Annotated in this window: 58 protein-coding genes and 1 pseudogene (1 of these 59 only partly in view); 42 read left to right on the top strand and 17 right to left on the bottom strand. The window is 63.6% G+C overall.

Annotation, left to right across the window (positions count from 1 at the left end; genetic code table 11):
• The 5 genes from ftsY to NKI88_RS17835 form a co-directional block, all read right to left on the bottom strand.
• Positions 1-1,273, bottom strand: the 5' portion of a protein-coding gene (gene ftsY / locus NKI88_RS17855; RefSeq protein ID WP_352656377.1) for a signal recognition particle-docking protein FtsY. It extends 707 nt beyond the left edge of the window; 1,273 of the gene's 1,980 nt are visible here — the first part of the coding sequence; the start codon lies at positions 1,271-1,273; the stop codon falls past the left edge of the window.
• 12 nt (positions 1,274-1,285) lie between these two features.
• Entirely contained in the window at positions 1,286-2,605 is a 1,320-nt protein-coding gene (mtaB, locus tag NKI88_RS17850; RefSeq protein ID WP_352656375.1) for a tRNA (N(6)-L-threonylcarbamoyladenosine(37)-C(2))-methylthiotransferase MtaB, read from the bottom strand.
• Positions 2,605-3,489: a diaminopimelate epimerase gene (dapF, locus tag NKI88_RS17845; RefSeq protein WP_023730257.1), complete on the bottom strand. Its 885-nt coding sequence runs from the start codon at positions 3,487-3,489 to the stop codon at positions 2,605-2,607. Before dapF ends, mtaB begins: the two co-directional genes overlap by 1 nt.
• 73 nt (positions 3,490-3,562) lie before the next feature.
• Positions 3,563-3,724 (bottom strand): DUF1328 family protein, encoded by a 162-nt coding sequence (locus NKI88_RS17840; protein ID WP_023671746.1) that lies wholly within the window; start codon positions 3,722-3,724, stop codon positions 3,563-3,565.
• Positions 3,725-3,822: 98 nt separating this feature from the next.
• A complete protein-coding gene (locus NKI88_RS17835) occupies positions 3,823-4,446 on the bottom strand; it encodes a hypothetical protein (RefSeq protein WP_352656373.1) in 624 nt (207 codons plus the stop codon).
• A gap of 377 nt (positions 4,447-4,823) precedes the next feature.
• Here NKI88_RS17835 and NKI88_RS17830 point away from each other — a divergent pair, with 377 nt between their 5' ends.
• Positions 4,824-5,363: a protease inhibitor Inh/omp19 family protein gene (locus NKI88_RS17830; protein ID WP_023710232.1), complete on the top strand. Its 540-nt coding sequence runs from the start codon at positions 4,824-4,826 to the stop codon at positions 5,361-5,363.
• A gap of 30 nt (positions 5,364-5,393) precedes the next feature.
• Positions 5,394-6,578 carry a cell division protein ZapE gene (zapE, locus tag NKI88_RS17825; protein WP_023713412.1) on the top strand — a complete coding sequence of 395 codons (1,185 nt, stop codon included), beginning with the start codon at positions 5,394-5,396 and terminating at the stop codon, positions 6,576-6,578.
• A gap of 208 nt (positions 6,579-6,786) precedes the next feature.
• Here zapE and NKI88_RS17820 read toward each other — a convergent pair whose 3' ends face one another.
• Positions 6,787-7,218 (bottom strand): GNAT family N-acetyltransferase, encoded by a 432-nt coding sequence (locus tag NKI88_RS17820; protein ID WP_023710231.1) that lies wholly within the window; start codon positions 7,216-7,218, stop codon positions 6,787-6,789.
• Positions 7,219-7,452: 234 nt separating this feature from the next.
• Here NKI88_RS17820 and mdh point away from each other — a divergent pair, with 234 nt between their 5' ends.
• The 11 genes from mdh to lpdA all read left to right on the top strand — a co-directional run bounded on the left by mdh (position 7,453) and on the right by lpdA (position 19,182).
• Positions 7,453-8,421 (top strand): malate dehydrogenase, encoded by a 969-nt coding sequence (mdh, locus tag NKI88_RS17815; protein ID WP_023710230.1) that lies wholly within the window; start codon positions 7,453-7,455, stop codon positions 8,419-8,421.
• 33 nt (positions 8,422-8,454) lie between these two features.
• Entirely contained in the window at positions 8,455-9,648 is a 1,194-nt protein-coding gene (gene sucC / locus NKI88_RS17810) for an ADP-forming succinate--CoA ligase subunit beta (protein WP_023710229.1), read from the top strand.
• 6 nt (positions 9,649-9,654) lie between these two features.
• Entirely contained in the window at positions 9,655-10,026 is a 372-nt protein-coding gene (locus NKI88_RS17805) for a cupin domain-containing protein (RefSeq protein WP_023710228.1), read from the top strand.
• Positions 10,027-10,028: 2 nt separating this feature from the next.
• Positions 10,029-10,517: a DUF1579 family protein gene (locus tag NKI88_RS17800; protein ID WP_023710227.1), complete on the top strand. Its 489-nt coding sequence runs from the start codon at positions 10,029-10,031 to the stop codon at positions 10,515-10,517.
• A gap of 12 nt (positions 10,518-10,529) precedes the next feature.
• A complete protein-coding gene (gene sucD / locus NKI88_RS17795; protein ID WP_352656369.1) occupies positions 10,530-11,432 on the top strand; it encodes a succinate--CoA ligase subunit alpha in 903 nt (300 codons plus the stop codon).
• Between the two features lie 132 nt (positions 11,433-11,564).
• A complete protein-coding gene (locus NKI88_RS17790; protein WP_352656367.1) occupies positions 11,565-14,552 on the top strand; it encodes a 2-oxoglutarate dehydrogenase E1 component in 2,988 nt (995 codons plus the stop codon).
• Positions 14,553-14,600: 48 nt separating this feature from the next.
• Positions 14,601-15,893 carry a 2-oxoglutarate dehydrogenase complex dihydrolipoyllysine-residue succinyltransferase gene (odhB, locus tag NKI88_RS17785; protein ID WP_023710224.1) on the top strand — a complete coding sequence of 431 codons (1,293 nt, stop codon included), beginning with the start codon at positions 14,601-14,603 and terminating at the stop codon, positions 15,891-15,893.
• 10 nt (positions 15,894-15,903) lie between these two features.
• Positions 15,904-16,488 carry a hypothetical protein gene (locus tag NKI88_RS17780; protein ID WP_352656365.1) on the top strand — a complete coding sequence of 195 codons (585 nt, stop codon included), beginning with the start codon at positions 15,904-15,906 and terminating at the stop codon, positions 16,486-16,488.
• Positions 16,485-17,000 (top strand): hypothetical protein, encoded by a 516-nt coding sequence (locus NKI88_RS17775; protein ID WP_352656363.1) that lies wholly within the window; start codon positions 16,485-16,487, stop codon positions 16,998-17,000. Before NKI88_RS17780 ends, NKI88_RS17775 begins: the two co-directional genes overlap by 4 nt.
• Entirely contained in the window at positions 16,997-17,752 is a 756-nt protein-coding gene (locus NKI88_RS17770) for an SDR family oxidoreductase (protein WP_352656361.1), read from the top strand. Before NKI88_RS17775 ends, NKI88_RS17770 begins: the two co-directional genes overlap by 4 nt.
• A gap of 23 nt (positions 17,753-17,775) precedes the next feature.
• A complete protein-coding gene (gene lpdA, locus NKI88_RS17765; RefSeq protein WP_352656359.1) occupies positions 17,776-19,182 on the top strand; it encodes a dihydrolipoyl dehydrogenase in 1,407 nt (468 codons plus the stop codon).
• An 846-nt stretch (positions 19,183-20,028) separates the two neighbouring features.
• Here the strand turns inward: lpdA and NKI88_RS17760 are convergent.
• Positions 20,029-21,093, bottom strand: a complete 1,065-nt coding sequence (locus tag NKI88_RS17760; RefSeq protein ID WP_352656357.1) for a TraB/GumN family protein — start codon at positions 21,091-21,093, stop codon at positions 20,029-20,031.
• Positions 21,094-21,167: 74 nt separating this feature from the next.
• A complete protein-coding gene (locus NKI88_RS17755) occupies positions 21,168-22,106 on the bottom strand; it encodes a tyrosine recombinase XerC (protein WP_023742119.1) in 939 nt (312 codons plus the stop codon).
• A gap of 96 nt (positions 22,107-22,202) precedes the next feature.
• Between NKI88_RS17755 and rimM the strand changes: the two genes are divergently transcribed.
• Together rimM and trmD are read left to right on the top strand one after the other, a co-directional pair.
• The gene (rimM, locus tag NKI88_RS17750; protein ID WP_352656355.1) at positions 22,203-22,760 is read left to right on the top strand and encodes a ribosome maturation factor RimM; all 558 of its coding nucleotides are present in this window, start codon (positions 22,203-22,205) and stop codon (positions 22,758-22,760) included.
• Positions 22,757-23,455, top strand: coding sequence for a tRNA (guanosine(37)-N1)-methyltransferase TrmD (gene trmD, locus NKI88_RS17745; RefSeq protein ID WP_023726048.1), 699 nt, complete (start codon positions 22,757-22,759; stop codon positions 23,453-23,455). Before rimM ends, trmD begins: the two co-directional genes overlap by 4 nt.
• Here trmD and NKI88_RS17740 read toward each other — a convergent pair.
• Positions 23,437-24,189 carry a sulfite exporter TauE/SafE family protein gene (locus tag NKI88_RS17740; RefSeq protein WP_023683874.1) on the bottom strand — a complete coding sequence of 251 codons (753 nt, stop codon included), beginning with the start codon at positions 24,187-24,189 and terminating at the stop codon, positions 23,437-23,439. The genes trmD and NKI88_RS17740 overlap by 19 nt on opposite strands.
• Before the next feature lie 326 nt (positions 24,190-24,515).
• On the opposite strand from NKI88_RS17740, the gene rplS reads away from it, so the two are divergent.
• From rplS to leuC, 8 genes are all read left to right on the top strand, one after another.
• Positions 24,516-25,076: a 50S ribosomal protein L19 gene (gene rplS, locus NKI88_RS17735; protein WP_023670525.1), complete on the top strand. Its 561-nt coding sequence runs from the start codon at positions 24,516-24,518 to the stop codon at positions 25,074-25,076.
• A gap of 154 nt (positions 25,077-25,230) precedes the next feature.
• Positions 25,231-25,659 carry an organic hydroperoxide resistance protein gene (locus NKI88_RS17730; RefSeq protein WP_023694503.1) on the top strand — a complete coding sequence of 143 codons (429 nt, stop codon included), beginning with the start codon at positions 25,231-25,233 and terminating at the stop codon, positions 25,657-25,659.
• On the top strand, positions 25,656-26,153 hold the full coding sequence (locus NKI88_RS17725) for a MarR family winged helix-turn-helix transcriptional regulator (protein ID WP_023683877.1): 498 nt from the start codon (positions 25,656-25,658) through the stop codon (positions 26,151-26,153). Before NKI88_RS17730 ends, NKI88_RS17725 begins: the two co-directional genes overlap by 4 nt.
• Positions 26,154-26,390: 237 nt before the next feature.
• Positions 26,391-27,191 carry a transporter substrate-binding domain-containing protein gene (locus NKI88_RS17720; protein ID WP_023694502.1) on the top strand — a complete coding sequence of 267 codons (801 nt, stop codon included), beginning with the start codon at positions 26,391-26,393 and terminating at the stop codon, positions 27,189-27,191.
• Between the two features lie 242 nt (positions 27,192-27,433).
• Complete coding sequence (locus NKI88_RS17715; protein ID WP_023737993.1) at positions 27,434-28,240, top strand: amino acid ABC transporter permease; 807 nt, start codon at positions 27,434-27,436, stop codon at positions 28,238-28,240.
• A 58-nt stretch (positions 28,241-28,298) separates the two neighbouring features.
• A complete protein-coding gene (locus NKI88_RS17710) occupies positions 28,299-28,934 on the top strand; it encodes a class I SAM-dependent DNA methyltransferase (RefSeq protein ID WP_023730242.1) in 636 nt (211 codons plus the stop codon).
• On the top strand, positions 28,931-29,140 hold the full coding sequence (locus tag NKI88_RS17705; protein ID WP_352656430.1) for a hypothetical protein: 210 nt from the start codon (positions 28,931-28,933) through the stop codon (positions 29,138-29,140). The genes NKI88_RS17710 and NKI88_RS17705 overlap by 4 nt, the downstream gene beginning before the upstream one ends.
• A gap of 72 nt (positions 29,141-29,212) precedes the next feature.
• On the top strand, positions 29,213-30,622 hold the full coding sequence (gene leuC / locus NKI88_RS17700; RefSeq protein WP_023670518.1) for a 3-isopropylmalate dehydratase large subunit: 1,410 nt from the start codon (positions 29,213-29,215) through the stop codon (positions 30,620-30,622).
• 107 nt (positions 30,623-30,729) lie between these two features.
• Here the strand turns inward: leuC and NKI88_RS17695 are convergent, their stop codons facing one another.
• Positions 30,730-31,041, bottom strand: coding sequence for a hypothetical protein (locus NKI88_RS17695; RefSeq protein WP_023670517.1), 312 nt, complete (start codon positions 31,039-31,041; stop codon positions 30,730-30,732).
• 162 nt (positions 31,042-31,203) lie between these two features.
• On the opposite strand from NKI88_RS17695, the gene NKI88_RS17690 reads away from it, so the two are divergent.
• Positions 31,204-32,400 (top strand): GGDEF domain-containing protein, encoded by a 1,197-nt coding sequence (locus NKI88_RS17690; RefSeq protein ID WP_023698369.1) that lies wholly within the window; start codon positions 31,204-31,206, stop codon positions 32,398-32,400.
• A gap of 37 nt (positions 32,401-32,437) precedes the next feature.
• Here NKI88_RS17690 and NKI88_RS17685 read toward each other — a convergent pair whose 3' ends face one another.
• Positions 32,438-32,809 carry a hypothetical protein gene (locus tag NKI88_RS17685; RefSeq protein WP_023687709.1) on the bottom strand — a complete coding sequence of 124 codons (372 nt, stop codon included), beginning with the start codon at positions 32,807-32,809 and terminating at the stop codon, positions 32,438-32,440.
• A 253-nt stretch (positions 32,810-33,062) separates the two neighbouring features.
• Here NKI88_RS17685 and NKI88_RS17680 point away from each other — a divergent pair, with 253 nt between their 5' ends.
• From NKI88_RS17680 to NKI88_RS17650, 7 genes are all read left to right on the top strand, one after another.
• Positions 33,063-33,533 (top strand): hypothetical protein, encoded by a 471-nt coding sequence (locus tag NKI88_RS17680; RefSeq protein ID WP_023687710.1) that lies wholly within the window; start codon positions 33,063-33,065, stop codon positions 33,531-33,533.
• A gap of 240 nt (positions 33,534-33,773) precedes the next feature.
• On the top strand, positions 33,774-34,193 hold the full coding sequence (sdhC, locus tag NKI88_RS17675) for a succinate dehydrogenase, cytochrome b556 subunit (RefSeq protein WP_023683884.1): 420 nt from the start codon (positions 33,774-33,776) through the stop codon (positions 34,191-34,193).
• Complete coding sequence (gene sdhD, locus NKI88_RS17670) at positions 34,193-34,591, top strand: succinate dehydrogenase, hydrophobic membrane anchor protein (RefSeq protein WP_023710213.1); 399 nt, start codon at positions 34,193-34,195, stop codon at positions 34,589-34,591. Before sdhC ends, sdhD begins: the two co-directional genes overlap by 1 nt.
• Position 34,592: 1 nt before the next feature.
• A complete protein-coding gene (sdhA, locus tag NKI88_RS17665) occupies positions 34,593-36,422 on the top strand; it encodes a succinate dehydrogenase flavoprotein subunit (protein ID WP_352656352.1) in 1,830 nt (609 codons plus the stop codon).
• A 40-nt stretch (positions 36,423-36,462) separates the two neighbouring features.
• On the top strand, positions 36,463-37,242 hold the full coding sequence (locus NKI88_RS17660; protein ID WP_023670510.1) for a succinate dehydrogenase iron-sulfur subunit: 780 nt from the start codon (positions 36,463-36,465) through the stop codon (positions 37,240-37,242).
• Between the two features lie 65 nt (positions 37,243-37,307).
• Entirely contained in the window at positions 37,308-38,054 is a 747-nt protein-coding gene (locus NKI88_RS17655; RefSeq protein WP_352656350.1) for a nucleotidyltransferase domain-containing protein, read from the top strand.
• Positions 38,051-38,680, top strand: coding sequence for a YceH family protein (locus tag NKI88_RS17650; protein WP_352656348.1), 630 nt, complete (start codon positions 38,051-38,053; stop codon positions 38,678-38,680). Before NKI88_RS17655 ends, NKI88_RS17650 begins: the two co-directional genes overlap by 4 nt.
• A 209-nt stretch (positions 38,681-38,889) precedes the next feature.
• Here NKI88_RS17650 and NKI88_RS17645 read toward each other — a convergent pair whose 3' ends face one another.
• Entirely contained in the window at positions 38,890-39,315 is a 426-nt protein-coding gene (locus NKI88_RS17645) for an OsmC family protein (RefSeq protein ID WP_023807689.1), read from the bottom strand.
• A 219-nt stretch (positions 39,316-39,534) separates the two neighbouring features.
• Between NKI88_RS17645 and NKI88_RS17640 the strand changes: the two genes are divergently transcribed.
• Both NKI88_RS17640 and NKI88_RS17635 read left to right on the top strand, forming a co-directional pair.
• The gene (locus NKI88_RS17640) at positions 39,535-39,750 is read left to right on the top strand and encodes a hypothetical protein (protein WP_352656346.1); all 216 of its coding nucleotides are present in this window, start codon (positions 39,535-39,537) and stop codon (positions 39,748-39,750) included.
• Positions 39,747-40,103 (top strand): YciI family protein, encoded by a 357-nt coding sequence (locus tag NKI88_RS17635; RefSeq protein ID WP_023683890.1) that lies wholly within the window; start codon positions 39,747-39,749, stop codon positions 40,101-40,103. Before NKI88_RS17640 ends, NKI88_RS17635 begins: the two co-directional genes overlap by 4 nt.
• A gap of 12 nt (positions 40,104-40,115) precedes the next feature.
• Here NKI88_RS17635 and NKI88_RS17630 read toward each other — a convergent pair whose 3' ends face one another.
• Both NKI88_RS17630 and NKI88_RS17625 read right to left on the bottom strand, forming a co-directional pair.
• A complete protein-coding gene (locus NKI88_RS17630; RefSeq protein ID WP_352656344.1) occupies positions 40,116-41,723 on the bottom strand; it encodes a GMC family oxidoreductase in 1,608 nt (535 codons plus the stop codon).
• A pseudogene (locus NKI88_RS17625) lies at positions 41,720-42,310 on the bottom strand (FGGY-family carbohydrate kinase); the annotation flags it as partial. The gene NKI88_RS17630 and the pseudogene NKI88_RS17625, both read right to left, overlap by 4 nt.
• Before the next feature lie 197 nt (positions 42,311-42,507).
• On the opposite strand from NKI88_RS17625, the gene NKI88_RS17620 reads away from it, so the two are divergent.
• Together NKI88_RS17620 and plsY are read left to right on the top strand one after the other, a co-directional pair.
• Positions 42,508-43,038 carry a hypothetical protein gene (locus NKI88_RS17620; RefSeq protein WP_023670503.1) on the top strand — a complete coding sequence of 177 codons (531 nt, stop codon included), beginning with the start codon at positions 42,508-42,510 and terminating at the stop codon, positions 43,036-43,038.
• A gap of 16 nt (positions 43,039-43,054) precedes the next feature.
• Positions 43,055-43,693: a glycerol-3-phosphate 1-O-acyltransferase PlsY gene (gene plsY, locus NKI88_RS17615; protein ID WP_023670502.1), complete on the top strand. Its 639-nt coding sequence runs from the start codon at positions 43,055-43,057 to the stop codon at positions 43,691-43,693.
• A gap of 22 nt (positions 43,694-43,715) precedes the next feature.
• On the opposite strand, the gene NKI88_RS17610 is transcribed toward plsY, so the two are convergent.
• Positions 43,716-44,972, bottom strand: coding sequence for a ubiquinone biosynthesis hydroxylase (locus tag NKI88_RS17610; protein ID WP_352656342.1), 1,257 nt, complete (start codon positions 44,970-44,972; stop codon positions 43,716-43,718).
• Between the two features lie 112 nt (positions 44,973-45,084).
• Here NKI88_RS17610 and tesB point away from each other — a divergent pair, with 112 nt between their 5' ends.
• The 6 genes from tesB (at position 45,085) to xth (ending at position 52,819) form a co-directional block, all read left to right on the top strand.
• Entirely contained in the window at positions 45,085-45,960 is an 876-nt protein-coding gene (tesB, locus tag NKI88_RS17605) for an acyl-CoA thioesterase II (RefSeq protein ID WP_023687727.1), read from the top strand.
• Between the two features lie 218 nt (positions 45,961-46,178).
• Positions 46,179-46,517, top strand: coding sequence for a P-II family nitrogen regulator (locus NKI88_RS17600; protein ID WP_023670499.1), 339 nt, complete (start codon positions 46,179-46,181; stop codon positions 46,515-46,517).
• 31 nt (positions 46,518-46,548) lie between these two features.
• Entirely contained in the window at positions 46,549-47,979 is a 1,431-nt protein-coding gene (locus NKI88_RS17595) for an ammonium transporter (RefSeq protein ID WP_023670498.1), read from the top strand.
• Positions 47,980-48,326: 347 nt separating this feature from the next.
• Positions 48,327-50,996 carry a DNA translocase FtsK gene (locus NKI88_RS17590; RefSeq protein ID WP_352656340.1) on the top strand — a complete coding sequence of 890 codons (2,670 nt, stop codon included), beginning with the start codon at positions 48,327-48,329 and terminating at the stop codon, positions 50,994-50,996.
• A gap of 137 nt (positions 50,997-51,133) precedes the next feature.
• Complete coding sequence (locus tag NKI88_RS17585) at positions 51,134-51,814, top strand: outer-membrane lipoprotein carrier protein LolA (protein WP_023683897.1); 681 nt, start codon at positions 51,134-51,136, stop codon at positions 51,812-51,814.
• Positions 51,815-52,012: 198 nt separating this feature from the next.
• On the top strand, positions 52,013-52,819 hold the full coding sequence (xth, locus tag NKI88_RS17580; protein ID WP_352656338.1) for an exodeoxyribonuclease III: 807 nt from the start codon (positions 52,013-52,015) through the stop codon (positions 52,817-52,819).
• A 160-nt stretch (positions 52,820-52,979) separates the two neighbouring features.
• Here xth and NKI88_RS17575 read toward each other — a convergent pair whose 3' ends face one another.
• On the bottom strand, positions 52,980-53,435 hold the full coding sequence (locus NKI88_RS17575) for a cyclic nucleotide-binding domain-containing protein (RefSeq protein ID WP_352656336.1): 456 nt from the start codon (positions 53,433-53,435) through the stop codon (positions 52,980-52,982).
• Positions 53,436-53,612: 177 nt separating this feature from the next.
• A complete protein-coding gene (locus NKI88_RS17570; RefSeq protein ID WP_023670493.1) occupies positions 53,613-54,296 on the bottom strand; it encodes a response regulator transcription factor in 684 nt (227 codons plus the stop codon).
• Positions 54,297-54,441: 145 nt separating this feature from the next.
• On the opposite strand from NKI88_RS17570, the gene NKI88_RS17565 reads away from it, so the two are divergent.
• Positions 54,442-54,978: a L,D-transpeptidase family protein gene (locus tag NKI88_RS17565; protein ID WP_352656425.1), complete on the top strand. Its 537-nt coding sequence runs from the start codon at positions 54,442-54,444 to the stop codon at positions 54,976-54,978.
• The last annotated feature ends 87 nt before the right edge of the window (positions 54,979-55,065 follow it).

The following is a 55,065-nucleotide window of genomic DNA, read 5'->3' as shown; positions in this document are numbered from 1 at the left end:
AGACATCCTTGCCATAGCGGCTGGCGGCGAGCGCATCGGTGACGCGCAAGGCTGTTTCCATGCCGAGATCGGCGCGGATCAGCACGTCTTCGAGGTCCTGTAGCGTCTCTTCGTCGAGCTTTCGCTTGGTGAAAACGCCGGCAATGTTGCCGGTGAGTTCTTTCGAGGAGCGGGCAAGCCCGTCGCGCATGCGCTGGAACCAGGAGCGTCGCGGCGCCAGTTCGGGCGCCTTTTGCGGCTCGGCTTTCTGCTCGACCTTTTTGGTGACGGTGACTTTGCCGGGAGCTGGTTTTGACTGTGGCGAAGGTTGCGGGGCCGGCGCGGGCGCTAGCTCGGCAACGATGGTCTTGGCTTCGACCGGCGCGGGTACAGCTTCAACCGACGTGCGCTTTACCTCCCCCTTGATGGGGGAGGTCCCAAGCGAAGGCTGGGGGTGGGGGTGATTTGCGCTGGCGTCGGCGCCATCACCCCACCCCGCCGCTTCGCGTCGACCCTCCCCATCGAGGGGAGGGTGGGGCGCCTCGTCCTTCTCCCCGTGGCTATACGGGGAGAAGGTGCCGGCAGGAGGGGCGGCGCTGACCTCTGAGGTAGGCTGTGCGGGAGGCGCGGACGGTTGCGGCACTTCGACCGGGGCGGCCGGTTCTGCTGGAGTCTCGGCAGGCGTCGGCACTTCGACGGGAGCGGGCTCCAGCTGCGGTTCCGGACGCGATGGTTCGATCTCCGGCTCGGCCGGCGCCGGCGGCACTTCTTGGGGCTGCGGCTCGGGAGCCGGCTCCGGAACGGCTGGCGGCGCAGGAACTTCTTCCGGTGCAGGCGGCTCGGGTATCTCCGGCTCAGGCTGCGGTTCTTCTACCGGCGCGGGCTCCGGCAACGGTTCCGGCTCGGATGGGACGACCGGTTCCGGCGCGGGCGGGATGGTCGGCGCGGGTTTGGGCTTCGGTTCTTCTGGCGCCGACTGCGGCGCAGGCTTTACCTCCCCCTCGATGGGGGAGGTCCCAAGCGAAGCTTGGGGGTGGGGGTGAGTGGCGCCGGCGTCGGCGCTCTCACCCCTCCCCGCCACTTCGTGGCGACCCTCCCCATCGACGGGAGGGTGGGGCGTCGGCGGCTCGGGCTCCTCGCGCTTCAAGAACTCCGGAACGACCAGCTCGGCCGCCGGCTTCAGCGCCTCAAGCGCATCCCATTTGATCGGCGGCAGGGGAGCGGTTTCGTCGATGCGCTCCTCGACGACTTCCTTCTTGCCGAACGAAAATATGTTCTTGAAAAAACCGGCCATGCTTCAATCGTCTCAGGCGGCGCGGGCAGTGAGCGGGGCTGCTATCAGGCGCGCGCCGTCATGGCCGGTGATGTCTGCCTCGACGATCTCGCCCGGCGCGCCTGTGCCGAGCGCGGCAAGCGTGAACCCTTCGGTGCGGCCGAGGCCGTCGCGCTCGATAAGGATCGTTTGGCGCGTTCCCGGGAGGGACGACAGATGGCGGCGATACGCAGCCTCACCAGCGGCGCGCAGCTGGGCCGCGCGCTGCTTGACCAATTCGCGGCGGACCTGCGGCATGCGCGCGGCGGGCGTGCCTTCGCGCGGCGAAAACGGGAAGACATGCAGGTGCGTCAGCCCACATTCCTCGACAATTTTTGTCGAATTCTCGAACATTTCCTCGGTCTCGGTCGGGAAGCCGGCGATGATGTCGGCGCCGAAGACGATTTCGGGGCGCAGCTTGCGCACATCCTCGCAGAAGCGGATCGACTGGTCACGCAAATGCCTGCGCTTCATGCGCTTCAGGATCATGTCGTCACCTGATTGCAGCGACAGATGCAGATGCGGCATCAGCCTGGGTTCGGTGGCGATGGCGTCGAGCAGATCATCATCCGCCTCGATCGAATCGATTGAGGACAGCCGCAGCCGCCTCACATCAGGCACCTGCTTCAGGATGGTCTTCACCAGCTTTCCCAGCTTCGGCGCGCCCGGCAGGTCGGCGCCGAAGCTGGTCATGTCGACGCCGGTCAGCACGATCTCGGCGTAGCCGTTGCCGGCCAGACGCTTGACCTGCTCGACAACCGCGCCCATCGGCACCGAGCGTGAGTTGCCGCGGCCATAGGGGATGATGCAGAAGGTGCAGCGATGGTCGCAGCCGTTCTGCACCTGGACGAAAGCACGCGCCCGGCCCTCAATGGCGTCGACCATGTGGCCGGCGGTCTCGCGCACCGAGAAAATGTCGTTGACGCGCGCCTTTTCGGTGTCGTTGACGCCGAAATCCGGCAGCGCGCGATAGGAGTTCGCCTTCAGCTTCTCCTCATTGCCGAGCACGAGGTCGACCTCGTCCATGGCGGCAAAATTCTGCGGTTCGGTCTGCGCGGCGCAGCCGGTGACGATGATGCGCGCCGCCGGGTTTTCGCGGCGGGCTTTGCGGATCGACTGCCTGGCCTGGCGCACCGCTTCCGAAGTGACGGCGCAGGTGTTGAAGATGATAGCCCCGCCTTTGAGCGCGCCGAGGCCGGCACTTTCGGCCTCGCGCCGCATCACCTCGGATTCATAGGTGTTGAGACGGCAGCCGAAGGTGACGACGTCTATGCCTTGGGAGTTGAGGCCCTTGGTATCGGCAAGTGCAGACATCAGGCCGCGCTTTCGGTGTCGCGGGCCCAGGTGCCGGTCGACGGATCGAAACTGCCGGAAAATTCCCATTCAGCGGCACCGGTCAGGATGACGTGGTCGTCGTCGCGCCATTCCACATGCAGCGAGCCGCCGCCGGGCGTCATCAGCGTAACGCTGCGGCCGGTGCGCCGGGTGCGGGCAGCGGCGACGACGGAAGCGCAAGCGGCCGAGCCGCAGGCCTTGGTCAGGCCGGCGCCGCGTTCCCAGGTGCGGATGATCATCGTCTCCGGCGACGTTACCTGGGCGATAGTGATGTTGGCGCGCTCGGGGAAGATCGGATGGTTTTCGAGCAGCGGGCCGAAACGCTCGAGTTCGTAGGACCAGACATCGTTTTCGACCCAGAAGATGGCGTGCGGGTTGCCCATCGAGAGAGCCGAAGGCGAATGCAGCACCGGCGCGTCGATGGGGCCGATCTGCAACTCGATCATGCGGGTGTCGCGGAATTCCTCAGCCAGCGGGATATCCTGCCAGCCGAAGCGCGGCGTGCCCATGTCGACCGAGATGGTGCCGTCGGCATGTTCGACGGCGTTGAGGATGCCGGCGCGGGTCTCGAAGGTGAAAGTCTTCTGGCCGGTTTCGGCGGCCAGCGCCTGGACGACACAGCGCATGCCGTTGCCGCAGGCCTGCGCGCCCGAGCCGTCGGAATTCAAGATGTCGATGTAAAAGGCGGTGCCCGGCGTGCGCGAATCGTGGATCGCCATGATCTGGTCGAACCTGGTCGCCGCATCGGCGTTCAGCGCGACAGCCGACGCCGCCGTGACCCTATCGGCACGGCCACGCATGTCGGCGACGATGATTTCGTTGCCGATGCCGTTCATCTTGGCGAAGGAGGCAGTGCCTGCCATGATCTGAGGTAATTCCTGTACGTTTCGCCGCTATATGGCGGAAACGGGCGGGAATTACCAGTGTGGGCTGCGTCTAGGTTACCGCGAAAACGCCGAGTACGATCAGCAGGAAGATGACGAGAACGATGCCGATCAGCAGGCGCGCGCCGGTGGCGGCGGCACCGGCCAGCGCCGGCATGCCGAGCAGGCTGGCGGCGGCAGCAACGATCAGAAGAATGATGATCCATTTGATCATGGACAATGCCTCGCAAATTGACTGGCCTGCAGCCGGCTTAAGAACGCATCTGCGGCGCTCTGGTTCCGTTGCCGCGAGGCTCTTTCCGACTGGGCGCGCTATTCGGCAATCTCGAAGTCGGTCGTGAAAGGCGCCGTCTTTGGCGAGTTCTCGTCGTGCATGAGGAAATCCGCGCGGTATTTGCCGGGGGGAACGCCATCCAGGGAGACGTTTAATTTGAAGAACATCTCTCGGTTATGCGAGCGCGAGGCGAGCTGGACCCGACCAAGCTTTTCGACGCTGCCCAGCTTCTCGCCCGACTGGGAAAGCACGGTAAGGTCAACGTAAAGCGCGATCTGGTTGTTGCCGAGCCCATCCGAGCCGTAGCCGTAACCGACCGGCTCCATATAAAGCACAATCTCTTCGCCCGGCTTGTAGACATGGTTCGGGCGCTCGGCGTAGGCGCCGAACCCGCTGGCCGACAGGATATGCTTCACATTTTGCACGCCAAGCGGCATCGCTTGCCACAGAGCGTCCTCGGCGCTGCGGAATTTGTCCAGCGCGCCGGCGCCATCACCCGCCTGCAGTGCCTTTTCGGCTTCAGCGGCGCGATCGGAGATTTCGCCCGCGAAAGCGGCCGGCGTCGAAATTACCAGCGCGATCAAAACTGCCAAGATTGATTTCATCTGTTCCCCCTGTTGCGATAGACCATCGGCTAAAACGGCAGTGCCGTAAACGGCCAAATGCAGACTTCAGCCGCGCTCGATCTCGGAGAACGTCCCAAAGCTCGCCCGGACGGAAGGCGCGAAACCGCTCACGCGCCAGGCCTTGCGCCTCAAGCGCTTCAGTCAGTTTTGCGCCGGCAGTTGCGCTCGACCGCCGATGCGCCGACCCGCTGCGGGCTCCGGTGCCGCTTTCGCAACCAATGTACCGGTTGGAACCGCGCTAGAGCGAAGACATGCCTTTTGTCCGCCAGCCATTTTGCGACAAATTTACAACAATTCGTGGTGCAAACCCTATTTTAACCATATCGGGTTGAAATTTCGCCACCTTCTCCATCTTGGTGAGGGGTGAGATTGTGCGGACGGCTTCCCCCCAGCCGGATCCGACGGAGGTTGGAATGATTTTTTCGAGAAGCGGGCTGATAGCCGTATCGCTGGCAGCGCTCGTTGCGAGCGGCTGTTCGACCTCGCGTTTTTCATCGATGGATGACCAGCAGCCCGCCCCGCTGCAGCCCGCGCCCGCCGGCACGGTGAGCGGAAGCCAACTGCCGCCCCCGGCAGCGCCGGGCACCACCGACCCATCGCAATTCCCGACCGCGCCGGCAGGCGCGCAGGTCGCCTCGCTGCCGCCGGACGGATCGGCGCCGGCCGGAGCCTCCGACCTTACCGCTGCGAGCGTTGCCGGCGTTTGGAACGCCAGCGTGTCCGGACAGAGCTGCAAGGTGGCGACGCCGCAGACCAAATTCGGCGCCGGCTTCCGCGCCGGGCCGCTGCATTGCCCGCCGCCCATCGACGGCATCAAATCGTGGAACGTCGCCGGCAAGCAGCTGACGCTCTATGACGAGAATGGCGGCACGCTGGCGCGGCTCTATTCCTCGGGCGGTTCGAAATTCGACGGCCAGACTACCAACGGCTTGCCGATATCGCTTACAAGATAGGCTGCCTATCCCTAGACAGCGACGTGACCGATGCATCTGCGTGACGGCCTCCAGACCCATGCGACCGTCAGGCAGCGCTACGACCATCTGGTCGCAACCGGCGCCATCGAGCGCGATGCGGCGCAGGAGCGCATCGCCGCCGCGCTCGACCGGCTGACCGACGAGATCTCGGTCAAGCGGCTGGCGCACAAGTCGAGCGCGCTCGGCTGGCTGTTTGCCCGCAAGCGCGAGACGCGCGAGGTCGTCAAGGGCCTCTACATTCATGGCGGCGTCGGTCGCGGCAAGACCATGCTGATGGATATGTTCTTCGAGCTGTTGCCGGTCAGGCCCAAGCGCCGCGTTCATTTCAACGACTTCATGGCCGATGTGCAGGACCGCATCCAGAAGCACCGGCAGGCGCGCAAGAACGGCGACGTCAAGGAGGACGACCCGATCCCGCCGGTCGCGCTTCAGCTTGCCGAACAGGCCTGGGTGCTGTGCTTCGATGAGTTTTCGGTCACCGACATTGCCGATGCGATGGTCCTGTCGCGGCTGTTTTCGGCGCTGTTCGCCAATGGCGTGGTTCTGGTCGCCACCTCGAATGTCGCGCCGCAAGACCTTTATCGCGACGGGCTGAACCGCCAACTCTTCCTGCCCTTCATCAGCATTCTCGAGCGCCACGCCCATGTGCTGACGCTCGATGCCGACAAGGACTACCGGCTGGAAAAGCTCGCCCGCACGCCTGTCTATGTCACGCCGGGGGATGCCGAAGCCGATCGTATGCTCGACGAAGCCTGGCAGGCGATGACGCACGGGGCGGCAACGGCCGAGACCGCGCTGACGCTCAAGGGGCGGCAGGTGAGAATACCGGCTGCTTCCGGCAATGCGGCGCGGTTTTCCTTCGCCGATCTCTGCGAAAAGCCGCTCGGCGCGCGCGATTTCCTGGCGATTGCCGGCCGCTTCTCGACCGTCTTCATCGATCACGTGCCGGTGCTGGGCGAAGGCAAGCGCAACGAGGCCAAGCGCTTCATCCTCCTGATAGACACGCTCTACGATCATCACACGCGGCTGGTGGTAAGCGCCGATGCCTCGCCCCCTGAGCTCTATACGGCCAGGCGCGGCAACGAGGTGTTCGAATTCGAGCGCACGGCCTCGCGGCTGATCGAAATGCAGAGCCGGGATTGGCTGGAGGACTGGGCGGAACGGCAAAAGGCGAAGGCGGAAGTGCAGGTCTGAGGGTTCGAAGAGGTCATTATGTAGTGATCCTTCGCGCCCCCCTCTGTCCTGCCGGACATCTCCCCCACACGGGGGGAGATTGGCGGTTTCGGCGCTCCGCTCATTCCTGCGGCCATTGGAGATTGGCGAAAGGTCGCGTGACGTCCGATCTCCCCCCTCGTGGGGGAGATGCCTGGCAAGGCAGAGGGGGGCGCTGTCCCGCCGACGCCTAAAGCTCGTACACATACATCACAAACGACTCCGCCGGCCCATGCACCTCCTTGCGCGATTCATAAAGCGCGCGCGCTGGAACATTGTCCGGTTCGGTGCCGACCCAGGCTTCGCCGCATCCCTGCTCGCGGCCGAGCGCGAACATGGCGTCGAGCATCTTTCGCGCGATGCCATGGCGCTGGTAGGCGGGTGAGACGCCGACCTCGTCGATGTAGAGTTCGCTGACCTTGTCCAGGTGGCGGTGGATGACGGCAGCACACTGGCCGACGACGACGCCATCGGCCAGTGCCACGATCATGAGATGACCTGATGATGAGGCGAGGTAGGCAGCAAGCCTGTCTGCCCGGACCGGCTCGTCGAACACGTCCTCGGCGATGCGCTTCACAAGGGCGTCATCGCCTGGATATAGTCTTCTGATTTCCACGCTCATTGTGTAAAATCTCCCAAGCTGGCCTACAAACTTTGACTTTTACGTAAGTCCCAATGTTTCTAACCGATTGAAATCATTCACTCGAAAATAATCGATTGAATATATTTTCCACCGGGGCTACTGGATGCGGCGAAATCTAGCTGAGACCATAGCATTCCGGCCTCTTCCTCGACGCCGTCAACAGATCGCCAGGGATTTTGGGCGTCGTCACAGACAAAGGGAAAATTTCCTCACATGGCACGCAACAAGATAGCGCTCATCGGCTCCGGCATGATCGGCGGCACGCTCGCTCACATGATCGGCCTCAAGGACCTCGGCGACGTGGTGCTGTTCGATATTGCCGAGGGCATTCCGCAAGGCAAGGGGCTCGATATCGCGCAGTCGTCGCCTGTCGACGGTTTTGATTCCCGGCTGACCGGCGTCAATGATTATGCCGGCATCGAGGGCGCCGACGTTTGCATCGTCACCGCGGGCGTGCCGCGCAAGCCAGGCATGAGCCGCGACGATCTGCTGGGCATCAACCTCAAGGTCATGGAACAGGTCGGCGCCGGGCTGAAGAAGTATGCACCCAAGGCCTTCGTCATCTGCATCACCAACCCGCTCGACGCCATGGTCTGGGCGCTGCAGAAGTTTTCCGGCCTGCCCAAGACCCATGTCGTCGGCATGGCCGGCGTGCTCGACAGCGCGCGCTTCCGCTATTTCCTAGCCGAGGAATTCAAGGTCTCGGTCGAGGACGTTACCGCCTTCGTGCTCGGCGGCCACGGCGATTCCATGGTGCCGATGATCCGCTACTCGACCGTGTCAGGCATTCCGTTGCCCGATCTCATCAAGATGGGCTGGACCTCGAAGGAAAAGCTCGACCAGATCGTCCAGCGCACCCGCGACGGCGGCGCCGAGATCGTCGGTCTGCTCAAGACCGGCTCGGCCTTCTACGCGCCGGCGGCTTCCGCAATTTCGATGGCCGAATCCTATCTCAAGGACAAGAAGCGCGTGCTGCCTTGTGCTGCGCATCTCTCGGGCCAGTATGGCGTCAAGGGCACCTATGTCGGCGTTCCCGTGGTCATCGGCGCCGGCGGCGTCGAGCGCATCATCGAGATCGACCTCAACAAGGCCGAGCAGAAGATGTTCGACGCCTCGGTGGCGACGGTGCAGGGCCTGACCGGGGCCTGCGTCAAGATCGCCCCGCACCTCGCCTCGAAGTGATCCCCCCAAGCAGCCGATCCGGAGACCATCCAGATGAACATCCATGAATATCAGGGCAAGGCGCTGCTGAAGAGCTTTGGCGCGCCGGTGGCCGAAGGCGTGCCGGTGTTCAAGGCAAGCGAAGCGGAAGCCGCGGCACAAGCGCTGCCCGGTCCGCTCTATGTCGTGAAGAGCCAGATCCATGCCGGCGGCCGCGGCAAGGGCAAGTTCAAGGAACTGTCGCCCGACGCCAAGGGGGGCGTGCGGCTGGCGAAGTCTGTCGCCGATGTCGTCGCCAACGCCAATGAGATGCTCGGCCACACGCTGGTCACCAAGCAGACCGGCCCGGCCGGCAAGCAGGTCAACCGCCTTTATATCGAGGACGGCGCCGACATCGATCGCGAGCTTTATCTGTCGATCCTTGTCGACCGCTCGGTCGGCCGCATCGCTTTCGTCGTCTCGACCGAGGGCGGCATGGACATTGAAGGCGTCGCCCACGACACGCCGGAAAAGATCATCACCCGCGCCATCGATCCGCTGGCCGGCGTGACGACCACCGACGTCGACATATTGGTGGAAGCGCTGGGCCTCACCGGCGATGCCGCCAAGGATGCCGGCACGCTGTTCCCGATCCTCTACAAGGCCTTTGTCGAGAAGGACATGAGCCTGCTCGAGGTCAACCCGCTGATCGTGATGAAAAACGGCCGCCTGCGCGTGCTGGACGCCAAGGTGTCGTTCGACAACAACGCGCTGTTTCGCCACCCCGAACTGATGGAATTGCGCGACACCACCGAAGAGGACGAGAAGGAGATCGAGGCGTCGAAATACGACCTCGCCTATGTCGCGCTCGACGGCAATATCGGCTGCATGGTCAATGGCGCCGGCCTCGCGATGGCGACGATGGACATCATCAAGCTCTACGGCGCCGAGCCCGCCAACTTCCTCGATGTCGGCGGCGGCGCGTCGAAGGAGAAGGTGACGGCGGCGTTCAAGATCATCACTCGGGATCCGGCGGTCAAAGGCATCTTGATCAACATCTTCGGCGGCATCATGAAGTGCGACATCATTGCCGAGGGCGTCATTGCCGCGGTCAAGGAAGTCGGCCTGCAAGTGCCGCTGGTGGTGCGCCTTGAAGGTACCAATGCCGAGCTCGGCAAGAAGATCATCAACGACAGCGGTCTGAACGTCGTGTCGGCGGACGATCTCGACGACGCAGCCAAGAAGATCGTGGCGGCGGTGAAGGGCTGAAGGCGAATGCCTCCGCGCAAGATAAACCTCGTCGAGGCGGCGGATGCGAAGATCAGCAAGGTCTTCGATCCGCATATTGCCGGCGACGTCAATGACAGCCAGGCGAAGGTTGCCAAGCTCGGCGAGACCTTCGACTGGCATGCGCATGAGCATGAGGACGAAGCCTTCCTCGTCCTGCGCGGGCGCATCGCCATCGATTTCCGCGACGGTCCGGTCGAGCTCGGCGAGGGCGATTTCATCGTCGTGCCGCGCGGCGTCGAGCACCGGCCGCGGTCGCTGACCGCCGAGCCGGTGGTGCTGATGTTCGAACCGGCAACGACGCTCAACACCGGCAACGCCAAGAGCGACCTCACCGTCTCCGACCTGAAGCGGCTCTGATCATGAACGCCTTCTCGCTCTCGGCCGATCACCAGCGCCTGCAGGCGCTGGTCGGCGCGTGGCGCGGCGAGGAAGAGGTGGCGGAAACGCAGTGGGCCGATGGCGGACCGGCGACGTCGGACGTGCTGGCAGAGGCACAGTTCGGCGGACTGTTCGTGGTCCAGCGCTATCGCCAGCGTCGCGACGGCACGGTCTCGTTCGGCTCGCACAGCGTGTTCGGCTTCGATCAGCCAAACAGGCTCTTCACCATGCACCAGTTCGACTCCATGGGTTTTGTGCCGGCCTCGCCGGCCACAGGAACGTGGAACGGCGATGAGCTGGTTCTGGAGCGGTCGTCGCCGCGTGGCTCAGCGCGCGTGACGTATATTTTCGACAATGCCGATGCCTACCGGATGCGACTGCATTTCAAACCTGCCGGCAGCGACAGCTGGCAAGACATGGTGAGCGGCGTCTACCGGCGCGTCTCGCCTTCCCCGATCAACGGCTTTTAGAAAAGGGCTCCGATGTCCATTCTCATCGACAAGAACACCAAGGTGCTGGTTCAGGGCCTGACCGGCAAGACCGGCACGTTCCACACCGAGCAGGCCTTGGCCTATCACGGCACCAAGATGGTCGGCGGCATCCATCCCAAGAAGGGTGGCGAGACCTGGACCGGCGCCAAGGGCGAAAACCTGCCGATCTTCGCTTCCGTTGCCGAGGGCAAGGAAAAGACCGGCGCCAATGCCTCGGTTGTCTATGTGCCGCCGGCGGGCGCCGCCGAAGCCATCCTCGAAGCCATCGAAGCCGAGATCCCGCTGATCGTCTGCATCACCGAAGGCATTCCGGTGATGGACATGGTCAGGGTCAAGGCGCGGCTCGACCGCTCGACCTCGCGGCTGATCGGCCCGAACTGCCCCGGCGTGCTCACCCCCGACGAATGCAAGATCGGTATCATGCCCGGCAACATCTTCCGCAAGGGCTCGGTCGGCGTTGTTTCGCGCTCGGGAACGCTTACCTATGAGGCAGTGTTCCAGACCACCAATGTCGGCCTCGGCCAGACCACTGCCGTCGGTATCGGCGGCGACCCCGTCAAAGGCACCGAGTTCATCGACGTGCTCGAGATGTTCCTCGCCGATGACGAGACCAAGTCGATCATCATGATCGGCGAGATCGGCGGCTCGGCCGAGGAAGACGCCGCGCAGTTCCTCAAGGACGAGGCCAAACGCGGTCGCAAGAAGCCGATGGCGGGCTTCATCGCCGGGCGCACCGCGCCGGCCGGCCGCACCATGGGCCATGCGGGCGCGGTTATCTCCGGCGGCAAGGGCGGCGCGGAAGACAAGATCGCGGCGATGGAATCGGCCGGCATCAAGGTTTCGCCATCGCCGGCACGGCTGGGCACGACCCTGGTCGAGGCGATCAAAGGCTAAGTGAGTAGCGAGTAGTGAATAGCGAATAGGGAAAAGAGAGTAACGGCGCGACCCGGGAAAAATCGCTACTCGCTACTCGCTACTCACTATTCGCTTTTGAAAAGGAGACGGAGCCAGGCTCCGCGGACAAAAATGGCAAGACAAGATCAGGCCAACGACCAATTTTCGCTCACCTCTTTCCTCTATGGCGGCAATGCCGACTATATCGACGCGCTGTACGCGTCCTATGAGGACGATCCGGAGTCGGTAAACCCCGAATGGCAGGACTTCTTCGCCGGGCTGAAGGACGACGCCGGCGATGTACGCAAGAACGCCAAGGGCGCTTCCTGGGCAAAGCCCTCCTGGCCGCTGCAGGCCAATGGCGAACTGGTGTCGGCGCTCGACGGCAATTGGGGCATCGTCGAGAAGCATCTGGAAAAGAAGGTCAAGGACAAGGCGGTCACCAATGGCGTCGTGCTGTCGGATGCCGACGTGCATCAGGCGACGCGCGATTCGGTGCGCGCCATCATGATGATCCGCGCCTTCCGCATGCGCGGCCATCTGCACGCCAATCTCGACCCGCTCGGCATCGCCAAGCCGCTTGAGGACTATAACGAGCTGTCCCCGGAGAATTACGGTTTCACCGCAGCCGACTACGACCGGCCGATCTTCCTCGACAATGTGCTCGGCCTCGAATTCGGCACCATCCGGCAGATGCTGGAGATCCTGACCCGCACCTATTGCTCGACGCTCGGTGTCGAGTTCATGCACATTTCCGACCCCGAGGAGAAGGCCTGGATCCAGGCGCGCATCGAGGGCGCCGACAAGGAGATTTCCTTCACCGCTACGGGAAAAAAGGCGATCCTGCAGAAGCTGGTCGAGGCCGAAGGCTTCGAGCAGTTCATCGATGTCAAGTACAAGGGTACCAAGCGCTTCGGCCTCGATGGCAGCGAAGGCCTGATCCCGGCGCTGGAGCAGATCATCAAGCGCGGCGGCCAGCTCGGCATGAAGGAGATCGTGCTCGGCATGGCGCATCGCGGCCGGCTGAACGTGCTGTCCCAGGTGATGGCCAAGCCGCACCGCGCCATCTTCCACGAATTCAAGGGCGGCTCGGCCGCTCCTGACGAGGTCGAGGGCTCGGGCGACGTCAAGTACCATCTCGGCGCCTCGTCGGACCGCGAATTCGACGGCAACAAGGTGCATCTGTCGCTGACCGCCAATCCCTCGCATCTGGAAATCGTCGATCCGGTTGTGATGGGCAAGGCGCGCGCCAAGCAGGACTATCTGTTCGGCCGCAGCCGCGAGGAGATCGTGCCGCTGGAAGAGCGCGCCAAGGTGCTGCCGCTGCTTCTGCATGGCGACGCCGCCTTTGCCGGCCAGGGCGTGATCGCGGAAATCCTCGGCCTGTCGGGCCTGCGCGGCCACCGCGTCGCCGGCACGCTGCATTTCATCATCAACAACCAGATCGGCTTCACCACCAATCCGCGCTTCTCGCGCTCGTCGCCCTATCCGTCCGACGTCGCCAAGATGATCGAGGCGCCGATCTTCCACGTCAATGGCGACGACCCGGAAGCGGTGGTGCATGCCACCAAGGTGGCGATCGAATTTCGCATGAAGTTCCACAAGCCGGTGGTGGTGGACATGTTCTGCTATCGCCGCTTCGGCCACAATGAGGGCGACGAACCGGCCTTCACCCAGCCGATCATGTACGCCAACATCCGCAACCACAAGACGACGGTGCAGATCTATGGCGAGCGGCTGATCGCCGAGGGCCATATCAGCCAGGCCGAACTCGACAAGATGAAGGCCGACTGGCGCGCCCATCTGGAATCCGAATGGGAAGTCGGCCAGCACTACAAGCCCAACAAGGCCGACTGGCTGGACGGCGCCTGGTCTGGTCTGCGCACCGCCGACAACCAGGACGAACAGCGCCGCGGGAAAACCGCGGTGCCGGTCAAGGTGCTGAAGGACATCGGCAAGAAACTGACCGAGGTGCCGAAGGGTTTCGAGGCGCACAAGACCATCATCCGCTTCCTCGAAAACCGCCGCCAGGCGATCGACTCCGGCGAAGGCATCGACTGGTCGACGGCCGAGGCGCTGGCCTTCGGCGCCATCTTGCTCGACGGCAATCCGATCCGGCTGTCCGGCCAGGATTCCGAACGCGGCACCTTCTCGCAGCGCCATTCCGTGCTCTACGACCAGCGCGACGAGACCCGCTACATCCCGCTCAACAATCTCTCGGCCGCACAGGCCGGCTACGAAGTCATCAACTCGATGCTGTCGGAAGAGGCGGTGCTCGGCTTCGAGTATGGCTACAGCCTGGCCGAGCCGAAGGCGCTGACGCTCTGGGAAGCGCAGTTCGGCGATTTCGCCAACGGCGCCCAGGTGGTGTTCGACCAGTTCATCTCGTCGGGCGAGCGCAAGTGGCTCAGAATGTCAGGCCTGGTCTGCCTGTTGCCGCATGGCTATGAGGGCCAGGGGCCGGAACATTCCTCGGCCCGGCTCGAGCGTTTCCTGCAGCTCTGCGCCGAAGACAATATGCAAGTCGCCAACTGCACCACGCCGGCAAACTACTTCCACATATTGCGCCGGCAACTGAAGCGCGACTTCCGCAAGCCGCTGATCCTGATGACGCCGAAGTCGCTGCTGCGCCATAAGCGGGCAGTGTCGACGCTGCCGGAGATTTCGGGCGAAAGCTCGTTCCACCGGCTGTTGTGGGACGACGCCCAGCTGTTGCAGAACCAGACGATCAAGCTCACCAAGGATTCCAAGATCCGCCGCGTCGTGCTGTGCTCGGGCAAGGTCTATTATGACCTCTACGAGGAACGCGAGAAGCGCGGCATCAACGACATCTATCTCTTGCGCGTCGAACAGCTCTATCCGTTCCCGGCCAAGGCGCTGATCACCGAACTGTCGCGCTTCCGCAATGCCGAGATGGTGTGGTGCCAGGAGGAACCCAAGAATATGGGCGCCTGGTCGTTCATCGATCCGTATCTGGAATGGGTGCTGGCGCATATCGACGCCAAGCACCAGCGGGTGCGCTATACCGGACGTCCTGCGGCGGCATCGCCGGCGACCGGCTTGATGTCGAAGCATTTGGCGCAGCTCGCCGCCCTGCTCGAAGACGCGCTCGGCGAATAGAACAAACCCGGCGAATAGAACAGACAGAGAAGAAACGGAACAGGCACAATGGCTACCGAAATCCGCGTTCCCACTCTCGGCGAATCCGTCACCGAGGCGACCATCGGCAAGTGGTTCAAGAAGGTCGGCGATGCCATTGCCGTCGACGAGCCGCTGGTCGAGCTCGAAACCGACAAGGTGACGGTGGAAGTGCCTGCCGCCGCCGCCGGCACGCTGGGCGAGATCACCGCCAAGGAAGGCGAGACCGTCGGCGTCGGTGCGCTGCTCGGTTCGATCTCGGCTGGAGGCGCTGCCGCCGCCCCGGCGTCCAAGCAGGAGACCAAGCCGCAAGCTGTGTCGCAGGCGTCGAGCCCCGACGCGGCACATACGACCAAGCAGGCTGCGGCCGAGACCGCCAAGATTGCCGGCGATGCCGGGCCGGTCGAGCCGCGCGCCATGCCGCCGGCGCCAGCTGCCGCAAAGCTGATCGCCGAGAACAATCTGTCGGTCGACCAGGTTTCTGGCTCGGGAAAGCGCGGCCAGGTGCTGAAGGGCGATGTGCTCGACGCGATTTCCAAGGGCGCGCCGTCGCAGCCGGCCGAAATTCCGAAGGCCGCACCGGCTCCGGTCGCCGTGCGTGCGCCGTCCTCGGGCGACGATGCGTCGCGCGAGGAGCGCGTGCGCATGACCAAGCTGCGCCAGACCATTGCGCGCCGGCTGAAGGAAGCGCAGTCGACCGCCGCCATGCTGACCACCTTCAACGAGGTCGACATGTCGGCGGTGATGGCGCTCAGGACCAAGTACAAGGACATCTTCGAGAAGAAGCACGGCGTGAAGCTCGGCTTCATGGGCTTCTTCACCAAGGCCGTCACCCACGCCTTGAAGGAGATCCCCTCGGTCAATGCCGAGATCGACGGCACCGACATCATCTTCAAGAACTATGCCCATATCGGCGTCGCCGTCGGCACCGAAAAGGGCCTCGTCGTGCCGGTGGTGCGCGACGCCGATCAGATGTCGATTGCCGAAATAGAGAAGGATATCGGCCGGCTGGGCATCGCCGCGCGTGACGGCAAGCTCTCGGTCGCCGATATGCAAGGCGGCACGTTCACGATCTCCAACGGCGGCGTTTACGGCTCGCTGATGTCGACGCCGATCCTCAATGCGCCGCAGTCCGGGATTTTGGGCATGCACAAGATCCAGGACCGGCCGGTCGTGGTCGGCGGCCAGATCGTGATCCGGCCGATGATGTACTTGGCGCTGAGCTACGATCACCGTATCGTCGACGGCAAGGAAGCCGTGACCTTCCTGGTCCGCGTCAAGGATAGCCTGGAGGATCCCGAACGGCTGGTGCTCGATCTGTGAGTGATCCGGGATGGCCGAGCCCGCCCAGCCGATCGACCTGTTCGAACTCCTGACGACTGGCCGCGCGGGTCCTCTCGAACTCGGCAAAAGCAGCCGTGAGGCGGTTCGACAACTGATCGACGCGGAGGATGTGCGGGCGGACGGTCATTATCGCCACGGGGACACGGAGTCCGCGTGGTGTATCTATGGCGCCAATTGCGAATTCTTCTTCAGCCCCGATTTTCGCTTGCGATCGATCAGCGTCGAGCCTTCCAAGACCGCCTTGGCACTCAATGGCATGATGACGACCTGGCGCGGCGATTTCGAACTCAATCTGGGAGGACATCCAACCATTCTGGCTGGCAACGACCCGATTGCATTTCACGCGTTGCCGAAAGCGCTGCAGGTCCTGAACAAGCCTGAGTTCAATTGGACAATCGGTGGCGGCGATGAGCGCGACATCTATATCGAACTGTCGGAAGGCTCCCGCTATTTGACCCTCAAGTATGAGATCAACACCATTCCGGTGGACGGGGATGCGAAAATTCTCTTTGAGATAGATTACTTTCTAGCAGCGGTCTTCCTTGTCGACCGGGATGTTCAGGGCGACGAATGACAATCCGGTCCTTCCGAATTTCGCAGCGTGTTCTGGCCCTGTCGCTAGCAGCAGCGGTGGCGACGCCGATCCCCGCCCAGGCCGCCTGCCCGCTGGCTCTCGCCGTCTATGGCGATGCCGAGAGCGATGCCGGCATCGATTTCCGGCCGACGACGGATGCGGTCACCGTCACCAACTCCTTCACGATGGTGCTCGACAAGGGCATCGTGCTCGACGGCATTGTGATGTGGACCTCCGGTGTTTCGCGACCGCATGGCTCGCTGATGTACAAATGCCCGACCGGCGACGTCACCGGTGACGAGCTTGCCGCCTGCACGGTCTGGCAGGGCGTGGTCTACAGCGCCGACGACAAGGGCAACATTGCGCTGCTGGCGGCCGAAGGCACGGACGCGCCGCAGAGCCTGATCTTCCCCGATCTGGGTTCATCGTTGCAGATGTCGTCCGCCTTTGGCTCCAACGGTTTTTCGAAACTGCCGTGGGATGTGTTTTTGCTGAAAGGTTGCCAGGAATGAGCGCGGCGAAGAAAGTTCTTCTGGTCACCGGCGGCAGCCGCGGCATTGGTGCGGCCACTTGCCGGCTTACGGCGAAGGCCGGCTACCGCGTCGCGGTCAACTATGCCGCAAACGAGGCCGCGGCCCAGGCGCTGGTCGCCGAGATCGAGGCCGGTGGCGGTGAAGCGATAGCGGTCAAGGGCGATGTCGGCGTCGAGGCTGACATCGTCGCCGTGTTCGAAGCCGTCGATAGCGCCTATGGCCGGCTCGACGCCCTGGTCAACAATGCCGGAATCGTCGACGTCAAGGCGCGTGTCGACGAGATGAGCCTGGCGCGGCTGGAGCGCATGATGCGCATCAACGTCATCGGCTCGTTCCTGTGCGCGCGCGAAGCGGTCAAACGCATGTCGAGCAAGCATGGCGGCCAGGGCGGCGCCATCGTCAACATCTCGTCGGCGGCGTCGCTACACGGCTCGCCCGGCGAATATGTCGACTATGCAGCGTCCAAGGCGGCGATCGACACTTTTACGCTCGGCCTGGCGCGCGAAGTCGCGACCGAAGGCGTGCGCGTCAACGCGATACGGCCGGGCATCATCGACACCGAGATCCACGCTTCGGGCGGCCAGCCGGACCGGGTTGAGCGGTTCCGCGACATGCTGCCGATGAAACGAGCCGGCACGGCGGATGAAGTCGCGCATGCCGTTCTCTATTTTTTGTCGGATGAAGCGTCCTACACGACGGGCGCAATCCTGAATGTAAGCGGCGGCCGCTGAGCCCCAAGCTAAGGGAAACGAACATGGCTTATGATGTCGTTATCATCGGGTCGGGGCCGGGCGGCTATGTCTGTGCCATCAAGGCGGCACAGCTCGGGCTCAAGGTCGCGGTGGTCGAGAAGAACGCCACTTTCGGCGGCACCTGCCTGAACATCGGCTGCATCCCATCCAAGGCGCTGCTTTATGCCTCGGAGATGTTCGCCGAGGCCGGCCATTCCTTCGATGCGCTGGGCGTCGAGATACCGGCGCCGAAACTCAATCTGAAGAAGATGATGGCGCACAAGGACGCGACCGTTTCGGCCAACGTCAATGGCGTCGCCTTCCTGTTCAAGAAAAACAAGATCGATAGTTTCCGTGGCACCGGGAAGGTGGTTGCGGCCGGCAAGGTGTCGGTGACGGCTGAGGACGGCAAGGTCGAGGAGATCGAGACGAAAAATATCGTTATTGCCACGGGCTCCGATGTCGCCGGCATTCCCGGCGTCAAGGTCGACATCGACGAGAAGGTGATCGTGTCGTCGACCGGCGCGCTGTCGCTGGAGAAGGTGCCGGGACATCTGGTGGTTGTCGGCGGTGGGGTCATCGGTCTGGAGCTCGGCTCGGTCTGGGCACGGCTCGGCGCCAAGGTCACCGTGGTCGAATTCCTCGACACCATCCTGGGCGGCATGGACGGCGAGGTCTCCAAGCAGTTCCAGCGCCTGCTTTCCAAGCAGGGTTTCGAGTTCAAGCTCGGCACCAAGGTGACAGGGGTGACCAAGGCCAAAAAGGGCGCCGCCGTTACCTTCGAGCCGGTCAAGGGTGGTGCGGCCGAGACCATCGAGGCCGACGCGGTGCTGATCTCGACCGGACGCCGGGCCTATTCCGACAGCCTCGGGTTGAAAGAAGCCGGCGTCGAGGTCGACGAGCGCGGCCGGGTCAAGACCGACGGGCATCTCAGGACCAACGTGGCCGGCATCTACGCCATTGGCGACGTCATCGCCGGGCCGATGCTGGCGCACAAGGCCGAGGATGAAGGCGTGGCGGTGGCCGAGACCATTGCCGGCCAGGCCGGCCATGTGAATTACGACGTCATTCCGAGCGTCGTCTACACCAGCCCGGAAATCGCTTCGGTCGGCAAGACAGAGGAAGAGCTGAGGAAGGCCGGCATCGACTACAAAAGCGGCAAATTCCCGTTCACCGCCAACGGCCGCGCGCGCGCCATGCTGCACACGGACGGCTTCGTGAAGATCCTCGCCGACAAAGCCAGCGACCGCGTGCTCGGCGTCCACATTGTCGGCTTCGGCGCCGGCGAGATGATTCATGAGGCGGCGGTGCTGATGGAATTCGGCGGCTCATCCGAAGACCTCGCCCGCACCTGCCACGCGCATCCGACAATGTCGGAAGCGGTGAAGGAAGCAGCGCTGGCGACGTTCTTCAAGCCGATCCATATTTAAGGAAACGCTGGAGGGACAGCACCCCCCTGTGGCCTGCCGGCCATCTCCCCCTCAAGCGGGGAGATTGGACTTCACCGCCGCGTCGCGAGCTTTCAAGTTTCTCACGTTTCTAACCCGGCGCTGTTCGTGAGACAGCCGATCTCCCCTCTCGAGGGGGAGATGTCCGGCAGGACAGAGGGGGCGGTGAAGAATTGCGACGCTCGCCGATAGGTGCCCCAAACAAAACGGCCCGCTTTTCAGCGGGCCGTTCTTGGCTGGAATCAAGATGCCAGATCAGTTGGCCAGATTACGGGCTCGGCGCCGGAGCGGGCGCGGGTGCCGGGGCTGGCGCAGGAGCCGCGGGCGCAGGGGCTGGTGCGGGAGCCGGTTCGGCGGGCTTCATCGGCTCAGCCGGTGCAGGTGCGGGCGCCGGTGTGCTGGCTGCCGGCGGCTCTGCGGGCGCAGGATGTTCGCCGCTTCTGCCGAAAACATAGTACGCGACAATCGCAAGGATGACGACGACCAGCGCAATCAGCCAGCCGCTGCCACCACCCGACCTGGGCGCTGGATCGTTAGGGTTCGCCATAAAAGTGTCCTCCGTGGATGAAAAGCATCAATCAACACCCCTCAACGCGCAACCGTTGAACGGGTTCATACTAGGCCTTCAAATTGACGAACGCAGGAAAATTCTGATTCGCAACCGCTTGTTGGCCTGTATTTCCCCCGCAAAATCAATCACGAACGAGGTAGAACGAGCTTAGCTGGCCTTTTCCGCCAAAAATAGGGCCAACCGCCTCCGCTTTGCGAATCAGTTGCGCACCGCACAGAGCCGGGCTTACGTGATTCGGTATTCAAGACGGGCGCTGCTCAGTCGACGGCGGTGACGGTATAGCCGGCCTTGCGAAAATCCTCGACCAGGCCTTCGGGGCCGGGAAGATGCATGGCGCCGACGGCCATGAAGGCATTGCCCTTGGCCAGGATCGGTGCGGCATGGTCGGCCATGACCTTGTTGCGGCCGGTGATCATCGTCCGGTCGAATTCGGCGTAACCTGCGTCGTCGTCTTCGTCGGGCGAGATCGAACGCAACAGCGGCCAGAAGGTGCCGGTGTCGCCGCGCTGGTAAAGCACGATCATGGTTTCGTTGATGTCGTTTATCTTGTCGCCGAGCTTCAGGGTCTCGACCAGCCCTTTGATGTGGAACGCAATCGGCAGCGAGGCCATGGCGCGCAGCTGGCTGGCAGCGGTCTCCAACCCTTCCACCGGCTTCCCCAAGGCCTTGGCGTCCTGCGCCAGCTTGACGTCGAGAACCGGTGCGCCGCCTGCCTGACGGGCGACCTCACAGACCGGCAGCGCGACCATGGCCGACAGCAGCCACGGCTTCATCTTGGAGACGCTCGCCGGCGGAATGCCGCGCGCATCGAGCCCTTTGTTCACCACCGCCGCATCCTCCGGCGACAACAGCGACGACAACGTCGTGTTGTCGGTGAACATCATCAGCTCGGGTTCCTTGAGCATGGCCTCCATCATCTTCTGCTTGTCGAGCACGTCGGTGGTCTCGATGATGATGGTGCCGGCAGCGTCATAGGCTTTCCTGGCTGCCGGCGGCAGAGTGGTCACGCGCGGGTCGGTCATGTGCATGGTGCCGAACAGGAAGGATGGCTTTTCGCCTGATTTCTCCAGCTTCCACAACAGGCCCTTGCCGTTCAGCGTCGCTGCTGCTTCCGTCTCGATCCTGGAATAGGTGGCGGGGTCTTCCTTCAGCAGGGCCGACAGCAGATCGGCGCCGGCGCAGGCCGGGGCTTCGGCATGCGCCCTGCCCATGGCAAGCAGCAGCACGACGAGAAAAGACAGGCAAAACACGGCGTTGAGCGCGACGAGCAGCTTCAGCGACACAAGGGCCGCGCGATCGGCAATGGCAAGGGCGCGTTTCATGGTGCGGTTCTAGGACTGAAAAGCGGCGAAACGGTTAACCGGCGTGGGGAAATTGTCCTGGACTTATTCAGTGGTCACGCGCGGGGATGCGCGGATTCGTAAATCTCGAGCAGTCTTGCGGTGTCGACGCCGGTATAGACCTGCGTCGTTGACAGGCTGGCGTGGCCGAGCAGTTCCTGGATGGTGCGCAGGTCGCCGCCGCGCCCGAGCAGATGGGTGGCGAAGGAATGGCGCAACGCGTGCGGCGTCGCGGTGTCGGGCAGGTTCAGCGCCGAGCGCAGCCTGGCCATGTCGCGCTGGACGATGGCCGGGTTAAGCGGCCCGCCGCGGGCGCCGCGAAACAGCAGGCCCTTGGGGTCGAGATGATAGGGGCAAAGTTTTCGGTATTCGGCGATGGCCCGCAGCGCCACCGGCAGCACTGGCACCAGCCGTGTCTTGCCACCCTTGCCCGTGACGCGCAGCACGGTGTCGGCTTCCGATGCCAGGTCGGCGGCGCTGAGGCCCAGCGCTTCGGAAATGCGCAGGCCCGATCCATAAAGCAGCGTCAGCACGGCGGCGTTGCGGGCGGCGATCCAAGGCTCTTCAGCCAGCTGGCAGTCCACCGACACGACATGTTTGGCATCGCTGGCGGTCAGCGGCTTGGGCAGCGATTTCGGCTGGCGCGGCGCGCGCAACGCCGCGGCACCGGCGGCATTGGCGAGACCCCGCCGTTCGAGGAAGCGCAGCAGCGAGCGGATGCCGGCGAGGCCGCGTCCGAGCGTGCGGGCGCCGGCGCCGGCGTTGCGCCGCGCGGCAAGAAAGCCGCGCAGATCGGCCGGGCGGAGAGTGGCGATGTCGGAAAGACCAGGCGAGCCGCCGCAATGCCCTGTGAGGAAATGCAGGAACTGGCGCGTGTCGCGCTCATAGGCTTCGACGGTCGCCGGCGACAGCCGGCGCTCGCGCGCCAGCATCTTCAGCCAGCTTTCGCGCGCTGCCTGGAGGTCGGGTTTTGCCGGGATGAGAAATTCCTGCATGCCGCCATTGTCAGGCAGCCGGGTTAGGAAGCGGTGAAGAACCTGTCATTGAAATGACGCCGGTAGGGCGTTAGAGCAGGGCAAAGGATATCAGCCATGTCGAAGCCCCAGAACCCCGTGCAAATGGCCGTGATCGGCGCCGCCCACGGCATCAAGGGCGAATTGCGGGTCAAGACTTTCACTGGCGAGCCGATGGCGCTGGCCGATTATGGGCCGCTCTATGCCAAGGACGGCCGCGTTTTCCAGATCACCGACATAAGGCCCGCCAACACCGTCGTGGTGGTGCGCTTCGAGGGCATTGCCGATCGCAATGCCGCCGAGGCGCTGGCCGGAACCGAGCTGTTCGTCGACCGCTCGATGCTGCCCGACGATGGCGAGGAGGACGAATTCTACCACGCCGATCTCGTCGGACTTGAAGTCCGCGACGATAAGGGCGCGGTCATCGGCAAGGTGGTGGCGGTGCATAATTTCGGCGGCGGCGACATTCTCGACGTTACCCTCGGCGGGCGCAAAGGCGTGCTGATCCCGTTCACCCAGGCCGCCGTGCCTCAGGTTTCGATCGCCGAAGGTTTTCTCCGCGTCGACCCGGCAGCCGCCGGCCTTGTCGAGGATGAGGATGGCGACGCGCCGCGCGAAGCCGGAGGCAACCGGTGACGTTCAAGGCGTCGGTGCTGACGCTCTATCCCGAGATGTTTCCGGGCGGGCTAGGCCTGTCGCTGGCCGGACGGGCGCTCGAAGTCGGGACATGGTCGCTGGAAGCTATCCAGATCCGCGACTTCGCCAGCGATCGCCATCACACCGTCGACGACACGCCGGCCGGCGGTGGCGCCGGCATGGTGATGCGCGCCGATGTGCTGGCCAAGGCGATCGACCACACGTCGCCGGCGGGCGATCCGCGGCCGCGTTTGCTGATGAGCCCGCGTGGAAAGCCGCTGACGCAGGCGCACGTGCGCGAACTGGCTGGCGGGCCAGGCGCCGTCATCGTTTGCGGCCGGTTCGAGGGCGTCGACCAGCGGCTGATCGAGGCGCGTGGACTGGAAGAGGTCTCCATCGGCGATTTCATCCTGTCGGGCGGCGAGCCGGCGGCGCTCGTACTGCTCGACGCCGTTGTGCGGCTGTTGCCCGGCGTCATGGGCAATGCGGTGTCGGGCGAGGAAGAAAGTTTCGAGAACGGCCTGCTCGAACACCCGCATTACACGCGGCCACAGGAGTTCGAAGGCCGCCCCATCCCCGACGTGCTGGTCTCCGGTAATCACAAGAAGATCGCCGCGTGGCGGCGCGCCGAGTCCGAGAAGCTGACCAGGGAGCGCCGGCCGGATTTGCTCGCCGCTCAGCCCTTGGCAAAATAGTAGACGGCGAGAAACAGGCCGACGGCGATGACGAAGCCGCGTACTGCGTTTTGCGGCACGCGCTTGGCGATCCAGACGCCGGCATAGCCGCCGAGCGCGCCGCCGGGGATCATGACGATTGCCTGAGGCCAGGCAACAACGCCGCCGGAAACGAAGACCAGTATGGCAACGGCGGCGATGACCACGGCCAGCATGTTCTTCAGCGCGTTCAGCCGGTGATAGTCGCCGGATTGCGTCAGGCCGAGCGTCGCCAGCATCATGACGCCCATGCCGGCGCCGAAGAAGCCGCCATAGATGGCGGTAGCGAACTGCGCCAGCGAACCGGCCAGAGAGCCGACCGTGGCTTCATGCCCAGGCTTCGGCGTTGGTTTCAGCCACGGCCCGGCGGCGAACAAGGCGGTTGCGGCCAGCAGCAGCCACGGCACGAGGGCGCGGAACGACGGATTTGAGAGCGCCAGCAGGATGAGCGCACCAGCCAGCGCGCCCAAAGCCGAGATCAGGCAAAGCAGCAGCGCGCCGCGCCAGAAATGCTTGATGTCGGTCCAGTAAGCCAGCGTCGAGGTGATGTAACCGGGAAACTGCGTTACCGAGGACGTGGCGTTGGCGACGATCGGCGGCAGGCCGGCCAGCGTCATGGCGCCGAAGGTTATGAAGGTGCCGCCGCCGGCAACCGCGTTGACGGCGCCTGACAGAAAACCCGCGAGGAAGAGCAGGACTGCGTCGAAAACAGACATTGTGAGGCCGCCGGACAAGTGTGCTGCTCCCGGATTAGGAAGCTTGAAGGGCCGGCGCAACCCTGCACTGGGCGATTGCGTGGTGGCATGCGACCAAAAAAGACAGGGCCAAGGCGTGACAAGTCAGTGAAATAGCTGTATGTGCCCGCCCGTACTGGCGAGAAAAATCTCCCGGACCCGTCAACAATGACGGTGTAGTCGCCCCTGCCCAATGTTTCGAAGACAAGATGTCTCGGGGACAAAGGGCATAGCCGAGCGGTCAATGGAACTGCAAGGCGAGTGTCGGACGCTCTGACTGTCGGAAGAACAAGAAGTGGACTATTGAGATGGATATCATCCGTCAGCTCGAGGCCGAACAGGCCGCCAAGATCGAAGCCAAGCGCAAGCTTCCCGAGTTTCAGCCCGGCGACACCGTGCGCGTCCAGGTCCGCGTGACCGAAGGCACCCGCACCCGCGTCCAGGCCTATGAGGGCGTCGTCATCGCCCGCGCCGGCGCCGGCTTCCAGGAAAATTTCACCGTCCGCAAGATCTCCTACGGCGAAGGCGTCGAGCGCGTTTTCCCGGTCTACTCGCCGATGGTCGAAGGCGTCGAGATCGTGCGCCGCGGCAAGGTGCGCCGCGCCAAGCTCTATTATTTGCGCGACCGTCGCGGCAAGTCGGCCCGTATTTCGGAAAACACCGGCGTGCGCGCCCGCAAGCTGAACGATGAGGAGCGCGACGCGCTGAACGCTGAGAAGGCCCGCATCGAGGCCGAGAAGATCGCCGCCGTGCAGGCGCTGGCAGCCGAGAAGGCCGCGCAGGAAGCCGCCGAGAAGAAGGCCGCCGACGAAGCCGCCAAGGCCGCCGACGAGGCTGCAAAGGCCGCGGAAGCGACCCCGGCCGAATAAGATCTCGACCAAGGATTTTGAAAAGGCGGCTTCGGCCGCCTTTTTTCGTTTCACCAGACTGTGAACGATTGCCGGCCGAGAGTTGCGCCACGGCTGTTGACTCGAATTATCTTGTACATTAAATGATCGCATACAAAGCAAATGGAGAACTGACATGGCACTCTACACCACACAGGCTCGCGTCACCGGCGGCCGCGCTGGCCACGGCGAGACCAGCGACGGCCTGCTGAAGGTCGACCTCGCTTTGCCGAAGGAGCTCGGCGGACAGGGTGGCGCCACCAATCCCGAGCAGCTGTTCGCGGTCGGCTATGCCGCCTGCTTCGAAAGCGCCATCCGCTTCGTCGCGCGCAAGCAGAAGCTGCCGCTGGACGATGCGGCGGTAAGCGCCACCGTCAGCCTGCTTCCCAATGGTGAAGGCTTCAAACTTGGTGTCGCACTGGCCGCGGAGACCAAAGGCCTTGATCAGGCGGCGGCGGAAGCGCTTGTATCGGCAGCGCATCAGATTTGCCCCTATTCCAATGCGATCAAAGGCAATATCGAGGTGGCGCTTTCGACCGTGGCGCTTCCGGCAAAGGCAGCATGACGACGAAGACCGAAACCAGGGCCAGCGAAGTCCCGGCGGACACGGCCGGGAGGATCGCCGTTCCGCGCCTCGACCAGCAGCTCTGCTTCGCGCTCTATTCGGCGAGCGGGCTGATGACCAAGCTCTATCGGCCGCTGCTTGACCCGCTCGGCCTGACCTATCCGCAATATTTGGCGATGCTGGCGCTGTGGCAGCATGCGCCGAGCACGGTCGGCGAACTCGGCGAGGCGCTGGGGCTGGATTCGGCGACATTGACGCCTCTGCTCAAGCGGATGGAAGCGGCTGGTCTCGTCACCCGCCGTCGCGATCCGGCCGACGAGCGCCGCGTGCTGGTCGAACCGACTGCCAAGGGCCAGGCGCTGCGCGCCCGCATCAAGGACGTATCCGCAGGCCTTGCCTGCGCCATGCCGCTGGAAGTCGAGGAGCTGAAGTCGCTGCACCGGACCTTGACCGGATTTGTCGCCAAGCTGCGTGAGGCTACGTCACCATCCTGATCCGTCATCTGACGGGTTCCCGTGTCCAGGAGGGGCCTGGTTTGCCGGCGGCGCAATCACGGAATAAATTCCGACCACGGGGCGTTCTAAAACCGCGTTGGTTGAAGGCATTGGAATCCGCTTTCACCGGACGCTGAGCACCGGACCGGCTTGCAAGCCGTCTGCGGACGGCTAAAGTCGCGCCTGGATTTTCATGCGAGCCCGGCTGCAAGCGGGCTTCTCATCCTGGAGCGTGTCATGACCAAATCGAAGCTGCTGCTGGCCGCCCTCGCGGCCTGTTTCCTCGCGCCCGTCGCTGCATGGGCGGCCGATGCGCTGCCCGATCTCGGCGGCAAGAAGGTCGTGGTGGTGACGGAAAACGCCTATCCGCCGCTGCAGTTCATCGACGCCAAGACCGGCAAGCAGATCGGCTGGGAGTATGACGCGATGGACGAAATCGCCAAGCGGCTGAACTTCAAGGTGGAGTACCAGAACACCTCCTGGGACGCGATGATCCAGGCGGTTTCCGACAACCAGTACAACATTGGCATGACCGGCATCACCATCAAGGACGACCGAAAGGAGAAGGTCGATTTCTCCGACCCCTATATGCGTTCGGAGCAGTTCATGCTGGTGCGCGCCGATGAAAGCCGCTTCACCGACGCCAAGACCTTCGCCGCCTTCAAGGACGGGTTGATCGGCGCGCAGGCCGGAACGACGCCGTTCTACACCGCCGTCTACAGCGTGCTCGACGGCAATGAGCAGAACCCGCGCATCAAGCAGTTCGAGACCTTCGGCGCTTCGGTGCAGGCACTGAAATCCGGCGACGTCGATGTCGTCCTGACCGACGGCACCGCCGGCAAAGGCTATGTCGATGCCTCCGGCGGCAAGCTCAAGCTGATCGGCGGCCCGCTCGGCACCGAGGAGTTTGGCTTCATCTTCCCGAAGGGCTCGGACCTGGTGAAGCCGGTCAACGCGGCGATCGCGGCGCTGAAGGCCGACGGCACGATCGAGGCGCTGAACAAGAAGTGGTTTCTCGACTACAAGATGGGGCAGTAGGCCGTCTTGGCGCGACGGCCGCTGACCCCCCTTGCGGGGGAGATGCCCGGCAGGGCAGAGGGGGGTGTGAAGGATCGCCTCCCTTTTGTTTTGAGCTTTTCCAAAGAGGCCAAAGGTTGTGACTGTAACCGTTTGACAGGTTGGAGGGACAGCACCCCCCTCTGTCCTGCCGGACATCTCCCCCGCAAGGGGGGAGATCGGCAGATCTTGCGAGCGCAGCTGTTCACCAGCGTTGGGCATTGATGCTCGCCTCAACCCCAAAATCCGATTTCCCCTGGTGGCTTGCCGCTGCGATCGCGCTCGCCATCGTGGCTGCGCTCTGCATTGCCGCCAGCGATCTCTACGCCCAGGTTTTTGCCACCGTCGCCAAAGGCATCGGCATCACCATTCTTGTCACCGTGGTCGCCTTCGCGCTGGCTTCCGCCATCGGGCTCGGCATTGCGCTGATGGGGCTGTCGGGGTCGCGTTGGCTCAGGCAGATCGCTCGTTTCTATGTCGAGATCATCCGTGGCGTGCCGATCCTGGTGCTGTTGTTCTGGATCGCCTTCGCCGGCGCGCCGGCCTTCGTGACTGCGTGGAATGCGCTGACCGCGCCGCTGCAAAACGCCGGCTATCTCGGCGAGCTTTTGGTGCGCGACGTGTCGCTGTTGTGGCGTGCAATCATGGCGCTGACCATCGGTTATTCCGCCTTCATCTCCGAGGTCTTCCGCGCCGGCATCCAGTCGGTCGAGAAAGGCCAGATCGAGGCTGCCAAGGCGCTCGGGCTGACGCGCACGCAGCGCTTCCGGCTGATCGTGTTCCCACAGGCGATCCGCACCATCCTGCCGCCGCTCGGCAATGACTTCGTCGCCATGGTCAAGGATTCCTCGCTGGTCTCGGTGCTCGGCGTCGCCGACATCACGCAGATGGGCAAGATCTACGCCGCCGGCTCGTTCCGCTTCTTCGAGACCTATTCGATCGTCGCCTATATCTATCTCATCCTCACCGTCAGCCTGTCGCTGGCGCTGCGGGGGCTGGAGCAGCGACTTCGGCGGGCGCAGCAGGAATAGAAGTCCGACGCGGGCACGGCTACGATCGCGGAGGACAGGATTCCGGAGGATGCAGGCGATGACGATCGACAAGGCCAATGCGGCGCTGGGTACCGTCTATTCGGCCGACACGCCGGAAGGGCTGGCCAAGGCCTATGCAGACTGGGCCGCGACCTATGACGGCGAAACCGCTTCACTAGGCTATCTGCTGCCGTTCCTGATCACCGCGTGGGTGGCGCGCCATGTGAAGGTGGGTGAAGGCCCGCTGCTCGACGCCGGCTGCGGCACCGGCCTGTCGGGCCCGTCATTGAAGGCGCTGGGTTATCACGACATTGCCGGGCTCGACCTCTCCGACGACATGCTGAAGATCGCCGGCAGCCGCAATGCCTATGGCGATCTGAAGCAGGCAATGCTCGGCGGGCCGCTGCCCTGGCCAGACGGGCATTTCCGCGCCTTCTTCTCGACTGGCGTGTTCACCATCAGCCATGCGCCGGCGTCCGGCCTGCACGAGCTTGTCCGCATCACCAGAAAAGGCGGCCACGCGATCTTCACCGTGCGCGACCAGGTGTTTGACAGCGGCGGCTTCCAGGCCGTGTTCGACGGGCTGGAGCGGGCCGGGAAATGGCGGCCGGCCGAGCAAAGCCCATGGTTCCGCTGCTATGCGATCGCCGAGCCGGATGCGTTGGTAAAGACTTTTGTGTTCGAGGTGCTTTGAGCGCCGCCCTCTTCGCCTTCTCTCACAAGGGGAGAAGCGAAAGCACGCCGCAATTGCCGAAAAGCCAAAACATTGGTATGAGCCACGCCATGGAAGAGCTTTTTGGCGATCCGGCCTATAAGGGTTTCGTGCTGCAGGACAGAAAACGCCTGCCGTCGCGTTTCTCTTCGCGCATTTCCGGCGCGCTCACCAGCCAACTTAGCTAAGCCGCTTTCGCCGGGCCGAAGGCTTCGGCGCGTCTGCCCTTCCCCTTTTTGCAAATCGACGGATTTACGCACATGAGCGCACCGCGCACCCTCTACGACAAGATTTTCGACGACCATGTCGTCGATCGCCAGGATGATGGCACCTGTCTGCTCTACATCGACCGCCATCTCGTCCATGAAGTGACCAGCCCGCAGGCCTTCGAAGGTCTGCGCATGACCGGCAGAAAAGTCCGGCATCCGGAAAAGACGCTGGCCGTGGTCGATCATAATGTCTCGACCTCGCCGGAGCGCAAATTCGGCATCAAGAACGAGGAAAGCCGCATCCAGGTTGAGGCGTTGGCCAAGAACGCTAGGGATTTCGGTGTCGAATATTATTCCGAGAACGATATCCGCCAGGGCATCGTCCACATCATCGGGCCGGAGCAGGGCTTCACGCTGCCTGGCATGACGATCGTCTGCGGCGACAGCCACACCTCGACGCATGGCGCCTTCGGCGCACTGGCGCATGGCATCGGCACCTCCGAGGTCGAGCATGTGCTGGCGACGCAGACGCTGATCCAGCGCAAGGCCAAGAACATGCTGGTGCGTGTCGATGGCCAGTTACCGGAAGGCGTCACCGCCAAGGACATTATCCTCGCCATCATCGGCGAGATCGGCACCGCCGGCGGCACCGGCTATGTCATCGAATATGCCGGTGAGGCGATCCGCGCGCTGTCGATGGAAGGCCGCATGACGATCTGCAACATGTCGATCGAGGGCGGCGCGCGCGCCGGCCTGATCGCGGCCGACGAAACCACCTTCGCCTATGTCAAGGGCAAGCCGCGCGCGCCGAAGGGCGCGTCGTGGGACGCCGCGCTCGAATACTGGAAGACGCTGCAGTCCGACGAGGGCGCGCATTTCGACAAGGTGATCGTGCTCGACGCGGCCAAGCTGCCGCCGATCGTCTCCTGGGGTTCCTCGCCCGAGGACGTCGTTTCGGTGCAGGGCGTCGTTCCCAATCCGGAAGAGATCACGGACGAGAACAAGCGGACGTCAAAGATCCGCGCGCTCGACTATATGGGGCTGACGCCGGGCACGAAGATCACCGACATCACGCTCGACCGCGTCTTCATCGGCTCCTGCACCAATGGCCGCATCGAGGATCTGCGTGCGGTGGCCAAGGTGGTCGAAGGCAAGACGGTGAGTGCGCATGTCGATGCGATGATCGTGCCGGGCTCCGGTCTGGTCAAGGAACAGGCGGAGGCCGAGGGTCTCGACAAGATCTTCATTGCCGCCGGTTTCGACTGGCGCGAGCCGGGCTGCTCGATGTGCCTGGCCATGAACGACGACCGGCTGAAGCCGCATGAGCGCTGCGCCTCGACCTCGAACCGCAATTTCGAAGGCCGGCAGGGCTTCAAGGGCCGCACCCATCTGGTATCGCCGGCCATGGCGGCGGCGGCGGCGATCGCCGGCCATTTCGTCGACATCCGCGACTGGAAATAGCGCAGACTGGTTCAAGCCTGATCTGAGCGTATGCAAAACCCCGAACGGCAAAACCGTTCGGGGTTTTGTTTAAAGCGCGCCGCTCTAAGACCCTTGGGGTATATGCCCTAGCCGGCACGGCGGATGATTTCATGAAATTCCTCCCGGCTGCCGGGTTCGTCGGCCGCGACCACCAGCGCCAGTTCGCGCTCGTCGAAGATCTTGAACCACTCGTCCCATTCGACCAGCTCGTAGCCGCCTGCGTTGACCGGGCGTTCAGGCTGATCCTGGTCCTGATAGGCGTGCTGGCCGAAGACGAGCCTCAGCAACGGCTGCGTTCCGGTCTCGGGCGATACATCGACGATCGCCGGAAATCCGGCGCGCCCTGCGGCCCATGAGCGAATTGCTTCGTGATCGGTCAGCGTGATCGTGTCGGCCATGAACAACTTCTCCTTGATTGCTGTCAGGAAACGCCGGCCTCAGGTCCCGGTTCCGTGCACCAGCTTCATGAGTGGCGACTTGCATATTCGTCCCGGCTTAACCGCTTGTTGGGGCTTGCGCTCTAAGGTCTTCCCTGACGTCAAGCGGGAAGTCACCGTCCTTTGGACACCGGCCTGTTCATAGCGCTGCTCAATCCGACGATCGCGCTGGCGCTCGGCGCGGCGTTCCTCGTGCTGTGGTTCTATCAGCGCCACCGGCCCTATCTGGCTGTGCTCGGCACGAGCTATTGCGTGTCCGCGCCCGGCTTCCTGCTGCAGTATTTCACGCTGCCCGGCGGCATGGTGCTGACCAAGCTGGTCTCCAACCTCTGCTTCACGCTCGCCGCCTGTTGCCTCGTCGGTGCGATCATCTCACGCTACGGCAGGCGCGTGCCCTATATCGCGATCGGCATTCTGGCGGGTGGCGGGATGGTGGCATTCTGCTGGTTCCTGTTCGTCCAGCCGGACTTGACTTGGCGCATCCTGTCGATCAATTTCGGCTTTGGCGGCCTCAGCCTGCTGGTCGCCGCCGAGCTGCGCGCCGTGCGCAAGAACGGCCCGACGGAAAAAATCCTGTTCGTACTGTCGCTGCTGTCCGGGCTGAACTTTATCGGCCGCACGCTGCTCGTCGTCATCTCGCACGGGCCGTTCACCAGCTATGACGGGTTTTATGGCTCGTCCTACTGGACGACGGCGCTTTTGACGCACGCGTTGCTGTCGTTGCTGATCGCGCTCTGCCTGTTCTCGGCAGCTGCGCTCGACGTGATGAAGGCGCTGAAGACCGAGACGCACACCGATCCGCTGTCTGGCCTGCTCAACCGCAGGGGTTTCGAGGAGCGCGCCTTGCTGGTGCTGCAGCATTGCGCTGTTACCAAGGTGCCGGTCGCGCTGGTGCTGGCCGATCTCGATCACTTCAAGGCGCTCAACGACAAATACGGACATGCCGCGGGCGACCAGGTGATCGCCGACTTCGCCGCCAAGCTTCGCGCGGCCGCCGGCACGCGTGCGGTTGCCGGCCGCATCGGCGGCGAGGAGTTCGCCGTGCTTCTGTCGCTGAGCGATCTTGCCACGGCGCGGCTGTTTGCCGAAGCCGTGCGCACGCACTATTCGGCCGGCAGTGTCGACGGGTTGCCGCCGGGCACCAGGGTGACCGCGAGCTTCGGCGTCGCGGCGCGCACCGGCGACGAAGGGCTGGAGCCGCTGATGCGGCGCGCCGACGAAGCGCTCTACAAGGCCAAGAAGAACGGCCGCGACAGTGTGCGATTGTCCTATGAGCGGGCGGAAACGGTGTTCATCCCGGATACAGGCAGCGTCGGTTAGCGTCTCGCTTAAACGGCCTCTCGGCCGTGCCGGATCATCAGCGGCAAGGGCTGAGGTTGGGCATTTCGCCATCGGAGAGGCCGTACATATAGGAGCGGCCCTTCACGAACACCGGCGGCTGGTAGCAGCCACGCCTGGAGATGTGATCCGCCTCGTCTTCATAAAGGACTTCCGGTTCCGCTTCCGGCTGCCCGGCGCTGGTGTAGTCGGACAATTTCTTGGCCAGCCTGCCTTGGCCGACAATGATGCGCTTGTAGCCGGCGGCGCTGTCGATGACGAGATTGCCCAGGGAATCGGCATAGACGCGGTCATGATGGCGCGACCAGGCCATTGCCGGGGCGGCGAAGCCGAGACTGGCTGTCGCCAGCACAAGCGCCGCAAGGCGCGCTCTTCCTGAATTCGAAAGCATGGTGTCCTCTCTGCTGTGGACCCGATCGAATCGGAAATTAACCTTTTCTTAACCTTTGTTAAGAGGGCAGGCGCATCCGGCGCCGATCTCTCGCCAAACATGGTTAATATCCGACGGGATGGAAAACCCGGGCGTCATCATTCGGCCATGCTTGCCCGCACCATCGGCCGCGACGCACACAACTACGCTGACGTCGGGTGAGCTTGATCTTGGTGGAACATCGCGGCTAGTTAGCCGCGCGGGAGGACAGCATATGGCGTTACGCCGGACGTTTCGGGTGACGCTGTTGTCGATCCCTTTGCTGACTGCCGCAGCCTGCGTGCCGCAGAACGGCGCGCCGACGGCGGTGAATACCGTACCACCCACTGTCGCGCCCGCGCCGGCTCAGCAGTCCGCCGCACCTGTGGCGCCCCCGGCTTCCGCAACGGCTCCGACAGCACCTGCCGCACCTTCAGCCAAGATCGTCACCGATCTTACCGCGCCGCGGTCTGCTGTCGGCACGGCAACTTACAGATGCGGCAATGGCGGCATGATCACCATCCAGAACCTCGGCACGGCGTTGCGTGTTGTCAGGCCCGACGGCACGACCGAGGAGTTTGCCGCATCACCCGCCAACCAGTCCAGCCGCTACCAGGAAGCCGCGTCGCATGACGCAATCGTGATCGACGCGCGCGAGGCGCTGGTGATGAAGAGGGGCTCGACACCACAGACCTGCAAACGATAGCCTGGCGTCGATTGCAAAGGAAATGCCGCACTGCAGCGAACGGTGCGCCGGCTTTCGACGGTGGCCAAATCGATTGAAGCGAAACAGCGGCCTTTTGTCAGACTAAATGACGTTTTCAAAACGATTTTCCGGCTTTGACGCGGTGCAAAAAGAGCATTAGAAACCGGCTGTCTGAAGTCATATATCGAGGCGGTAAGTGCCGCTTTCCACCGCGGCTCCGGACATCGAACTGGGGCAGCCATGAGCAAATCACCAGCCACCCGAACCGCCAGACGTGAACGGCCGCTCTCGCCGCACCTGACGATTTACCGCCCACCGATCACCATGACGATGTCGATCATTCACCGCATCACTGGCGGGGCGCTGTATTTCGGCACGCTGCTGGTCGCCGCGTGGCTGATGGCGGCGGCGAGTTCGCAAGGCGCTTTCGATTGGATCAACTGGGCCTTCGGCACCTGGCTCGGCCGGCTCATCCTGTTCGGCTACACCTGGGCGCTGATGCACCACATGCTGGGCGGCGTGCGCCATCTCGTCTGGGACACCGGCGCCGGGCTGGAGAAACACACGGCATCGAAGATCGCCTGGGCGACGCTCGCCGGTTCCATCCTGCTCACGCTGCTGATCTGGGTCGCCGGCTACATGGCGCGGGGAACCTTGTGATGAGCGGCACGAACAACAACGATATGCGCACGCCGCTGGCCAAGGTCCGCGGTCTGGGCTCGGCCCGCGAAGGCACCGGGCATTTCTGGCGACAGCGGCTGACGGCCTTTGCCAACATCCCGCTGATACTGTTCTTCGTCGGGTTCCTGATCGCGCTCAATGGCGCCGGCTTCGCCGAGGTGCGGGCGGCGCTCGCCAGTCCGTTCGTGGCGCTGGTGTTGGCGCTGGTGCTCGTTTCCGGTCTCACCCATATGCGTGTCGGCATGCAGGTCATTATCGAGGATTACGTGCATGCCGAAGGCATGAAGCTGGCGCTGATCGCACTCAGCACGTTTTTCACCATAGCGGTCGGCGTCGCCTCGATCTTCGCCCTGCTCAAACTGGCATTCGGAGGCTGATTTGGCCAAGGACGCGAAATCGGCCACCGGCTATACCTTTGTCGACCACAAGTTCGACGTGGTGGTCGTCGGCGCCGGCGGCGCCGGCCTGCGCGCCACGCTCGGCATGGCCGAGCAGGGCCTGCGCACGGCCTGCATCACCAAAGTGTTCCCGACCCGCTCGCACACGGTGGCGGCACAAGGCGGCATTGCCGCGTCGCTGTCCAACATGGGTCCGGACTCCTGGCAGTGGCACATGTACGACACCGTCAAGGGTTCGGACTGGCTGGGCGACGTCGACGCCATGGAATATCTGGTGCGCGAGGCACCGGCGGCGGTCTACGAGCTCGAGCATTACGGCGTGCCGTTCTCGCGCACCGAAGAGGGCAAGATCTACCAGCGGCCGTTCGGCGGCCACATGATGAATTATGGCGACGGCCCGCCGGTGCAGCGCACCTGTGCCGCCGCCGACCGCACCGGTCACGCCATCCTGCACACGCTCTACGGCCAGTCGCTGAAGAACAATGCGCAGTTCTTCATTGAGTATTTTGCGCTCGACCTGATCATGGAACCGGACGGCACCTGCACCGGCGTCGTCGCCTGGAACCTCGACGACGGCACCATCCATCGCTTCTCCGCCAAGATGGTGGTGCTGGCGACCGGCGGATATGGCCGCGCCTATTTCTCGGCGACGTCGGCGCACACCTGTACAGGCGACGGCGGCGGCATGGCGGCACGGGCGGGCTTCCCGCTGCAGGACATGGAGTTCGTGCAGTTCCATCCGACAGGCATATACGGCGCCGGCTGCCTGATCACCGAAGGCGCGCGCGGCGAGGGCGGCTATCTCGTCAATTCCGAGGGCGAGCGCTTCATGGAACGCTACGCGCCGTCGGCCAAGGACCTGGCCTCGCGCGACGTCGTCTCGCGTTGCATGACGCTGGAGATCCGCGAAGGCCGCGGGGTCGGCAAGAACAAGGACCATATCTTCCTGCATCTCGACCATCTCGATCCGGCCGTGCTGCATGAGCGGCTGCCGGGCATTTCGGAATCGGCCAGGATTTTCGCCGGCGTCGACCTGACCAAGGAGCCGATCCCCGTGCTGCCGACGGTGCACTACAATATGGGCGGCGTGCCGACCAATTACTGGGGCGAGGTGCTGAACCCGACTGTCGAGAATCCTGACCGGGTGTCACCCGGGCTGATGGCGGTCGGCGAGGCCGGCTGTGCCTCCGTGCACGGCGCCAACCGGCTGGGCTCGAACTCGCTGATCGATCTGGTGGTGTTCGGCCGCGCCGCCGCAATCCGCGCCGGCCAGGTCATCGACCGTAATTCGGCGATCCCTTCGCCCAACGAAGCCTCGGTCGAAAACATCATGGACCGCTTCGACCGGCTGCGCCACGCCGATGGCTCGACGCCAACCGCTGTTCTGCGTGAGAAAATGCAGAAGGCGATGCAGGAAGACGCCGCCGTGTTCCGCACACAGGAGTCGCTCGAAAACGGCTGCAAGCGCATTTCGCAGATATGGACCGAGCTCAAGGACCTGAAAGTCTCCGACCGCTCGATGATCTGGAATTCCGACCTGGTCGAGACGCTGGAGCTGGAAAATCTGATGGCCAACGCCATCACCACGGTCTACGGCGCCGAGGCGCGCGAGGAGAGCCGCGGCGCGCATGCGCGCGAAGATTTTTCGGCCCGCGACGACATTATCTGGCGCAAGCATACGCTGGCCCGGCTAAGCGAGGACGGCCAGGTGAGCCTCAGCTATCGTCCCGTGCACACCGAGCCGCTGGTGGCGGAAAAGGACGGCGGCATCAGCCTTGCCAAGATCGCGCCGAAGGCCAGGGTGTACTGACCATGGTGCCGAAGCCCGTCATCCGAAAGGACCAGAGGTAATGGTCGAACTCACGCTTCCCAAGAACTCCAAGGTGCAGCCGGGCAAGACCTGGCCGAAGCCGGAGGGCGCCACCAACCTGCGGGAATACCGCATCTACCGCTGGTCGCCCGACGATGACGAGAACCCGCGCATCGACACCTATTTCGTCGACATGGACGATTGCGGGCCGATGGTGCTCGATGCGCTGCTCTGGATCAAGAACAAGATCGACCCGACGCTGGCGTTGCGCCGCTCCTGCCGCGAAGGCATTTGCGGCTCCTGCGCCATGAACATCGATGGCTCCAACACGCTGGCCTGCACCAAGGGCTGCGACGACATTTCCGGCGCCGTCAAAGTCTACCCGCTGCCGCATATGCAGGTGGTCAAGGACCTGGTGCCCGACCTCACCAATTTCTACGCCCAGCACGCCTCGATCCAGCCATGGCTGAAGACAGTGTCGCCAGAGCCGGCCAAGGAATGGCTGCAGAGCCATGAGGACCGCGAAAAGCTCGACGGGCTCTACGAGTGCATCCTGTGCGCCTGCTGCTCGACCTCGTGCCCGAGCTATTGGTGGAACGGCGACCGCTATCTCGGCCCGGCGACGCTGCTGCAGGCCTATCGCTGGCTGATCGACAGCCGCGACGAAGCCACGGGCGAACGGCTCGACGATCTCGAAGACCCGTTCCGGCTCTACCGCTGCCACACCATCATGAACTGCGCCCAGACCTGCCCGAAGGGGCTCAACCCGGCCAAGGCGATTGCCGAGATCAAGAAGATGATGGTGGAGCGCAGAGTCTGACGCCGCCGCTACCCGCCGACTTTTCGCCGGACGCCGTCGCGGCGCTGCGCGCCCGCCTCGATCTGGTGCGAAGCCAGCCTGTAAAAATCCTGTTTGCCATCGAAAGCGGCAGCCGCGCCTGGGGGTTTCCGTCTCCCGACAGCGATTATGACTGCCGCTTTGTCTATATCAGACCGGTAACCGATCACCTCGTGCTGCAGCAGGCGCGCGATGTGATCGAGTTTCCGATCGAAGGCGAGATCGATGCCGGCGGCTGGGATCTGCGCAAGGCGTTGCTGCTGGCGCTTGGCGGCAATGCCGTCATAGTCGAATGGGCGAAGTCGCCGATCGTCTGTGAGGAGGTTTCGGGGTTTCGCCAGCGCCTTCTCGATTTGCTGGCCGAGATCGTCGATCCGGCGAAGGTATCGCACCACTATCTCGGCCTTGCGCGTTCGCATGTCGCCAAGATCGGCAGTTTCTCCGGCGAGGTGAAGCTGAAGAAGCTGTTCTATCTGATCCGCCCGCTCGTGGCGCTCGACTGGATGGAACAGCGCGGCTTTGCCAGCCTGCCGCCGATGAACCTTGGCGAATGCCTCGATCAGACCGAGATACCGGCTCAAGCCAGCGACGAAATCCGCGGCCTGATCGAGCGCAAAAGCCGGACGCGGGAGATGGGCTCGGGCCTCATCCCGACCGCAATCGCGCGCTATCTCGAAGCCCGCTATGGTCACCACGAAATGAACCTAGTCGGCCCCGTCAGGGACAAAGCCGGCCAAGCGCGCAAACATGCCCTTGCAACCGAATTTTACCGCCGGGAGGCTGAACTTCAATGAGCGATGACCTTCCCATTCTCAATCCCGTCGAAGCCCGTGTGCTCGGCTGCCTGATCGAGAAGAAGGAGCTGACGCCGGATGTCTATCCGCTGACGCTGAATGCAGCACTTGCAGCCGCCAACCAGAAGACGGCGCGCGAGCCTGTCATGGCGCTGGAGCAGACGGAGGTGCATCGGACTCTCAAGCTGCTCGAGCAGAAGGGGCTGGTGCGTCAGATGTTCGGCTCGCGCGTCGAGCGCTATGAGCATCAGATGGCGCAGCGCTTCTCGCTGACCACGCCGCAGACCGCGGTGATCGGCCTGCTTTTGCTGCGCGGGCCGCAGACGGCGCATGAGTTGCTGGCGCGAGCTGAGCGCATGGCGCGGTTTTCGTCCGTCGAGGACCTGCGTGGCGAACTCGACATGCTGATCGGCCGCCGCCCGCCGCTCGTCCAGGAAATACCGCGCGGGCCGGGGCAGCGCGAGGACCGTTTTATGCATCTGCTCGCAGGACCGGTGGACGTCGCGGCGTTATCGGTGCAGCGGAGCGCGCCGGCCTTGCCTGCTTCCGACCTGGAAGCGAGATTGGAGGCTCTGGAGCAGGAAGTCGCAGCCCTTCGCGCCCGGCTTGATGCGCTGGGCGCCTAATAGTTATCCGAGACGTTGGTGGGACAGCACCCCCCTCTGGCCTGCCGGCCATCTCCCCCTCAAGTGGGGAGATCAGATGTCACGCCGGCCTTCGCCAATCACGAACGTCGAAAGAAAGTGCCAGCTACCGAGCTTCCAATCTCCCCGGGAGATGCCCGGCAGGGCAGAGGGGGGCGCGAAGAATCGCTACCCCGGGCAAAATCGGCGGATCACCCCAGCTTCGCGTCGAGCGACACTGCGATGGCCCCCAGCGCCTTCGAAACCGGGCACTCCGCCTTGGCCTTCTCGGCCAGTTCCTTGAACTTCGCCGCATCAATGCCCGGTACCTTGCCGATCAGGGTGATGGCGCTGCCGGTGATGCCGGTGCCGGGGACCAGCGTCACCACCGCCTTGGCGTCGAGCTCGGTGGCGGGCGTGCCGTTCTCGGCCAGGAAATGCGACAGCTGCATGGCGTAGCAGCCGGCGTGTGCCGCCGCGATCAACTCTTCGGGATTGGTGCCGGATTTGCCGCTCTCGTCCTCGAAGCGAGCCTTGAACGAATAGGGCGTGCCTTTCAAAGTGCCGCTCTGGCTGTCGAGCGTGCCCGTGCCCTCCTTCAGATTGCCTTTCCAGACGGCGTTTGCGGTGCGGTCCATAAGATTCTCCTTGATTACAGCGACAGCGCCGGCCACGCGGCGTTCCCTCCAACTATAGCGCGGCGGCAGGGGAAGACCACCGCGCTGTTTCGGCCGGATGCGACGCCGGCGAGCCCTGCAAATCTTTTCTGAAAAATGTGCGTGCAAAAATGTCGACTTGCATCGGCGCCGGCCGTCCTGCGAGCGTCCACGGATTCTCGTGGCGGATGGAGATCCAAGATGAACAATCTGTTTTCTGCCCATTGGAACGACGCCGACAAAAGCGCGCGTCTACGCGAGATCGAGTGCTCGCGATCTTCCGGCTTCGGCCGGCTGCTTGCTGCGGTCGCCGTGATCGGCATTGCGGTCTGCGTGCTCGACCACGCTGCTGCCGGCAAGGATGCCGCCGGCGCCGTGATCGCATATGCTTCGTCACAGCAAGGGAGCTGGAAATGAAATATGTCTGTCTGGTCTACGGCGAGGAAAAGGACCTCCATGCCATGACGCCGGAGCGTCAGGCCAAGCTCGACGCCGATTCGATGGCCTACGACCGGTCATTGGACCAGCAAGGCAAGCTGATCATCGCGCAGGCGCTGCAATCGGTGAAGACGTCGAAGACGGTGCGGCGGCGCCAGGGCAAGCGGCTGATCACGGACGGTCCGTTTGCCGAAACCAAGGAGCAATTGCTCGGTTTCGTCATGATCGAGGCCGACGGTCTCGAACAGGCGCTGGCGATCGCAGGCGAGATTCCGCTGGCCGAAATCGGCACGATCGAGGTCAGGGCGATCTACGACGTGCCGGGGTCATAGGCGGCGGCGAGGTCATGCAGGCCGGCGGATCATATCCGCCGCCTTCTCGGCGATCATCACCACTGGCGAGGCGGTGTTGCCGGAGACGATGCGCGGCATGATCGACGCGTCGATGATCCGCAGCCCCTCGATACCGGTCACGCGCAGGTCCGGGCTGACGACGGCGCGCTCATCGATGCCCATCCGGCAGGTGCCGACCGGGTGGAAGATGGTCGTGGCGATCGAGCCGATCTGGTGCAGCAGGTCATCATCGGACTGGTGGGTGAGGCCCGGCAGGATCTCCTCCGGCTGGAAACCGGCAAGCGCCTTGGCGGTCATGATACCGCGCGCCTGGCGCACCGAGCGCAGCGCGATCTCGCGGTCGCGCACCGTCGAGAGGTAGTTCAGCCGGATATCGGGCTGCACTGCCAGCTCGCGCGTCGTGGCATGCACGGAGCCGAGGCTGTCGGGGCGCAAATTGCAGACCGACATGGTGATTGCCGGGAACGGGTGCAGCGGGTCGCCCAGCCGGTCGGTAGACAAGGGCTGGACGTGGTACTCCAGGTCCGGCGTCGCCATCGACGGATCGGATTTCGAGAACATGCCGAACTGGCTCGGCGCCATCGACATCGGTCCCGAGCGGCCAAAGGCATATTGCAGCGCGATCTTCGCCTTGCCGCTCAGGCTGTTGGCTAGCGTGTTGAGCGTCAGCGCCGACGACACTTTGTAGACAGTGCGGATCTGCAGATGGTCCTGAAGGTTCTCGCCGACATCGGGGCTGGCGTGAACCACATCGATGCCGAGCGCGGCGAGGCGATCCGGCTCGCCGACCCCGGAAAGCTCCAGCAGTTTCGGCGTGTTGATCGAACCGGCGGTCAGCAGCACCTCGCTCCTGGCCTTTGCCTCTATGGCTTGGCCGCCGGCGCGGTAGCGGACGCCGATAGCACGCTTGCCCTCGAACAGCACTGTCTCGACATGCGCGTTGACGACCAGCCGAAGGTTGGGCCGTCGCAGCGCCGGGCGCAAGAATGCCTTGGCTGTGTTCCAGCGCACGCCCTTGCTCTGGTTGACTTCGAAGAAGCCGGACCCCTCATTGTCGCCGTCATTGAAATCCTCGCGCGGCATGATGCCGAATTCCTTGGCCGCCTCCTGCACCGTGTTCAGGATCGGCCAGGACAGGCGTTGCCGCGCCACTTTCCATTCGCCGCCGGAGCCATGCAGCTTGGTCTTGCCGCCATGATGGTCCTCGGATTTGAGGAAGTAGGGCAGCACATCGTCCCAGCCCCAGCCGACATTGCCCATCTGCCGCCAGCCATCGTAGTCCGCCGCCTGGCCGCGCATGTAGATCATGCCGTTGACCGAGGTGCAGCCGCCCAGCACCTTGCCGCGGGGATAGACCAGCGAGCGGCCGTTCAGGCCGGCTTCGGGGGCAGTCTTCATCATCCAGTCGGTGCGCGGATTGCCGATGCAATAGAGATAGCCGACCGGGATATGCACCCAGTGATAATTGTCGCTGCCGCCGGCCTCAAGCAGCAGCACGCGCGTCGCCGGGTTTTCGCTCAGCCGATTGGCCAGCACGCAGCCCGCCGTGCCTGCGCCGACGATGATGTAGTCGTAGTCGCCATCGAGCCGTTGGGTCATTGCGGTGGTTTACTCGGCGGTGTTCTACTCGGTTCTGCCGCCTGTTCGGCCCAGAACGATCGCAGCGTATCGGCAAGGCCGCAATAGGCGCGATAACGCCTGTTGTAATGGTCCTGCATGGCCGGGTTCGGACGGTAGGCGGCGCTTGACCGGGTCATGGCGTCAACGCCGGCCTCGTAGTCGGCGAACAGGCCGGCCGCGACCCCGGCGCCGATTGCCGCGCCAAGCGCGCCGGTCTCGCGCGCTTCGGGGACGGTGATCGGCACGCCAAGCCCGTCGGCGAAGATCTGCGGCCAGTGTTCGCTGCGCGAGCCGCCGCCGGATAGCACGGCTCTGTCGAAGCCGACGCCGGCTTTTTTCAAGACTTCGATGTGGCGCCTATGCTCGAACATCACGCCCTCGAACAGCGCGCGCAGCATATGGCCTTCCCTATGCCAGCCGGCAAGGCCGTAGAAGCCGGCGCGGTATTCCGCCCCTTGCCCCGACCCGTAGAGAAACGGGTGGAACATCGGATCGTCCCAGGCTGGCGTCACCGCGCCGGCAGCCGCGTTGCAGTGGCCGAACGGATCGTCATGATGGGCACCGCGCTCGATGCGAAGTCAGCGTTATCGCTAAGCGGTTGCATCATTAGTGCCCGTGACGAGCGACCTGAACCCAGGACGCCCGATCTCGGCGTCTGGATGATTAGGGGGCCAGCTCTGTTTTCTCATCAGATACAATTCTTGCGTGTTGAAGCAACGCCGGAGTTCTCCTATCGTCGCCGCAATTTTCGGGGGAATTCGACATGCCTTTCCTGATTGCTATTCTCGGCGTGCTGGGAGCCGGGGCGTTCTGGTGGTATCGCATGAAGGCCATGAACGAAGCCGCGCGCGAGGTCGCCGACGTCGTCGGCCGCGTCCAGGGCAACATAAGGCGCAAGAAGCTGCGCAAGCAGGCGGCGCTGTCGCCGCTGACGGCGATCGACGATCCGGTGGTGGCGGCGGCAACGCTGATCACCGCACTGGCAGCGGAGCACGGCCCGATCCTGCCGAAGCGTGAAACGGTCATCCGCGAGGTGATCTCGCAGATTGCGGACAACCAGAAGAAGACCGATGAAGCCGTCGTCTACGCCAAATGGGCCGCGGCGCAGATCGACGACACGACGATCGTCATCGACAAGCTGGCGCCCTTCCTGCGCGAGCGCCTCGATCCGCATGAGCGCGAAGACCTGCTGCAGATGCTGGATCGTGTTGCCAAGAGCGGCGAGCAGAGTTTCAAGGTCGCCGACCAACGCATGCTGCGACTGCGGCAGAAGCTGGGGTTTGAGGTCAACTGAGAAACAGCCCGGGCGCATGTCATTCTGGATAGCGAGCGTGGTAGGATCGGCTGCCGCTTACCTTATCGGCTCTACGCCTGCCGGCTACCTGGCGGGGAAACTGCTTAAGGGCATCGATATCCGGGAGCACGGCTCCAAGTCCACCGGTGCGACAAATGTATTGCGCACACTCGGGAAATGGCCAGCATTGGTGGTGCTTCTGGTGGACGTGCTGAAAGGGGCGGCAGCGGTCATCTTTGCCCGTTGGTTTTGTTTCTGGTCTTCCGCAACGCCGCCGTCGGCAATATCTGATATGCCCGTTTGGGCTCCTTGGGTTGTATGCCTGGCCGGACTCGCTGTTTTGCTTGGGCATAGCCGTTCGATCTGGCTGAATTTCACCGGCGGCAAATCGGCTGCGACGGGGTTGGGTGTTTTGTTGGCGATGTCCTGGCCTGTGGGTCTAGGCGCGGCGACGGCATTTGCCGTGGTGTTGGCAGTTTCCCGAATTGTGTCCCTGAGTTCGATGCTGGCGGCGCTCACCGCGATCGCCCTCGTCGGCGGCATGGAACAACCATTGCCCTACCGGTTGCTGGTCATCGCCGGCGGCATCTACGTGATCGTGCGCCACCGCGCCAACATTGCGCGGCTGATGTCAGGAGCCGAGCCGCGTCTATGACAAAGCGGCACTCATTCCCGGCCTAAATCGCCTCACCCTTGAGCAGCCGTGGTGTGCCGTTGGACAACCCCGACGCCTGGCGGATGAAGAACTCCTTCAGCCTGGGCATCCGTTCGACAAGGCCGAGGCCGATGTCGCGGAGCTGGCGCAGCGGGCCGATGTCGTTGGAAAACAGCCGGTTCAGCACATCTGTGGTGACGCCCATCTGCACCGTGTCGAAGCGGCGCCATTGCTGGTAGCGCTCGAGCACGTCGAGCGCGCCGATATCCTGTCCCAAGCGATCGGCCTCGACCACCACTTCGGCAAGGGCCGCCACATCCTTGAAGCCGAGATTGAGGCCCTGGCCGGCGATCGGGTGGATGCCGTGCGCGGCGTCGCCGGCAAGCGCGATGCGCGGGGCGACAAAGGCGCGCGCGATGGTCAGGCCGAGCGGCCAGGCGCGCGGCTTGTCGGTGACGCGGATTTCGCCGAGCTTCAGGCCGAAGCGCAACTCAAGCTCCTGCTCGAAGACGAGGTCGTCGCCCGAGACCAGCTTTTCGGCATCCTCGGAACGTTCGACCCAGACCAGCGACGAACGGTTGGTGCCGTCCTCGGTGGGCTTGAGCGGCAGCGTTGCAAACGGGCCGGCCGGCAGAAAATGCTCTTCGGCGCGGCCATTGTGCGGGCGCTCATGCGCCACCGTGCAGACGATGCCGGACTGGCCATATTCCCATTTCACCGTCTTGATGCCGGCCATGTCGCGCAATTTGGAATTGACGCCGTCGGCGGCGACCAGCAGCCGCGCCTCAATCGCCGCGCCATTGGCCAGATGCACGGTGATGCCGGCGCCATTGCCGTCGAACGATGCGACCGCGATACCTTCGATGATGTCGATGCCGAGCTTTTGCGCGCGGCGGCGCAAGGCGCCGTTCAGGTCCTTGTTGGCGACCATGTGGGCGAACGGTTCGCCCGGCGCGACCTCGCCATCGAAGGTGAGAAACACCGGACGCACCGGATCGGCGGTGCGCGAATCGGTGACGATCATCTCGGTGATCGCCTGCGATTGCCCGACGACTTCCTGCCAGACGCCGAGCTGGTCGAGCATGCGGCAGGCGGCGGCGGCGATCGCCGAGGCGCGGCCATCCTTTTGCCAGACGCCGGGGGGCGCGGCATCGACGACGGCGACAGCCAGGTTCGGCCGCGCCTGTTTCAGCGACACGGCGGCCGCGAGGCCGACATAGCCGGCGCCAGCGACCAGCACGTCGAGCGGGGTTTTTGCGTCCGTGTTGCGGTTCGCCATGTCAATTCCTTTCGAAGTCTCGACCGTCCCCGCCCACTGGGGCATTCCGGCCTTGACTGCCCGCCATTCCTGTCGGAAACCGCCATAGCATCTTACGGCGAGGTCACGAAGCATGACGGCGGCCATGGACGAGCTTCTCAGCATTCTCGACCTCGAGCAGCTGGAACACAATCTGTACCGTGGTCGCAGCCCCAAGCTCGACTGGCAGCGCGTTTTCGGCGGCCAGACCATCGCCCAGGCGCTGGTCGCCGCGCAGCGCACCGTCGAGCCCGAGCGCCACGTGCATTCGCTGCACGGCTATTTCATGCGGCCCGGCGACACCAAGGTGCCGATCGTCTACGAGGTCGACCGCATCCGCGATGGCGGCTCCTTCACCACGCGGCGCGTGGTGGCGATCCAGCACGGCCAGGCGATCTTTTCGCTGGAAGCCTCGTTCCAGCAGGACGAGGTTGGCCTTGAGCATCAGCTGCCGATGCCGCGCGACGTGCCGCCGCCCGACAGCCTGTTGTCGCAGCGCGAATTGCTGGGCAAGTTCGGCGAGGCGGTGCCGGACGGCATCAAGCGCTATTGGGAGCGTGACCGGCCGATCGAGATGAAGCCGGTGATGCTGAAGCATTACACCAGCCGCGAAAAGCTGGAGCCGCAGCAGAACATCTGGATCCGCACCACCGGCCCGGTGCCGGCCGACCGCGGCATCCAGGCGGCGGTGCTTGCCTACCTCTCCGACATGACGCTGCTCGACACCTCGACCTTTGCGCACGGCCGCGCCATTTTCGACCGCGACATCCAGGCGGCGAGCCTCGACCATGCGATGTGGTTCCATCGCAGCCATCCGCTCGATGACTGGATCCTGTACACGCAGGACAGCCCCTCGACGCAGGGGTCGCGCGGCTTCACCCGCGGCTCGCTGTTTGCCCGCGACGGCACGCTGATCGCCTCGGTTGCCCAGGAAGGCCTGATCCGGCTGAAGCGGCCGCCTGCGGAATAGGCATTTTCGAAAAATTGCCTACTTTTTAATCAGTGACTGTCCGTTGACAGTGCGCACCGTGGCGCCGGGACTCGAGCGATCCGTTTGTTTACAATGAGTTAACACCCTGCTTCGGCAACTGGCACGGAGCTTGAATCCTGTTGGGCACTCTCCGGGCTTTTTGGGATCGGTGAAGGTGTGCAAACGCGGGGGACCGCAACAGCAAAGGGTGAAACCTTATGAAAATCGTGATGGCAATCATCAAGCCGTTCAAGCTCGACGAGGTGCGCGAAGCGCTCACCGCCGTCGGCATCCAGGGCCTGACCGTCACCGAAGTCAAAGGCTACGGGCGTCAGAAGGGACACACGGAAATCTATCGCGGGGCGGAATACGCGGTCAGTTTCCTGCCGAAAATCAAGATCGAAGTCGCGGTTAGCACAGACCTGGTCGACAAGGCCGTCGAAGCCATCACGGCGGCGGCCAAGACCGGCCAGATCGGCGACGGCAAGATCTTCGTCTTCGGCATCGATCAGGCGGTGCGCATCCGTACCGGCGAAACAGACACCGACGCACTTTGAGCGGCGAACACGTATTCCAATGGAGAGTTCAATGAATATACCTTCCACCTTGAAGTCAGTGGCGCGCTCCGCGCTGCTGGGCTCCTTAGCGCTCGGAGCATTGGGCACGGTTGCTGCCTTCGCGCAGGAGGCGGCTCCCGCCGTCGCGGCGGCAGCGCCAGCAGCGCCGGCTTTTACCGTCGACAAGGGCGACACCACGTGGATGATGATTTCCACCGTGCTGGTGCTGTTGATGACCATTCCCGGCCTTGCGCTTTTCTACGGCGGCCTGGTTCGTACCAAGAACATGCTGTCGGTGCTGATGCAGGTCTTCACCATCACCAGCGTGGTCATGATCATCTGGGTCTTCTACGGCTACAGCCTCGCCTTCACCCCGGGCAACGCCTTCGTCGGCGGCCTTTCGAAGATGTTTCTCTCCGGCGTCAACGTATCGACGCTTTCGGAAACCTTCAGCAAGGGCGTCGCCATTCCTGAACTGGTGTTCGTCGTCTTCCAGATGACCTTCGCCTGCATCACGCCCGCCCTGATCGTCGGCGCATTCGCCGAACGCGTCAAATTCTCCGCCTTGATCCTTTTCGTTATCCTATGGGTGACGTTAATCTACTTCCCGATCGCGCACATGGTCTGGTTCTGGGGCGGCCCGAGCGCCTATGCCGACCCGTCCGGCCTGATCTTCAGCTTCGGCGCCATCGACTTCGCCGGCGGCACGGTCGTTCACATCAATGCGGGCATTGCCGGTCTCGTCGGCGCGCTGATGATCGGCAAGCGCATCGGCTACAAGAAGGACATCATGGCGCCGCACTCGATGACGCTGACCATGGTCGGCGCTTCATTGCTGTGGGTCGGCTGGTTCGGCTTCAACGCCGGTTCGAACCTCGAAGCAAACGCCTATGCGGTGCTGGCGATGATCAACACCTTCGTCGCCACGGCGGCGGCGGCAGTGGCCTGGATCGTGCTTGAATCGCTGCTGCGCGGCAAAGCCTCCATGCTCGGCGCTGTTTCGGGCGCGGTCACCGGCCTCGTCGCGATTACGCCGGCTGCAGGTTTTGCCGGCCCGATGGGCGCTATCGTGCTTGGCATCGTCGCCACCTTCGTCTGCTACTTCTTCGTCTCGGTGGTGAAGAACACGTTCGACTATGATGACAGCCTCGATGTCTTCGGCGTCCACTGCGTCGGTGGCATCATCGGTGCGCTCGGCACTGGCATTCTGGTCAATCCCGCCCTCGGCGGCGCCGGCATCGTCGACTATTCGACGGCCGACTTCGCCGCCGGCTATGCCGGCACGGCCACGCAGCTCCTGGCACAGGGCAAAGGCGTCCTGGTAACCCTGCTGTGGTCGGGCATCGGCAGCGCAATCCTCTACAAGGTCGTCGACTTGATCATCGGTCTGCGTCCGACAGCCGACGCCGAGCGCGAAGGCCTCGACCTGACTTCGCATGGCGAAGCGGCCTACCACTCGTAAGCACCGCGGGGGGGGGGGGGGCGCCCCGCATTCTCCCATCCCGTCGTGACGCTCCCGAAAGGAGTTCACGCTTTGAGGCCCGGGTCATTCCGGGCCTCTCTTTTTGGCAACCGTGCTGGCAGGTCTCGGTCCCTGCGCAATCACGTTCTAGTGATGGCCGCCAGCGGGGAGACGTCGACCGGATTGGTTCCGGACTGTTGAGACTGCCTACAGTGGAGTGAGCAAGATCGTGGCTCCGGCTGCCGTATAGTTAATGCGGCCTTAACCTTCCCCCCGATAGTCTGACATCCGAATCTGCCGGAGTGCGTCATGCGCCCGGCCAGTCCATGACAGACGGGGAACGAAGCATGCGTTCAGGGGCTTCAGCACCGCTCGCGCTGACCGATACGGGGCACGGCATCCAGGCATTCGCGCGGCGCCAGGTCGGGCGGCTGGTCGGCGCCGGCCTGTTTGCGCTGGTCGCCTTTGGCGTCGCGGCGCTGGCGACCTGGAACGTCGCCGATCCCAGCTTCTCGCACGCCACCGACAACATCGTCACCAACGCCATGGGTTATGCGGGCGCGGTATTCTCCGACCTCGCCATGCAGTTCTTCGGCCTTGCCGCGGTCGCCGCCCTGGTGCCGGCGGTGATCTGGGGCTTTCTCCTGTTTTCGGCGCGCGGCGTCGACAGGCTGCCGAAGCGCGGCCTTGCCTGGTTCGGCTTCGCGCTGCTCGCGGCGGCGATGGCCGGCTGCGTGGTGCCGCCCAAGACGTGGCCGTTGCCGACCGGCCTCGGCGGCGTGTTCGGCGACATGGTGCTCAATATTCCGGGCGTGGTCATTGGCGGCTACCCGACCGGCATCGTTGCCAGCATCATTGCCATGGTGCTCATTGCGCCGGCGCTGTGGCTGTTTGCCTATGGCTCGGCGCTGATTGCGCGCAAGAACGGCTTTGCCGTCATGGAGCGCACCGCGGAGCCCGATCCCCGAGAGGACGACCTGCTCTTCGACGAAGACGAGGACGAGGGCGACGAGGGGATACTGGCGCTCGGCGCCGTTACCCACTGGTGGCTGTCTTTCCGCGCCTGGATGCATCGCCGGGCTGTGCGCCGCCAGCAGGAGCGCGACGAGTTCGAGCCGGAGATGGAGCAGCGCTCCACCGCATGGCGCCGCGCCGCCGAACGGGTCGAATCGGCGGAATTCGCCGAAGCGCGGATGAGCCCGGATGGCCGCGCCCGCGTCGAGCCGGAGTTCTTCGCCGCCATGGTCAATGACCGCAGCGTTTCCGTCGATCCGGACGATGACGACGTCCTCGATGCCGGTTTCGACAATGGCGACGAGGAGGTCGAACTCGACGACGAGCCGGTCCAGCGCCGTGCCGCGCCAAACGCCAAGGTGCAGAACTTCCGCTCCGATGCGGCGACCCGCGTCGCCGCACCTGCGCCGCGTCCCGCTCCCGGCGCGCGCGTCCAGCGCGAGGCGCAGACCTCGCTGATCGGCTCGGAAACATTCGAAATGCCGTCGCTGCATTTCCTGTCGGAGCCGAAGAACGTGGTGCGCGACGCCAGCCTGTCCAAGGACGCGCTGGAGCAGAATGCGCGCCTGCTCGAAGGCGTTCTGGAGGATTTCGGCGTCAAGGGCGAGATTATCGCGGTACGGCCCGGCCCGGTGGTCACGCTCTATGAGTTGGAGCCGGCGCCCGGCATCAAATCGTCGCGCGTCATCGGCCTGTCCGACGACATCGCCCGCTCGATGAGCGCCATTGCCTGCCGCGTCGCCGTGGTGCCCGGCCGCAACGCCATCGGCATCGAATTGCCAAATGCCAAGCGCGAGACCGTCTATCTCCGGGAGATCCTGGCCAGCCGCGATTTCGAGACGACCAAGTCCAAGCTGGCGCTGGCGCTGGGCAAGACCATCAATGGCGAGGCGGTTATCGTCGACATCGCCAAGATGCCGCATGTGCTGGTCGCAGGCACCACCGGCTCCGGCAAGTCCGTCGCCATCAACACCATGATCCTGTCGCTGCTCTACAAGCTGACGCCGCAGGACTGCCGGCTGATCATGATCGACCCGAAGATGCTCGAACTCTCCGTCTATGACGGCATCCCGCACCTGCTGACGCCGGTGGTCACCGACCCGAAGAAGGCGGTGGTGGCGTTGAAATGGACCGTGCGCGAGATGGAGGACCGCTACCGCAAGATGTCCAAGGTCGGCGTGCGCAACATCGACGGCTTCAACGCGCGCGTGCAGTTGGCTGAAAAGAAGGGCGAAAAAATCTCGCGCACCGTGCAGACCGGCTTCGACCGCCAGACCGGCGAGGCGATCTACGAGACCGAGAACCTCGATCTCGAGCCGATGCCCTACATCGTCGTCATCATCGACGAAATGGCCGATTTGATGATGGTCGCCGGCAAGGACATCGAAGGCGCGGTGCAGCGCCTGGCACAGATGGCGCGCGCGGCCGGCATCCATGTCATCATGGCGACGCAGCGTCCGTCGGTCGACGTCATCACCGGCACCATCAAGGCCAATTTCCCGACCCGTATCTCCTTTCAGGTGACGTCGAAGATCGACAGCCGCACCATTCTGGGCGAGCAGGGCGCCGAGCAGCTGCTCGGCATGGGCGACATGCTGTACATGGCCGGCGGCGGCCGCATCCAGCGCGTGCACGGCCCATTCGTCGCCGACGACGAGGTCGAGAAGATCGTCGCCCATCTGAAGCTGCAGGGGGTGCCCGAATATCTCGACGCCATCACCGAGGATGACGGCGAGGACGATGACGAGCCGTCGGGCAAGGGCGGCGCTGGTGGTGGCGGCAACAGCAATTTCGAGGATTCCGACGATCCCTACGACCAGGCGGTCTCGGTCGTACTGCGCGACGGCAAGGCGTCGACCAGCTATATCCAGCGCCGGCTCGGCATCGGCTACAACCGCGCCGCCTCGATCATCGAGAAGATGGAGAAGGAAGGCATTGTCGGCCCGGCCAACCATGCCGGCAAACGCGAAATCCTGGTGCCGACCGAGGACGACAAGTTCTGATCAGCCGATACGGCCCGGCGGCAACCTTGAACCTTTTGGCGCGTTACAGCGACTGAGCGCTGTCCGGCCGCCAAACTTAAGTCTAACTGGGGGTCCACGGACTGCAACGAGACACACACCACACGAGAGTGACCGGCATGAAAAACGATCTTTCCGCGATCAGCGATTTCGCTCCAAACCGTCGCCAGTTGCTCGGCCTTGGCCTGATGCTTGCCGGCGCCGCGGCCATCAACGTCGTGCCGGGGTTCCAGCTCTTGGCCTCGGCGCAGGCGGCGGTGCCGCCGACGGCGCAAAAGATCGCCGACCATTTCTCCTCGGTCAAATCGATGAGCGGCGAGTTCGTCCAGTTCGGCCCCAACAACCAGCAGACCGGCGGCAAGTTCTTCCTTGAGCGGCCAGGCAAGATTCGCTTCAACTATGACGGCAAGTCGAATTTCCGGGTGATTTCCGACGGCAAGTCGGTGGTCATCCTCAACAAGCGGCTGAAAACGTCCGATCTCTATCCGTTGTCGAAGACACCGCTGAAGCTGTTGCTCGACACCAAGATCGACCTCTCGGGCGGCCGCGTCAAATCGATCAAGGAAGAGAGCGACCTCACCACCATCCAGCTTGCCGACAAGTCGGTGTTCGGCAATTCGAAGATCACCATGATGTTCGATCCGAAATCCTATGATCTGCGCCAGTGGACCATCACCGACGCGCAGGGCAAGGACACCACGGTGATGATCTACAACACCAAGGAAGGCGTCAGCTTCCCTGCGGATACGTTCGCCATCGACTATACGGCGAACCGCGAGCTGAACACCAACCACCGCTAGATCCGGTCAGGCCGGCCTGCAAATGGCGATCTCCTGCGCTTCCGGCGCTCACGTGGTTTAAGTACGCTCCGCTCCGGTTCTCGGAGACCACCATTTTCGACTCGGCCTGACCTGAATCAGGGCCGCCGCCCGCAAAGGCTGGCTTGTGTTTGTGGCGCTCGGCTGGCAGTAGATCGGCGACCTTGTTCGGACCGCCGCATGCCCTTCTGCATCGCCACCTGGAACATCAACTCCGTGCGCCTGCGCATGCCGATCGTCGAGCGGCTGCTGACGGAGCAGGCGCCCGATGTGCTTTGCCTGCAGGAGACGAAGGTTCCCGACGAGCTGTTTCCGGAAAAGGCGTTCCGCAAGGCCGGCTACGAGCACATCGCCTTCCATGGCCAGAAGGGCTATCACGGCGTTGCGACGGTGGCGCGGCGGCCGATCGAGATTGTCGAGAAACGGCGCTTCTGCGAGATCGATGACAGCCGGCATCTGTCGGTCAAGGTGCAGGCCGGCGGCAAGGCAATCCTGGTCCACAATTTCTACGTGCCGGCCGGCGGCGACGAGCCCGATCCGGAGATCAACCGCAAGTTCCGCCACAAGCTCGATTTCGTTGCCGAGATGAACGCCATCCGCGCCGCGCATGACGAGGTGTCGGCCTCGATCCTGGTCGGCGACCTCAACATCGCGCCGCAGGAGCACGATGTCTGGTCGCACAAGCAATTGCTCAACGTCGTCAGCCACACGCCGGTCGAGACGCAAAATTTCGACGCGATGCGGATCGCTGGCGACTGGGTCGACCTGATGCGGCTCGACGTGCCGCCAGAGCAGAAGCTCTACACCTGGTGGAGCTATCGCGCGCGGGACTGGGAAGCCTCGAACCGCGGCCGCCGGCTCGACCATGTCTGGTCGTCACCGAACCTGGTGCCGAGCTTTGCCGGCTATGAGATCCTGCGAGAGGCGCGTGGCTGGGAGCGGCCCTCGGACCATGTGCCGGTGATTGCGCGGTTCGACCTGGATTAGGCGTGTCGATATTCAGGTGAGGCCGGCCTGCAAATGGCCGATACCTGCGCTTCCGGTGCGTACTTTGAGTACGCTCCGCTCTGGTTCTCGGTATCAGCCATTTTCGACTCGGCCTGACCTGAATCTCGACACACCCAAGCGTGAGCGCGGTCGCGGGGACCTACTCGCCAAACCTTGGGGCCAACTTCTCGATGCGGGCGATCATGGCCTGAAAATCATCGAGGATTCGCTGGTGCAGTTTCACCGCCACTTCGGGATATTCCTCCAGGATGCGGCGAAACATCTTGCGGCTCAACCTTATCACTTCCGAATCGGTCTCGGCCGAGGCGCTGGTCAGCCGTCTTGAGTCGGCGATCAGCGCCAGTTCGCTGAGGATCGTGCCGGGGCCGGCGGTGCCGATCGGGATGCGGTCGCCACCCTGCTCGCGATAGAGCACGATGCGGCCACTGACCACGATATAGGCTGAGTCGGCTTCGTCATCCTCGCGGTACAGCTTGCGGTCGGCCTGCAGATGGGTGGCTTCGGCGCCGAAGGCGAGCAGGCGCAGCTGTTCCTGCGTGAAACCCTCAAAGAGCTTCACGGCGGACAGGATGCGGATGTCGTCATCCAGCGCCATCTCTAGCTGCGTCCCCGAACGGTCAGTCCAATCCCTCCCTTAGAGCGCCGCGTGTCCAATTGGACGCGCAAAGGACGCTCTAACACTTCAATCTGCGCAGCGGGCCGATCCAGGCTCCCCCAGCCGGATCCTCCCCGAAACAGTCCCGCCCCGACCGCTTATTGAACAATGAAAAGTTTAAGGAACCAGCTTGTAGCCGCCGCTTTCTGTCACAAGAATTTCAGCATTGGAAGGATCGCGCTCGATCTTCTGGCGCAGCCGGTAGACGTGAGTTTCCAGCGTGTGCGTGGTGACGCCGGAATTGTAGCCCCACACTTCCTCAAGCAGGACGTCGCGCGTCACCACCTTCTGGTCGGCTCGATAGAGATATTTGATGATCGAGGCTTCCTTCTCGGTCAGCCGCACCTTGCCGCCGCGCTGGTCGATCAGAAGCTTCTGGCTGGGCTTGAACGTGTAGGGCCCGACCGAAAAGGTGGCGTCCTCGCTCTGCTCGTGCTGGCGCAGTTGTGCGCGTATGCGGGCGAGCAGCACGGCGAAGCGGAACGGCTTTGTGACATAGTCGTTGGCGCCGGCCTCGAGGCCCAGAATTGTGTCGGAATCGGTATCGTGGCCGGTCAGCATGATGATCGGCGCCTTGTAGCCGCCCTTGCGCAGGATCTTCACCGCCTCGCGGCCATCCATGTCCGGCAGCCCGACATCCATGATGAGCAGGTCGATGAGCCCGCCGCGCGCCGCGGCGACGCCTTTGGCGGCGGTCGCTTCCTGCAAGACGTCGAATTCTTCGTAAAGGGCCAGTTGCTCGACGAGGGTTCCGCGCAGGTCGTCATCATCGTCAACGATCAGAATGGTACGTGATGTCATGGATCAATCCATTGTTTTGAAAAGAATTTTCAGTTGACCGCCCCCCATTTATGCGGAAGCTGACCGGCGCAACAGTCCGATCACAGTGATTTGTTCCGTGACACGATCATACAAGAAAAAACGCGATCGCAATGCAGCCGGCGCAATTTTGCCGAAAAGGCTGCGTGTGCTGGTGGTTCGGGCGAGGCCGGGCAACCCCAGCCAGGGGATATTGCAGGCCGGCAGCAAGGTGTTTGCCTGTGCGCTCGGACGCGGCGGCATCTCGGCCAATAAGCGCGAAGGCGACGGTGCGACGCCGCTTGGCGAGATGCGGATTTTGTCAGGATATTTTCGGGGCGATCATTTCGCGGCCGGCCGCAAAACCCGGCTGGCGATGGCGCCGCTCGGCGCCGATCTCGGCTGGTGCGAGGTGCCGGACGACCGCAACTACAACCGGCCGGTGAAAATCCCTTATGGCGCCAGCCATGAGCGAATGCGGCGCGACGACCGCCTCTATGACGCCTGCCTGGTGCTCGACTGGAACATGGCGCCGCGCCGGCGCGGCCGCGGCAGCGCCATCTTCTTCCATCTGGCGCGCCCAGGCTTCACACCGACGCAAGGCTGCGTGGCGGTGACAGCGCGGACAATGGCGCGGCTGTTGCCGCTGGTGTCGGACCGGACGGTGGTGAGGGTGGTGAGGTAGGGAGTAGGAAGTAGGAAGTAGGAAGTAGGAAGTAGGAAGTAGGAAGTAGGAAGTAGGAAGTAGGAAGTAGGAAGTAGGAAGTAGGAA

The organism is Mesorhizobium sp. M0317 (genome assembly GCF_040321555.1).
Taxonomy (GTDB): Bacteria; Pseudomonadota; Alphaproteobacteria; order Rhizobiales; family Rhizobiaceae; genus Mesorhizobium.
The sequence above is the reverse complement of the archived record's forward strand: the minus strand, read 5'-3'. Positions and strand labels throughout refer to the sequence as shown.

Excerpts from the sequence above, each read along its gene's own strand:
- mtaB (WP_352656375.1), bottom strand. The coding sequence starts at position 2,605 with ATGTCTGCACTTGCCGATACCAAGGGCCTCAACTCCCAAGGCATAGAC.
- dapF (WP_023730257.1), bottom strand. The coding sequence starts at position 3,489 with ATGGCAGGCACTGCCTCCTTCGCCAAGATGAACGGCATCGGCAACGAA.
- NKI88_RS17840 (WP_023671746.1), bottom strand. The coding sequence starts at position 3,724 with ATGATCAAATGGATCATCATTCTTCTGATCGTTGCTGCCGCCGCCAGC.
- NKI88_RS17830 (WP_023710232.1), top strand. The coding sequence starts at position 4,824 with ATGATTTTTTCGAGAAGCGGGCTGATAGCCGTATCGCTGGCAGCGCTC.
- zapE (WP_023713412.1), top strand. The coding sequence starts at position 5,394 with ATGCATCTGCGTGACGGCCTCCAGACCCATGCGACCGTCAGGCAGCGC.
- NKI88_RS17820 (WP_023710231.1), bottom strand. The coding sequence starts at position 7,218 with ATGAGCGTGGAAATCAGAAGACTATATCCAGGCGATGACGCCCTTGTG.
- mdh (WP_023710230.1), top strand. The coding sequence starts at position 7,453 with ATGGCACGCAACAAGATAGCGCTCATCGGCTCCGGCATGATCGGCGGC.
- sucC (WP_023710229.1), top strand. The coding sequence starts at position 8,455 with ATGAACATCCATGAATATCAGGGCAAGGCGCTGCTGAAGAGCTTTGGC.
- NKI88_RS17805 (WP_023710228.1), top strand. The coding sequence starts at position 9,655 with ATGCCTCCGCGCAAGATAAACCTCGTCGAGGCGGCGGATGCGAAGATC.
- NKI88_RS17800 (WP_023710227.1), top strand. The coding sequence starts at position 10,029 with ATGAACGCCTTCTCGCTCTCGGCCGATCACCAGCGCCTGCAGGCGCTG.
- sucD (WP_352656369.1), top strand. The coding sequence starts at position 10,530 with ATGTCCATTCTCATCGACAAGAACACCAAGGTGCTGGTTCAGGGCCTG.
- NKI88_RS17790 (WP_352656367.1), top strand. The coding sequence starts at position 11,565 with ATGGCAAGACAAGATCAGGCCAACGACCAATTTTCGCTCACCTCTTTC.
- odhB (WP_023710224.1), top strand. The coding sequence starts at position 14,601 with ATGGCTACCGAAATCCGCGTTCCCACTCTCGGCGAATCCGTCACCGAG.
- NKI88_RS17780 (WP_352656365.1), top strand. The coding sequence starts at position 15,904 with ATGGCCGAGCCCGCCCAGCCGATCGACCTGTTCGAACTCCTGACGACT.
- NKI88_RS17775 (WP_352656363.1), top strand. The coding sequence starts at position 16,485 with ATGACAATCCGGTCCTTCCGAATTTCGCAGCGTGTTCTGGCCCTGTCG.
- NKI88_RS17770 (WP_352656361.1), top strand. The coding sequence starts at position 16,997 with ATGAGCGCGGCGAAGAAAGTTCTTCTGGTCACCGGCGGCAGCCGCGGC.
- lpdA (WP_352656359.1), top strand. The coding sequence starts at position 17,776 with ATGGCTTATGATGTCGTTATCATCGGGTCGGGGCCGGGCGGCTATGTC.
- NKI88_RS17760 (WP_352656357.1), bottom strand. The coding sequence starts at position 21,093 with ATGAAACGCGCCCTTGCCATTGCCGATCGCGCGGCCCTTGTGTCGCTG.
- NKI88_RS17755 (WP_023742119.1), bottom strand. The coding sequence starts at position 22,106 with ATGCAGGAATTTCTCATCCCGGCAAAACCCGACCTCCAGGCAGCGCGC.
- rimM (WP_352656355.1), top strand. The coding sequence starts at position 22,203 with ATGTCGAAGCCCCAGAACCCCGTGCAAATGGCCGTGATCGGCGCCGCC.
- NKI88_RS17740 (WP_023683874.1), bottom strand. The coding sequence starts at position 24,189 with ATGTCTGTTTTCGACGCAGTCCTGCTCTTCCTCGCGGGTTTTCTGTCA.
- rplS (WP_023670525.1), top strand. The coding sequence starts at position 24,516 with ATGGATATCATCCGTCAGCTCGAGGCCGAACAGGCCGCCAAGATCGAA.
- NKI88_RS17730 (WP_023694503.1), top strand. The coding sequence starts at position 25,231 with ATGGCACTCTACACCACACAGGCTCGCGTCACCGGCGGCCGCGCTGGC.
- NKI88_RS17725 (WP_023683877.1), top strand. The coding sequence starts at position 25,656 with ATGACGACGAAGACCGAAACCAGGGCCAGCGAAGTCCCGGCGGACACG.
- NKI88_RS17720 (WP_023694502.1), top strand. The coding sequence starts at position 26,391 with ATGACCAAATCGAAGCTGCTGCTGGCCGCCCTCGCGGCCTGTTTCCTC.
- NKI88_RS17715 (WP_023737993.1), top strand. The coding sequence starts at position 27,434 with ATGCTCGCCTCAACCCCAAAATCCGATTTCCCCTGGTGGCTTGCCGCT.
- NKI88_RS17710 (WP_023730242.1), top strand. The coding sequence starts at position 28,299 with ATGACGATCGACAAGGCCAATGCGGCGCTGGGTACCGTCTATTCGGCC.
- leuC (WP_023670518.1), top strand. The coding sequence starts at position 29,213 with ATGAGCGCACCGCGCACCCTCTACGACAAGATTTTCGACGACCATGTC.
- NKI88_RS17695 (WP_023670517.1), bottom strand. The coding sequence starts at position 31,041 with ATGGCCGACACGATCACGCTGACCGATCACGAAGCAATTCGCTCATGG.
- NKI88_RS17685 (WP_023687709.1), bottom strand. The coding sequence starts at position 32,809 with ATGCTTTCGAATTCAGGAAGAGCGCGCCTTGCGGCGCTTGTGCTGGCG.
- NKI88_RS17680 (WP_023687710.1), top strand. The coding sequence starts at position 33,063 with ATGGCGTTACGCCGGACGTTTCGGGTGACGCTGTTGTCGATCCCTTTG.
- sdhC (WP_023683884.1), top strand. The coding sequence starts at position 33,774 with ATGAGCAAATCACCAGCCACCCGAACCGCCAGACGTGAACGGCCGCTC.
- sdhD (WP_023710213.1), top strand. The coding sequence starts at position 34,193 with ATGAGCGGCACGAACAACAACGATATGCGCACGCCGCTGGCCAAGGTC.
- NKI88_RS17660 (WP_023670510.1), top strand. The coding sequence starts at position 36,463 with ATGGTCGAACTCACGCTTCCCAAGAACTCCAAGGTGCAGCCGGGCAAG.
- NKI88_RS17650 (WP_352656348.1), top strand. The coding sequence starts at position 38,051 with ATGAGCGATGACCTTCCCATTCTCAATCCCGTCGAAGCCCGTGTGCTC.
- NKI88_RS17645 (WP_023807689.1), bottom strand. The coding sequence starts at position 39,315 with ATGGACCGCACCGCAAACGCCGTCTGGAAAGGCAATCTGAAGGAGGGC.
- NKI88_RS17640 (WP_352656346.1), top strand. The coding sequence starts at position 39,535 with ATGAACAATCTGTTTTCTGCCCATTGGAACGACGCCGACAAAAGCGCG.
- NKI88_RS17635 (WP_023683890.1), top strand. The coding sequence starts at position 39,747 with ATGAAATATGTCTGTCTGGTCTACGGCGAGGAAAAGGACCTCCATGCC.
- NKI88_RS17630 (WP_352656344.1), bottom strand. The coding sequence starts at position 41,723 with ATGACCCAACGGCTCGATGGCGACTACGACTACATCATCGTCGGCGCA.
- NKI88_RS17620 (WP_023670503.1), top strand. The coding sequence starts at position 42,508 with ATGCCTTTCCTGATTGCTATTCTCGGCGTGCTGGGAGCCGGGGCGTTC.
- plsY (WP_023670502.1), top strand. The coding sequence starts at position 43,055 with ATGTCATTCTGGATAGCGAGCGTGGTAGGATCGGCTGCCGCTTACCTT.
- NKI88_RS17610 (WP_352656342.1), bottom strand. The coding sequence starts at position 44,972 with ATGGCGAACCGCAACACGGACGCAAAAACCCCGCTCGACGTGCTGGTC.
- tesB (WP_023687727.1), top strand. The coding sequence starts at position 45,085 with ATGACGGCGGCCATGGACGAGCTTCTCAGCATTCTCGACCTCGAGCAG.
- NKI88_RS17600 (WP_023670499.1), top strand. The coding sequence starts at position 46,179 with ATGAAAATCGTGATGGCAATCATCAAGCCGTTCAAGCTCGACGAGGTG.
- NKI88_RS17595 (WP_023670498.1), top strand. The coding sequence starts at position 46,549 with ATGAATATACCTTCCACCTTGAAGTCAGTGGCGCGCTCCGCGCTGCTG.
- NKI88_RS17590 (WP_352656340.1), top strand. The coding sequence starts at position 48,327 with ATGCGTTCAGGGGCTTCAGCACCGCTCGCGCTGACCGATACGGGGCAC.
- NKI88_RS17585 (WP_023683897.1), top strand. The coding sequence starts at position 51,134 with ATGAAAAACGATCTTTCCGCGATCAGCGATTTCGCTCCAAACCGTCGC.
- xth (WP_352656338.1), top strand. The coding sequence starts at position 52,013 with ATGCCCTTCTGCATCGCCACCTGGAACATCAACTCCGTGCGCCTGCGC.
- NKI88_RS17575 (WP_352656336.1), bottom strand. The coding sequence starts at position 53,435 with ATGGCGCTGGATGACGACATCCGCATCCTGTCCGCCGTGAAGCTCTTT.
- NKI88_RS17570 (WP_023670493.1), bottom strand. The coding sequence starts at position 54,296 with ATGACATCACGTACCATTCTGATCGTTGACGATGATGACGACCTGCGC.